At 19.1% G+C, this 57671-nt stretch carries 57 protein-coding genes and 2 tRNA genes (1 of these 59 running past the window's edge); 38 read left to right on the forward strand and 21 right to left on the reverse strand.

Annotated elements, in window-relative coordinates; translation table 11 throughout:
- Window positions 1-21: 21 nt before the first annotated feature.
- From nusB to ribD, 3 genes are read right to left on the reverse strand one after another with little or no spacing between them, the layout of a single operon-like run.
- Entirely contained in the window at window positions 22-441 is a 420-nt protein-coding gene (gene nusB / locus GJT91_RS00240) for a transcription antitermination factor NusB (RefSeq protein ID WP_168868266.1), read from the reverse strand.
- Window positions 438-935, reverse strand: a complete 498-nt coding sequence (ribH, locus tag GJT91_RS00245; protein ID WP_168868267.1) for a 6,7-dimethyl-8-ribityllumazine synthase — start codon at window positions 933-935, stop codon at window positions 438-440. The genes nusB and ribH overlap by 4 nt, the downstream gene beginning before the upstream one ends.
- A 33-nt stretch (window positions 936-968) precedes the next feature.
- Entirely contained in the window at window positions 969-2081 is a 1113-nt protein-coding gene (gene ribD / locus GJT91_RS00250; RefSeq protein WP_168868268.1) for a bifunctional diaminohydroxyphosphoribosylaminopyrimidine deaminase/5-amino-6-(5-phosphoribosylamino)uracil reductase RibD, read from the reverse strand.
- 237 nt (window positions 2082-2318) lie between these two features.
- On the opposite strand from ribD, the gene leuA reads away from it, so the two are divergent.
- The 6 genes from leuA to dapA all read left to right on the forward strand — a co-directional run bounded on the left by leuA (window position 2319) and on the right by dapA (window position 8675).
- On the forward strand, window positions 2319-3851 hold the full coding sequence (gene leuA / locus GJT91_RS00255; protein ID WP_168868269.1) for a 2-isopropylmalate synthase: 1533 nt from the start codon (window positions 2319-2321) through the stop codon (window positions 3849-3851).
- A 29-nt stretch (window positions 3852-3880) separates the two neighbouring features.
- Window positions 3881-4972, forward strand: coding sequence for a 3-isopropylmalate dehydrogenase (gene leuB, locus GJT91_RS00260; RefSeq protein WP_168868270.1), 1092 nt, complete (start codon window positions 3881-3883; stop codon window positions 4970-4972).
- Window positions 4973-4980: 8 nt separating this feature from the next.
- Complete coding sequence (leuC, locus tag GJT91_RS00265; RefSeq protein ID WP_168868271.1) at window positions 4981-6384, forward strand: 3-isopropylmalate dehydratase large subunit; 1404 nt, start codon at window positions 4981-4983, stop codon at window positions 6382-6384.
- An 11-nt stretch (window positions 6385-6395) separates the two neighbouring features.
- On the forward strand, window positions 6396-6995 hold the full coding sequence (leuD, locus tag GJT91_RS00270; protein WP_168868272.1) for a 3-isopropylmalate dehydratase small subunit: 600 nt from the start codon (window positions 6396-6398) through the stop codon (window positions 6993-6995).
- 20 nt (window positions 6996-7015) lie between these two features.
- Window positions 7016-7684 carry an adenylate kinase family protein gene (locus GJT91_RS00275; protein WP_168868273.1) on the forward strand — a complete coding sequence of 223 codons (669 nt, stop codon included), beginning with the start codon at window positions 7016-7018 and terminating at the stop codon, window positions 7682-7684.
- A gap of 112 nt (window positions 7685-7796) precedes the next feature.
- Window positions 7797-8675 (forward strand): 4-hydroxy-tetrahydrodipicolinate synthase, encoded by an 879-nt coding sequence (gene dapA, locus GJT91_RS00280; protein WP_168868274.1) that lies wholly within the window; start codon window positions 7797-7799, stop codon window positions 8673-8675.
- On the opposite strand, the gene glyS is transcribed toward dapA, so the two are convergent.
- Both glyS and glyQ read right to left on the reverse strand, forming a co-directional pair.
- Window positions 8667-10736 carry a glycine--tRNA ligase subunit beta gene (gene glyS / locus GJT91_RS00285; RefSeq protein ID WP_168868275.1) on the reverse strand — a complete coding sequence of 690 codons (2070 nt, stop codon included), beginning with the start codon at window positions 10734-10736 and terminating at the stop codon, window positions 8667-8669. The genes dapA and glyS overlap by 9 nt on opposite strands.
- Window positions 10737-10764: 28 nt before the next feature.
- Complete coding sequence (gene glyQ / locus GJT91_RS00290; RefSeq protein WP_168868276.1) at window positions 10765-11643, reverse strand: glycine--tRNA ligase subunit alpha; 879 nt, start codon at window positions 11641-11643, stop codon at window positions 10765-10767.
- A gap of 195 nt (window positions 11644-11838) precedes the next feature.
- Between glyQ and GJT91_RS00295 the strand changes: the two genes are divergently transcribed.
- Genes GJT91_RS00295 through rplY form a run of 3 tightly spaced genes read left to right on the forward strand, consistent with a single transcriptional unit; the run spans window position 11839 to window position 14107 of the window.
- The gene (locus GJT91_RS00295; protein WP_168868277.1) at window positions 11839-12777 is read left to right on the forward strand and encodes a cation diffusion facilitator family transporter; all 939 of its coding nucleotides are present in this window, start codon (window positions 11839-11841) and stop codon (window positions 12775-12777) included.
- A 40-nt stretch (window positions 12778-12817) separates the two neighbouring features.
- Entirely contained in the window at window positions 12818-13780 is a 963-nt protein-coding gene (gene pfkA, locus GJT91_RS00300) for a 6-phosphofructokinase (protein WP_168868278.1), read from the forward strand.
- Between the two features lie 36 nt (window positions 13781-13816).
- Window positions 13817-14107: a 50S ribosomal protein L25 gene (gene rplY / locus GJT91_RS00305; RefSeq protein ID WP_168868279.1), complete on the forward strand. Its 291-nt coding sequence runs from the start codon at window positions 13817-13819 to the stop codon at window positions 14105-14107.
- 45 nt (window positions 14108-14152) lie between these two features.
- Here rplY and dapB read toward each other — a convergent pair whose 3' ends face one another.
- From dapB to ileS, 3 genes are read right to left on the reverse strand one after another with little or no spacing between them, the layout of a single operon-like run.
- Window positions 14153-14929, reverse strand: a complete 777-nt coding sequence (dapB, locus tag GJT91_RS00310) for a 4-hydroxy-tetrahydrodipicolinate reductase (RefSeq protein WP_168868280.1) — start codon at window positions 14927-14929, stop codon at window positions 14153-14155.
- A 30-nt stretch (window positions 14930-14959) separates the two neighbouring features.
- Window positions 14960-15436, reverse strand: coding sequence for a signal peptidase II (lspA, locus tag GJT91_RS00315; RefSeq protein ID WP_168868281.1), 477 nt, complete (start codon window positions 15434-15436; stop codon window positions 14960-14962).
- Window positions 15411-18206, reverse strand: a complete 2796-nt coding sequence (gene ileS / locus GJT91_RS00320; RefSeq protein WP_168868282.1) for an isoleucine--tRNA ligase — start codon at window positions 18204-18206, stop codon at window positions 15411-15413. The genes lspA and ileS overlap by 26 nt, the downstream gene beginning before the upstream one ends.
- 208 nt (window positions 18207-18414) lie before the next feature.
- On the opposite strand from ileS, the gene rpsT reads away from it, so the two are divergent.
- Genes rpsT through gpmA form a run of 3 tightly spaced genes read left to right on the forward strand, consistent with a single transcriptional unit; the run spans window position 18415 to window position 19781 of the window.
- Window positions 18415-18678 (forward strand): 30S ribosomal protein S20, encoded by a 264-nt coding sequence (rpsT, locus tag GJT91_RS00325; protein WP_168868283.1) that lies wholly within the window; start codon window positions 18415-18417, stop codon window positions 18676-18678.
- A 26-nt stretch (window positions 18679-18704) separates the two neighbouring features.
- A complete protein-coding gene (erpA, locus tag GJT91_RS00330; protein ID WP_168868284.1) occupies window positions 18705-19043 on the forward strand; it encodes an iron-sulfur cluster insertion protein ErpA in 339 nt (112 codons plus the stop codon).
- 36 nt (window positions 19044-19079) lie between these two features.
- Entirely contained in the window at window positions 19080-19781 is a 702-nt protein-coding gene (gene gpmA, locus GJT91_RS00335; RefSeq protein WP_168868285.1) for a 2,3-diphosphoglycerate-dependent phosphoglycerate mutase, read from the forward strand.
- Between the two features lie 17 nt (window positions 19782-19798).
- Here gpmA and pta read toward each other — a convergent pair whose 3' ends face one another.
- On the reverse strand, window positions 19799-21943 hold the full coding sequence (gene pta, locus GJT91_RS00340; RefSeq protein ID WP_168868286.1) for a phosphate acetyltransferase: 2145 nt from the start codon (window positions 21941-21943) through the stop codon (window positions 19799-19801).
- Window positions 21944-21962: 19 nt separating this feature from the next.
- Window positions 21963-23180: an acetate kinase gene (locus GJT91_RS00345; protein ID WP_168868287.1), complete on the reverse strand. Its 1218-nt coding sequence runs from the start codon at window positions 23178-23180 to the stop codon at window positions 21963-21965.
- Window positions 23181-23355: 175 nt separating this feature from the next.
- Between GJT91_RS00345 and GJT91_RS00350 the strand changes: the two genes are divergently transcribed.
- Together GJT91_RS00350 and GJT91_RS00355 are read left to right on the forward strand one after the other, a co-directional pair.
- Window positions 23356-23426, forward strand: a tRNA-Cys gene (locus tag GJT91_RS00350).
- A gap of 21 nt (window positions 23427-23447) precedes the next feature.
- Window positions 23448-23533, forward strand: a tRNA-Leu gene (locus GJT91_RS00355).
- Between the two features lie 9 nt (window positions 23534-23542).
- Here GJT91_RS00355 and GJT91_RS00360 read toward each other — a convergent pair.
- Together GJT91_RS00360 and truA are read right to left on the reverse strand one after the other, a co-directional pair.
- Entirely contained in the window at window positions 23543-24010 is a 468-nt protein-coding gene (locus tag GJT91_RS00360; RefSeq protein ID WP_168868288.1) for a CvpA family protein, read from the reverse strand.
- A 228-nt stretch (window positions 24011-24238) separates the two neighbouring features.
- Window positions 24239-25066, reverse strand: a complete 828-nt coding sequence (gene truA, locus GJT91_RS00365; RefSeq protein WP_168868289.1) for a tRNA pseudouridine(38-40) synthase TruA — start codon at window positions 25064-25066, stop codon at window positions 24239-24241.
- A gap of 175 nt (window positions 25067-25241) precedes the next feature.
- Between truA and GJT91_RS00370 the strand changes: the two genes are divergently transcribed.
- From GJT91_RS00370 to lipA, 3 genes are read left to right on the forward strand one after another with little or no spacing between them, the layout of a single operon-like run.
- On the forward strand, window positions 25242-26459 hold the full coding sequence (locus GJT91_RS00370) for a serine hydrolase (RefSeq protein WP_168868290.1): 1218 nt from the start codon (window positions 25242-25244) through the stop codon (window positions 26457-26459).
- Between the two features lie 22 nt (window positions 26460-26481).
- Entirely contained in the window at window positions 26482-27111 is a 630-nt protein-coding gene (gene lipB, locus GJT91_RS00375) for a lipoyl(octanoyl) transferase LipB (protein WP_168868291.1), read from the forward strand.
- Window positions 27107-28066, forward strand: a complete 960-nt coding sequence (lipA, locus tag GJT91_RS00380; RefSeq protein ID WP_425483095.1) for a lipoyl synthase — start codon at window positions 27107-27109, stop codon at window positions 28064-28066. Before lipB ends, lipA begins: the two co-directional genes overlap by 5 nt.
- A gap of 144 nt (window positions 28067-28210) precedes the next feature.
- Here the strand turns inward: lipA and cspE are convergent, their stop codons facing one another.
- Complete coding sequence (gene cspE / locus GJT91_RS00385) at window positions 28211-28420, reverse strand: transcription antiterminator/RNA stability regulator CspE (protein ID WP_168820769.1); 210 nt, start codon at window positions 28418-28420, stop codon at window positions 28211-28213.
- A gap of 209 nt (window positions 28421-28629) precedes the next feature.
- Here cspE and GJT91_RS00390 point away from each other — a divergent pair, with 209 nt between their 5' ends.
- The 3 genes from GJT91_RS00390 (at window position 28630) to GJT91_RS00400 (ending at window position 32519) form a co-directional block, all read left to right on the forward strand.
- Window positions 28630-29409: an enoyl-ACP reductase FabI gene (locus tag GJT91_RS00390; RefSeq protein WP_168868293.1), complete on the forward strand. Its 780-nt coding sequence runs from the start codon at window positions 28630-28632 to the stop codon at window positions 29407-29409.
- Between the two features lie 151 nt (window positions 29410-29560).
- Window positions 29561-31102 carry a Re/Si-specific NAD(P)(+) transhydrogenase subunit alpha gene (locus tag GJT91_RS00395; RefSeq protein WP_168868294.1) on the forward strand — a complete coding sequence of 514 codons (1542 nt, stop codon included), beginning with the start codon at window positions 29561-29563 and terminating at the stop codon, window positions 31100-31102.
- A gap of 13 nt (window positions 31103-31115) precedes the next feature.
- A complete protein-coding gene (locus tag GJT91_RS00400; RefSeq protein WP_168868295.1) occupies window positions 31116-32519 on the forward strand; it encodes an NAD(P)(+) transhydrogenase (Re/Si-specific) subunit beta in 1404 nt (467 codons plus the stop codon).
- A gap of 367 nt (window positions 32520-32886) precedes the next feature.
- Here GJT91_RS00400 and GJT91_RS00405 read toward each other — a convergent pair whose 3' ends face one another.
- A complete protein-coding gene (locus GJT91_RS00405) occupies window positions 32887-35253 on the reverse strand; it encodes an Rne/Rng family ribonuclease (RefSeq protein WP_168868296.1) in 2367 nt (788 codons plus the stop codon).
- 365 nt (window positions 35254-35618) lie between these two features.
- Between GJT91_RS00405 and GJT91_RS00410 the strand changes: the two genes are divergently transcribed.
- From GJT91_RS00410 to GJT91_RS00460, 11 genes are all read left to right on the forward strand, one after another.
- Complete coding sequence (locus GJT91_RS00410; RefSeq protein ID WP_168868297.1) at window positions 35619-36569, forward strand: RluA family pseudouridine synthase; 951 nt, start codon at window positions 35619-35621, stop codon at window positions 36567-36569.
- Window positions 36570-36675: 106 nt separating this feature from the next.
- Window positions 36676-36858, forward strand: coding sequence for a 50S ribosomal protein L32 (rpmF, locus tag GJT91_RS00415; protein ID WP_168868298.1), 183 nt, complete (start codon window positions 36676-36678; stop codon window positions 36856-36858).
- A 71-nt stretch (window positions 36859-36929) separates the two neighbouring features.
- On the forward strand, window positions 36930-37373 hold the full coding sequence (locus GJT91_RS00420) for an ACP S-malonyltransferase (RefSeq protein WP_168868299.1): 444 nt from the start codon (window positions 36930-36932) through the stop codon (window positions 37371-37373).
- Window positions 37373-37885, forward strand: a complete 513-nt coding sequence (locus GJT91_RS00425) for an ACP S-malonyltransferase (RefSeq protein ID WP_168868300.1) — start codon at window positions 37373-37375, stop codon at window positions 37883-37885. The genes GJT91_RS00420 and GJT91_RS00425 overlap by 1 nt, the downstream gene beginning before the upstream one ends.
- 19 nt (window positions 37886-37904) lie before the next feature.
- A complete protein-coding gene (gene fabG, locus GJT91_RS00430) occupies window positions 37905-38645 on the forward strand; it encodes a 3-oxoacyl-ACP reductase FabG (RefSeq protein WP_168868615.1) in 741 nt (246 codons plus the stop codon).
- Between the two features lie 65 nt (window positions 38646-38710).
- Window positions 38711-38956, forward strand: coding sequence for an acyl carrier protein (gene acpP / locus GJT91_RS00435; RefSeq protein ID WP_168868301.1), 246 nt, complete (start codon window positions 38711-38713; stop codon window positions 38954-38956).
- 90 nt (window positions 38957-39046) lie between these two features.
- On the forward strand, window positions 39047-40285 hold the full coding sequence (gene fabF, locus GJT91_RS00440; RefSeq protein ID WP_168868616.1) for a beta-ketoacyl-ACP synthase II: 1239 nt from the start codon (window positions 39047-39049) through the stop codon (window positions 40283-40285).
- A gap of 244 nt (window positions 40286-40529) precedes the next feature.
- Complete coding sequence (tmk, locus tag GJT91_RS00445; RefSeq protein WP_168868302.1) at window positions 40530-41159, forward strand: dTMP kinase; 630 nt, start codon at window positions 40530-40532, stop codon at window positions 41157-41159.
- Window positions 41160-41161: 2 nt separating this feature from the next.
- Entirely contained in the window at window positions 41162-42163 is a 1002-nt protein-coding gene (locus GJT91_RS00450; protein ID WP_168868303.1) for a DNA polymerase III subunit delta' C-terminal domain-containing protein, read from the forward strand.
- Window positions 42164-42196: 33 nt separating this feature from the next.
- Complete coding sequence (ptsG, locus tag GJT91_RS00455) at window positions 42197-43651, forward strand: PTS glucose transporter subunit IIBC (RefSeq protein ID WP_168868304.1); 1455 nt, start codon at window positions 42197-42199, stop codon at window positions 43649-43651.
- Window positions 43652-43682: 31 nt separating this feature from the next.
- Window positions 43683-44033 carry a histidine triad nucleotide-binding protein gene (locus tag GJT91_RS00460; protein WP_168868305.1) on the forward strand — a complete coding sequence of 117 codons (351 nt, stop codon included), beginning with the start codon at window positions 43683-43685 and terminating at the stop codon, window positions 44031-44033.
- A 115-nt stretch (window positions 44034-44148) separates the two neighbouring features.
- Here the strand turns inward: GJT91_RS00460 and gap are convergent, their stop codons facing one another.
- The 7 genes from gap to GJT91_RS00495 form a co-directional block, all read right to left on the reverse strand.
- Window positions 44149-45147 (reverse strand): type I glyceraldehyde-3-phosphate dehydrogenase, encoded by a 999-nt coding sequence (gene gap, locus GJT91_RS00465; RefSeq protein WP_168868306.1) that lies wholly within the window; start codon window positions 45145-45147, stop codon window positions 44149-44151.
- Window positions 45148-45207: 60 nt separating this feature from the next.
- Window positions 45208-47016 (reverse strand): signal peptide peptidase SppA, encoded by a 1809-nt coding sequence (gene sppA, locus GJT91_RS00470; protein ID WP_168868307.1) that lies wholly within the window; start codon window positions 47014-47016, stop codon window positions 45208-45210.
- 29 nt (window positions 47017-47045) lie between these two features.
- On the reverse strand, window positions 47046-47852 hold the full coding sequence (xthA, locus tag GJT91_RS00475; RefSeq protein ID WP_168868308.1) for an exodeoxyribonuclease III: 807 nt from the start codon (window positions 47850-47852) through the stop codon (window positions 47046-47048).
- Between the two features lie 68 nt (window positions 47853-47920).
- Window positions 47921-49405: a cardiolipin synthase gene (cls, locus tag GJT91_RS00480; RefSeq protein ID WP_168868309.1), complete on the reverse strand. Its 1485-nt coding sequence runs from the start codon at window positions 49403-49405 to the stop codon at window positions 47921-47923.
- A 43-nt stretch (window positions 49406-49448) separates the two neighbouring features.
- Window positions 49449-50495, reverse strand: coding sequence for a redox-regulated ATPase YchF (gene ychF, locus GJT91_RS00485; protein ID WP_168868310.1), 1047 nt, complete (start codon window positions 50493-50495; stop codon window positions 49449-49451).
- Window positions 50495-51097, reverse strand: coding sequence for an aminoacyl-tRNA hydrolase (gene pth, locus GJT91_RS00490; RefSeq protein ID WP_246212875.1), 603 nt, complete (start codon window positions 51095-51097; stop codon window positions 50495-50497). Before pth ends, ychF begins: the two co-directional genes overlap by 1 nt.
- A gap of 23 nt (window positions 51098-51120) precedes the next feature.
- Window positions 51121-52068, reverse strand: coding sequence for a ribose-phosphate pyrophosphokinase (locus GJT91_RS00495; RefSeq protein ID WP_168868311.1), 948 nt, complete (start codon window positions 52066-52068; stop codon window positions 51121-51123).
- A gap of 211 nt (window positions 52069-52279) precedes the next feature.
- On the opposite strand from GJT91_RS00495, the gene prfA reads away from it, so the two are divergent.
- The 7 genes from prfA to pheS all read left to right on the forward strand — a co-directional run.
- Window positions 52280-53359 carry a peptide chain release factor 1 gene (gene prfA, locus GJT91_RS00500; protein WP_168868312.1) on the forward strand — a complete coding sequence of 360 codons (1080 nt, stop codon included), beginning with the start codon at window positions 52280-52282 and terminating at the stop codon, window positions 53357-53359.
- 3 nt (window positions 53360-53362) lie between these two features.
- Window positions 53363-54217 (forward strand): peptide chain release factor N(5)-glutamine methyltransferase, encoded by an 855-nt coding sequence (gene prmC / locus GJT91_RS00505; protein WP_168868313.1) that lies wholly within the window; start codon window positions 53363-53365, stop codon window positions 54215-54217.
- Window positions 54218-54296: 79 nt separating this feature from the next.
- Complete coding sequence (gene thrS / locus GJT91_RS00510) at window positions 54297-55559, forward strand: threonine--tRNA ligase (RefSeq protein ID WP_168868314.1); 1263 nt, start codon at window positions 54297-54299, stop codon at window positions 55557-55559.
- A gap of 16 nt (window positions 55560-55575) precedes the next feature.
- Complete coding sequence (infC, locus tag GJT91_RS00515; RefSeq protein ID WP_168868618.1) at window positions 55576-56115, forward strand: translation initiation factor IF-3; 540 nt, start codon at window positions 55576-55578, stop codon at window positions 56113-56115.
- A gap of 46 nt (window positions 56116-56161) precedes the next feature.
- Window positions 56162-56359 (forward strand): 50S ribosomal protein L35, encoded by a 198-nt coding sequence (gene rpmI, locus GJT91_RS00520; RefSeq protein ID WP_168868315.1) that lies wholly within the window; start codon window positions 56162-56164, stop codon window positions 56357-56359.
- Between the two features lie 37 nt (window positions 56360-56396).
- Window positions 56397-56744: a 50S ribosomal protein L20 gene (gene rplT, locus GJT91_RS00525; RefSeq protein WP_168868316.1), complete on the forward strand. Its 348-nt coding sequence runs from the start codon at window positions 56397-56399 to the stop codon at window positions 56742-56744.
- A gap of 71 nt (window positions 56745-56815) precedes the next feature.
- Window positions 56816-57671, forward strand: partial view of a phenylalanine--tRNA ligase subunit alpha gene (pheS, locus tag GJT91_RS00530; RefSeq protein WP_168868317.1) — the 5' portion only. The gene runs 140 nt beyond the window's last position; the window shows 856 of its 996 coding nt (coding positions 1-856); it begins with the start codon at window positions 56816-56818; its stop codon lies off the right edge, out of view.

The raw sequence follows: 57671 nt of genomic DNA on the forward strand, positions 1-57671 counted from the left end.
AATTATAATATAGAAAATATTTTAATTTCTTAGTTTATTTGCTATTTTATCTAATACTCCATTAATAAATTTATAACTATTATCAACTCCGCCAAAACTTTTTGCTAAATAGATACTTTCATTTATAACAACTTTATATGGAACATCTAAACGATTTATTAATTCATATGATGAAATACGTAAAATTGCTTTTTCAATTTGTCCTAATTCAAATAACTTACGAGATAAAAATGGTTTCATTACATTATCCAAGTGAATACTATTAATTATTACACCATTTATTAAATCATTAAAATAATCAATATCAATACTTTTAATATCTTCTATAGATTCATTTAAGAAATAATATTGTATGTCATTAAAATTATTTTTAGATAATTGCCAAGAATATATTGCTTGTAAAGCATATTTTCGTGCTCGATATCTATCTGTAAATTTCACTTAACTTCCTTCGTATCTTTTTTTTTAATTAATTGTATTGATTTAAATATATTAATCATTTCTAATAAAGTTAAAGCAGCTTCAGCACCTCTATTAACTTTTATACCAGACCTTTCTATTGCTTGTTCAATATTATTTGTTGTTAAAATACCAAAAGAAACTGGAATATTATTTTTAATTGATAGATTAGATATTTGAGAACAAACTTCTTGTGATAAATATTTAAAATGAGATGTTTTTCCTTTAATAATAGTTCCAATAGCTATTATACCATCATAAAAATTTTTTTGTATTAATAATTTAATTACTGATGCTATTTCATAACTTCCAGGAACCCAACATATTGTTATATTTTTTTTTTGTACCATTCCTGTTCTTTGTAAAGTATCTATAGTCGCACATAACAAATTTTTATTTATAAATATATTAAATCTTGATATAACAATTGCTATAATTGCATTTGGAGCTATAATATTTTCATCTATTATTTTCATAATAATCCTTTATATTTTTTTATATCTAAAAAATTATTTTATAGGTTTTAATATTAATTTTAAATCAGGTCCTATTTTTTTTATTTTTGTAAAATAAAAATTAGGTACATCAATAATATTTACAAATTTTTTTATATTACATAAATTTAATGCAATATTTCCAAATAATTTAGGAGTTAAATATATAATTAATTCATCTATTAAATTATAAGTAATTAAAAATCCAGATAAAATACTACCAGCTTCTATAAGAAGATTATTAATACCTTTTTTACCTAATATTTTAAATAAATATTTTAAATCAAAATAACCATTAATTTCGGGAATAATAATTTGTTCTACATAACTAGGCCAATTTTCTAAAGTATACTTAGATTTTATTAAAAATATTTTTCCTGGATTAATTATAATATTATCACTAGGTTTTATTTTATTTAATCTATCTAAAATAATTCTAATTGGTTGTCTTAAAAATTTTTTAGGATATATTTTTTTAATATGATAATTTAATTTATTCCAATTAACTAATAAGGTAGAATTATCTTGTAGTACAGTTTTACTAGTACTTAAAATAGCTGAATTTTGTGCTCTTAATTTTTGTACATCTTTTCTAGCAATTTTTGATGATATCCATTTACTATTTCCATTTAATAATGCAATTTTACCATCTAAAGAAGATGCTAGTTTTAATTGTATCCACGGAATACCTGTATTAATTCTTTTAAAAAAACCTTTATTTATAGATTTTGCTTCTTTAAATAAAATATTATTTGTAATTTTAATTCCCTTAAGTTTTAATAATTCTAAACTTTTACCATTAATTTTAGGATTAGGATCCTTTGTTGCTATTACTATACGTTTTATTTTAGCATTAATTAATGCATTACAACAAGAAGGTGTTAAATTAAAATAATTACAAGGTTCTAATGTTAAATAAACTGTTGAACCTTTTGCATTTTCTCCAGCAATTTTTAATGCATTGATTTCTGCATGGGATTCTCCTGTTTTAAAATGACATCCTTGACCTATAATTTTTCGATTTTTAACAATGACGCAACCTACATTAGGATTAGGAGTAGTAGTAAAAATACCTAATTTTGCTAATTTAATAGCATGTAACATATAAAATTTATCTATTAAATACATATTTACCTTAGAACTTAAATTAAAATAATAATTTTAGTAAAAAAATATTTTAATAATTATAAATTTTAATTTTAATTTTAATTAATTCATATTATAAATATTATTAATATAAAATTAAATAAAAATTTACAAAAATTAATTAATTATTTATTTATTAATATTCTTATAAAGATAATTTTTAAATTATAAAAATTTAAATAAATATATTTTATAAAATTTTTAAGAGATGATATTTATATGAAAAAAAAAATAATTTTTTTTGATACTACATTACGTGATGGAGAACAATCGTTAAAGTTTAATTTAAATACCAAAGAAAAAATAAAAATAGCATTAGCATTAGAAAATATGGGTATTGATATTATTGAAGTAGGATTTCCTATTTCTTCTCCAAAAGATTATAAAACATCTAAAAAAATATCACAGATTATAAAAAATAGTAAGTTATGTGGTTTAGCTAGATGTAAAGAAAAAGATATAGATATGGTATATAAATCTTTAAAAAAAGCTAAAAATTTTAGAATTCATATTTTTTTAGCAACTTCTCCTATACATATTATTTCAAAATTAAAAACAAATTTAAATGAAATTATAGAAAAAATAATATTTATGATAAAATACGCTCGTAAATATACTGATGATATTGAATTTTCTTGTGAAGATGCAAGTAGAACTCCTATTGATAATTTATGTCTAATTGTAAAAAAAGCAATTACAGCAGGAGCTACAACTATTAATATTCCAGATACAGTAGGTTACATCTTTCCTCAAGAATATTATAATATTATTTCCACATTAAAAAATAAAGTAGACAATATTGATAAATGTATTCTTTCAGTACATACGCATAATGATTTAGGAATGGCTGTAGGAAATGCGATTACAGCTATAAATGCAGGTGCTAAACAAATAGAAGGAACAATAAATGGTATAGGAGAAAGAGCAGGAAATTGTGCTTTAGAAGAAGTTATTATGGCATTATATACAAGAAAAAAAAATATGAAATATTATAATAATATTGATTATAATAAAATATATAAAACAAGTAAAATAGTTAGTAAAATTTGTGATATTCCTTTATCTATAAATAAGGCTATTGTGGGAAAAAATGCTTTTTCTCATTCTTCAGGAATACATCAAGATGGTATGATAAAAAATAAAAAAACTTATGAAATTTTAGATCCTAAAATCATTGGTTTAAATAAAACAGAATTTAATCTTACATCTAAATCTGGTAGAGCCGCTGTAAAATATCATATGAAATTAATGGGATATAAAAAATATGAATATGATATTGAGAAATTATATAATAATTTTATTAAATTAGCCGATAAAAAAGGACAAATATTTAATTATGATTTAGAATCATTAGCTTTTAATACTAAAGTAGATAATTATATTGAATTTTATTCATTAAAATATTTTAATATACAATCAAGTTCTGATATATCTATTGCAACTATAAAATTAAAATGTGGTAAATTAATTAAATTAGAAGCAGCAACTGGATTAGGACCTGTTGATGCAATATATAAAGTTATAATAAGAATTATTAATTATAATATAAAGTTAATCAAATATAAATTAACAACTAAAAATAATACCGAAAAATCAACAGGACAAGTTGATATTAAATTAAAATATAAAACAAGAATTTTTAATGGAATTGGTTTATCGAGAAATATAATGAAAGCTTCTATTATTGCAATAATTAATGCTATTAATAATATTTGGAGATTTAAACAAATAAAAAAAAATCTTAAAAAATAAATAAATTTTAAAATTATTAAGGAATTAATATGTCAAATATATTTACAATAGCTGTTTTACCAGGAGATGGTATTGGTCCAGAAGTAATGAAACAAGCAATTAAAATATTAGAAAAAATTGAAAAATATTTAAATAAAAAAATTATAATTAATGAATATGTAGTAGGTGGAAAGGCAATTAATATGTATGGAAATCCTTTACCTAAAACAACATTATACGGTTGTGAAAAATCTAATGCTATATTATTTGGATCTGTTGGAGGTCCAGAATGGGATCATTTACCTTTAAATAAAAGGCCAGAAAAAGGTGCATTATTAAAATTAAGAAAACATTTTAATTTATTTGCTAATTTACGTCCTGCATTTTTTTATAAAAATTTGAGTACTTTAAGTCCTATAAAACAAGAAATTTTAAATAAAGGATTTGATATTATTTGTATTAGGGAATTAACTGGTGGTATATATTTTGGTTTACCTAATGGTCGAAAAGGAAAAGGTATAGATGAATATGCATTTGATACAGAAATTTATTCTAAATTTGAAATAGAAAGAATTGCAAATATTGCTTTTAATATAGCTTTAAGAAGAAAAAAGAAAATTTGTTCTGTTGATAAAGCAAATGTTTTAAATACATCCATATTATGGAGAGAAGTATTAATAAATATATCTAAACAATATTCATCTGTAAAATTAGAACATATGTATATTGATAATATAGTTATGCAATTAATGAAAAAACCATCCCAATTTGATGTAATATTATGTCCAAACTTATTCGGTGATATAATTTCTGATCAGTGTGCTATGATTACAGGTTCAATAGGTAATTTACCTTCAGCAAGTTTTAATCAGAATTTTTTTGGATTATATGAACCTGCAGGTGGTTCTGCTCCTGATATTGCAGGAAAAAATATAGCTAATCCTATTGCTCAAATTTTATCGTTAGCAATGTTACTAGAATATTCTTTAAAAAATAAAAATTTATCTACAAAAATTAAAAATGCCGTTAAAAAAATATTAGATTTAGGTTATAGAACTAAAGATTTATCTACTAATAATATAAATGAAAAAATTATTACAACAGATGACATGGGAACATTAATTATGGAATCTATCATATAGGATAAAATATGGGTCAAACATTATATGAAAAAATTTATAATAGACATATTATTTATAATATAAAAAATAATATAAATTTATTATATATTGATAGGCATTTTATTCATGAAGTTACTTCTCCACAGGCTTTTCAAAGTTTAAAAAATAAAAACAGAAAAGTCTATAAACCAAATAAAACATTTGCAACTATGGATCATAATGTATCAACTAAAGTTAAAGATATTAAAGCATCAGGATATATAGCACAAAAACAAATGGAAATACTTATTAAAAATTGTAATGATTTTAATATAAGATTATATGATATTTATCATCCTTTACAAGGAATAGTACATGTTATAGGCCCAGAACAAGGAATTACACTACCTGGTATGGTTATTGTATGTGGTGATTCACATACTTCTACTCATGGAGCTTTTGGTTCATTAGCTTTTGGTATTGGAACTACAGAAGTAGAACATGTTTTAGCAACTCAAACTTTAAAACAAAATCTTGCTAAAAATATGTTAATAAATATTAATGGAGATATACCTAAAAATATTACTGCTAAAGATATAATTTTATCAATAATTAAAAAAATAGGTATTAGTGGAGGTAATGGATATGTTATTGAATTTTCTGGAAATGTAATAAAAAAACTTAGTATGGAATCAAGAATGACAATTTGTAATATGTCTATTGAAATGGGAGCAAAATCTGGATTAATTGCACCTGATGATATTACTTTTAAATATTTAAAAAACAAAAAATTTTCTCCTAAAAATAATTTATGGATACAAGCAATGAAATATTGGGAGACTTTATATAGTGATTCGAATTCAAAATTTGATAAAATAGTAAATATTAATATTTCAAATTTATCTCCTCAAATTACTTGGGGTACTAATCCAGAACAATTAATTAGTATAAATGAATATATACCTTTAATAAATTCTTATAAAAATAAAAATAAAAAAAAATTAGCAATTAAAGCTTTAAATTATATGAATTTATGTGAAGGTACAAAATTAATTAATTTAAAAATTAATAAAGTTTTTATTGGTTCTTGTACAAATTCTAGAATTGAAGACTTAAGATTAGTTGCTAAAATAATTTCTGGTAAAAAAGTATCTTCTAATGTTCAAGCTATAATAGTTCCTGGTTCTAATTCAGTAAAAAAACAAGCTGAAAAAGAAGGATTAGATAAAATTTTTCAAAATTCTGGTTTTGAATGGAGATATTCTGGATGTTCAATGTGTTTAGCAATGAATAATGATAAGTTAAAACCGGGTGAAAGATGTGCTTCTACTAGTAATCGTAATTTTGAAGGACGACAAGGACGAAATAGTAGAACACATTTAGTAAGTCCTATTATGGCTGCAATAGCAGCTATATATGGTTGTTTTATAGATATAAATAAAATTATAAAATAATAAAAAAAATTATGAAAAAAAAATTAGAATATAATGGTATTATAGCTCCCTTAAATATTTCAAATATTGATACAGATGTTATTATACCTAAACAATTTTTACAAAAAAATGATAAAAAAGGATTTGGAGTATATCTTTTTAATGATTGGAGATATTTAGATAATAATCATAAAATACTTAATCCTAATTTTATTTTAAATAAAAAAGAATTTAAAAATGCAAAAATTTTATTAACTAAAGAAAATTTTGGTTGTGGATCTTCAAGAGAACATGCACCATGGGCTTTATTAGATTTTGGTTTTCATACTATTATAGCATCTAGTTATGCAGATATATTTTATAATAATGCAATGAATAATAAATTATTATTAATAACTTTAGAAAAGATAATAATTAATAAATTATTTTCTATTTTAAAAAAATATCCTGGAATTATTTGTAATATTAATTTAATTTCTAAAAAAATTATGATAAATAATAAATTTTTTAGTTTTAATCTTAATAAAGAAATAATTAATTTTATTACAAATGATTTGGATCAAATAGATTTAACAATGAAACATTCTAAAAAAATTCGTATGTTTGAAAAAACATACTTTCATTTTTTTTAAAAATATAAGAAATTTATAAAATGCGCATAATTTTATTAGGTCCTCCTGGAGTAGGTAAAGGAACTTATGCTAGATTTATATCTGAAAAATATAATTTACCTAATATTTCTATAGGAAATATATTAAGAAATTTTATTTTAAATAATAAAAATTCTTTTTTAACTCATAAAATAAAAAAATATATTGATCAAGGAATAATGGTTACTGACTCAATTATAATTAAAATAATTAAAAAAAGATTAATTAATATAGATTGTAAACAAGGATTTTTATTAGATGGATTTCCTAGAAATATTTTACAAGCAAATATTTTAAAACAAGAAAATATAAAAATTAATATTGTTATTGAATTTTATATACCAAAAAATCAAATTGTAAAAAGAATTATAGGTAGAAAAATACATGAATCTTCAGGAAGAACATATCATGAAATTTTAAATCCTCCAAAAATAAAAAATAAAGATGATATAACAGGAGAAAAATTAATAACTAGAATAGATGATAATATTATTACGATTAATAATCGTTTAAAAGAATATTTTATACAAACTGAACCATTAATTAATTACTATAAAAAAAAATTATTAAAAAATAATTTTTTTTATAAAAAAATTAATAATATGTCATCTATTTTAAGTGTACAAAAAAAAATAAATAATTTTCTCAATTTAATTAAAAAAAATAAATAAAAAATTATATTTAAAAAATTTATAATTAAATAATTAAAAATATAATAATTTGTTTATTTATTTTAAATTTGTTATTATAAACAAATGAAAAATATTAAAAATGGATTATCTAATGTTCACCGGAAGTATTGTAGCACTTATAACTCCAATGGATATTAAAGGTAATATTTGTAAAATAAGTTTAAAAAAACTTGTTAAGTATCATATTAATAGTGGTACGAAAGCAATTGTTGTTGTAGGAACGACAGGTGAATCAGCTACTTTAACATATAATGAGCGAATTAAAGTAATAATGTATGCGTTAGATTATTCAGAAAATAAAATACCAATTATTGCTGGCACTGGATTTAATGCTACATCTAAAAGTATAGCAATGATATCTATTCTTGAAAATTCAGGTATTATAGGATGTTTAAATATTACACCATATTATAACCGTCCAACACAAGAAGGTTTATATCAACATTTTAAAAAAATTGCAAATAATACTAAATTACCACAATTATTATATAATGTTCCTGCAAGAACTGGATGTGATTTACTACCAGAAACAATTTATAAATTATCAAAAATTAAAAACATAGTAGGTATTAAAGAAGCTACTGGAGATTTATCTAGAATAAATAAAATTAAAAATTTAATTAATAAAAAATTTTTTTTAATTAGTGGAGATGATAAAACTTCTTTTGAATTTATGAAATTAGGTGGAGATGGTGTTATATCAGTTACTGCTAATATTGTAGCAAAAACAATGAAAAAATTTTGTGATTACATAAAAGAAAAAAAATTTGATAAAGCAAAAAAAATTAATCAAAATTTAATTAAATTACATAATCAATTATTTATTGAATCTAATCCTATACCCATAAAATGGGCTGCAAAAAAAATAGGATTAATAAATAGTGATAAAATAAGATTACCATTAACTACACTTACAAAACTTAATAAAAAAATTATCAAAATAACATTAAAAGAATTAAATTTAATATAAATTTTCAAGATTAATTATAGTTAATAAATATTTTTTTATCTTGTATAAGATTGCAATTCTATTATTTTTAATAATTTTATTTTTATGATTAATTATTACATTTTTAAAAAATTTATCTATAGGATAATATAATTCTGATAATATTAATAATATATTATAATATTCGTGATTTTTAATTTTTAATTTTAAAATTTTAGATAATTTTATAATATGATTAACTAAAATAATTTCTTCTTTTTTTTTTAGTAAAGATAAATTAATTTGATAATTATCATTAACATATTTTTCATTTTTTAATAAAATTTTATTTATTCTTTTATTAATTAAAATTAATAAAATACTTTGCTTTTTTTCAATTTTAAAAAATTTATCTAAAGCTTTTATTTTATAATCTAAAATTATTAATTTGTTGATTTTACTATTAAAAACAGAATAAATAATTTTTTTATTATAACCTAATGATATATACCAACTTTTACATCTATTTTTTATAAAATTCATTATTTTTTCTGATATTTGTTTTTTATTATTAAAATTTTTTTTATATAAAAATAAACTTAAATAAATTAATTTAGTTAAATTAATTTTTAATTTATTTTCTATGATAATACGTATAATAACTAATGTTGCTACTTTTAAAGCAAAAGGATCTTTATTACCTGTTGGTAATAATGATATATTAGAAATTCCAACTAAAGTATCTATTTTATCTGAAATATATAAAATACAAGAAATGATATTTTTAGGTATTAAATAATTTTTATTATGTTGATATTGTTCTTTAATTGCTTTTACTACATTTTTATTTTCTTGATTATATTTTGCATAATATATTGCCATAATACCCTGTAATTCAGGAAATTCATAAACTATTTGTGTTACTAAATCACATTTAGTTAATTTACTAGCTCTAATACAATATTCTACATTAACATTAAGTATTTTTGCTAAAAATTTAGATATTTGTTCTATACGAATAGTTTTATCAAATAAATTACCTAAATTTTTTTGAAAAATAACATTTTTTAATTTATCTAAATATACTTCTAATTTTATTTTTAAATCATTTTTAAAAAAAAATTGAACATCTTGAAATTTTGATTTAAGAATTTGTTCATGATTATTTATAATAATTTTATTATTATTTGTTTCAATATTTATTAAAATAATAAAATAAGATAATAAATGATTATTTTTATTATATAAAGGAATATATTTTTGACATTTTTCCATAACATATATTAATATTTTAGAAGGTAAAAATAAAAATTTTTTATTAAATTTTCCTAATAATAAAACAGGCCATTCAACCATAGAAGTTAATTCTTCTAAAAAATTATTAGTTATTTTTGTATAACTATTTAAATTTGTTGATATTTTTTTAATTTTATTAGAAATTATATTTCTACGTTTGGTGAAATCAACTATTACTTTTCCCTTTTCAAGTAATAATTTTTCATAATCTATTGCATTTTTTAAAATTATTTTTTTTTTACACATAAATCTATGTCCTAAAATAATATTATTAGACTTAACATTTAATATATTTTTTCTAATATTTTTTTTTCCTAACATAAATACTAAATTTCTAATAGGTCTAATAAATTTAAAAATATTTTTATCCCAATACATGAAATTAGGAATAGAAGAAATATTCTTTAAAGAATTTATCACCATATTTGTTAATAAATTTTTAATATGTAATCCTTTTATTATTTTTTTATAAAATATATAATTTTTTTTATAAAAAATATTTTTTATATTATTAATTTTTTGTTTTTTTATCCAAAATTTTACTTTATCAATTAAAAAAATATTTTTTTCATTAGAAACATAAGGACCTTTAATAATTTTAATAAAATTTTCTTGTATAATATTTAAATGACATACTTGTATAGCAATTCTTCTAGATGTAGCAAAACATTTTATTATTTCATATTTAAAATTATTTTTTTTTAGTTCATTTTTAAAATTTTTTTTAATTATTTGAGATAATTTTAATAAATAAATAAAAGGTATTTCTTCTATTCCAATTTCTAATAATAATGTATCTTTAAACATAAAATTATATTACCTAATTAATAATTTTTTATTTTATATAATTATAATATTTTATTACAATTAATTTTGTCATATTACGTAATTTTAAAATATATCTTTGTCTTTCAGTATGTGATAAAAAATGTCTTGATTCTAATAAATTAAAACAATGGGATGCTTTTAAAAGTTTATCATATGCAGGTAGTATTAATGGTGATTTCAATTCTAATAAATAATTTATTTCTTTTTCATAATGTTTAAAAGAATAAATAAGAAAATTTATATCTGCATATTCAAAATTATAAATAGATTGTTCTATCTCATTTTGATTAAAAATATCACCATAAGTAGTATAAAAATTTTTATTTTTACTCCATACTAAATCAAATATATTTTTTACATTTTGTAAATGCATACCTAATCTTTCTAAACCATAAGTAATTTCTCCAGTTATAGGATTACATATAATTCCTCCCATTTGTTGAAAATATGTAAATTGAGTTATTTCCATACCATTTAACCATATTTCCCATCCAATTCCATAAGCACCTAAAGTAGGATTTTCCCAGTTATCATCTATAAAACGAATATCATTATTTTGTAAATTTAATTTTAATTTTTCTAAAGATCTTAAATATAAATTTTGAATATTATTAGGAGGCGGTTTCATTATTACTTGAAATTGATAATATTGTTGTAATCTATTAGAACTTTTTCCATATCTTCCATCTGATGGACGTCTTGATAATTGTATATAAGCAATTTTTGCAGGTTTTTTCCCTATTGCATATAGACATGTCATAGGATGTGATGTTGCTGCTCCAACTTCTGTATCAATAGGTTGTATTATATTACAACCTTGTTGTGACCAATAATTTTGTAAAATAAAAATCATTCCTTGAAATGTTTTTTCATTTAATTTTTTCATTTTTTTAAATCAATTTAAAATTATAAAAATAATTTAATTATTATATATATAATTTTTTATAAAAAAATATAAATTAAAATTTAACATATTTTTTATAGAAAAAAAATTAATGTTAAAGTAATCTATTATTCTTAAAGAATAAAAAATGTTTATTTATAATAAGTTATAAAATTTTAATAGGAATTAAATATAAATATGAATAATATTTCTCAAAAAATATCTTTTAAAAAAAGTGAAAATGAATATAATAAATTAATAACAAAAGCAACAAATTTAGCAATATTATTATCTTTAACATTATTAATTTTAAAATTATTAGCTTGGTGGCAAACAAAATCAATAAGTATGTTAGCTGCTTGTATAGACTCTTTAGTAGATATTACATCTTCAACAATTAATTTATTAATTATATACTATTCTTTACAACCAGCAGATTTAGAACATACATTTGGACATGGTAAAGCTGAATCATTATCTGCATTAGCACAAAGTATATTTATTTGCATAACAGCTATTTTTTTATTTTTAAATAGTTTAAAATATATATCTCATCCTACACAATTATATTATCCAATTATAGGTATATTAGTTATAATTATTTCATTTTTTTTAACTTTAATTTTAGTTATTTTTCAAAAAAAAGTAATTAAAAGAACAAATAGTCAAGCTACGCATGCTGATATGATTCATTATGAATCAGATATTTTAATTAACAGTGCTATTTTATTAGCATTAATTTTAAATTTTTTTAATGTAAAACAAGCAGATTCCTTAATAGCATTAATTATAAGTTTATTTATTTTTTTTAATTCATTTAAAGTAGGATATAAAGCTATACAATCTTTATTAGATAAATCTTTACCGGATAATGAAAAAAAAATAATTATAGATATAATAACTTCTTGGCCTAAAGTTATGGGAGCACATCAATTAAAAACAAGACAATCTGGTCCTACTCGTTTTATACAACTTCATTTAGTTTTAGAAGATAATCTACCTCTATTAGAATCACATTCAATTTCAAAAAAAATAGAGAATGCTTTAAATAAAAAATTTCCTTATTCAGATATAATTATTCATCAAGATCCATATTCTATTGTATCTAAAAAATATAAAGGTTTTTTTAAAAAATAATTAATATTTATATAATTATATATTATTGAGGTATCATAATATGATTCAGAAAATTGGAGTTCTTACAAGTGGAGGAGATTCTCCAGGAATGAATGCTGCTATCAGAGGTATTGTTAGAACAGCAATAGGAAATAATATTGAAGTTTATGGTATATGTAATGGTTATTTAGGTTTATATAATAATAGTATAATAAAATTAAATAGACATAGCGTTTCTGATATTATAAATAGAGGAGGAACTTTTTTAGGTTCAGCTCGTTTTCCAAAATTTAAAGATAAAAAAATACGTTCTATTGCTATAAATAATATGAAAAAAAATGGTATTAATGCATTAGTTGTAATAGGAGGTGATGGAACATATATGGGCGCAAAATTATTAACAGAAATGGGATTTCCATGTATAGGTATTCCAGGAACTATTGATAATGATGTAGTAGGAACTGATTATAGCATAGGTTATTTTACTGCATTAGAAACTATTGTACAGGCTATTGATCGATTAAGAGATACATCTACTTCACATCAAAGAATATCTATTGTAGAAATTATGGGAAGAAAATGTGGAGATTTAACTTTATCAGCAGCAATTGCTGGAGGTTGTGAATTTATTGTTTTACCAGAAATTGATTATAATCAAAATGATTTAGTAGAAGAAATAAAATTAGGTATAGCAAGAGGGAAAAAACATGCAATAGTATTGATTACAGAATTTATTTGTGATATTAATAAATTAGCTAAATATATTGAAACTAAAATTAAACGTGAAACTAGAACTACAGTTTTAGGACATATACAAAGGGGTGGTTCTCCAGTTGCGTTTGATCGTATTTTAGCATCTCGCATGGGTAATTATTCAGTTGAATTATTATTTAAAGGTTATGGAGGTAGATGTATAGGAGTACAAAATGATAAAATGGTTCATCATGATATTATTGATGCTATTTTAAATATGAAAAAAATTTTTAAAAAAGATTTATTAGAAACAGCTAAAAAATTATATTAATATAAAATTAATGAATTATAAAAAGAGATATAAGATATGCATAATATCCGATTTTGTAACAGAAAAAATATAGGAAAAAAATTTAATAGAAAATTACGAATTAATAATAAATTTCCTGCTATTATTTATAGTAAAAAAATAAAAGAAATACCTATTATTATTCATAATAATGAAATGATTAATATTAATTTAAAAAATTTTTTTGAAAAAAAATATAAATTAATAAATGAAAAAAATAAAATTTTTGAAGTAAAAATTATAGATATTCAATATCATCCTTATAAAATTACTAAAATATATCATATAGATTTTTTATTTATTCAATAAAAAATTATATATTTATATAAATATATTTTTTTATTTATAATAAAATTATATTCCCAAGACATCATGCATACTATATATACCTTTATTTTTATTACTTATCCAAATAGCTGCTTGTATAGCACCTTTGGCAAAAGAGATTCTATTTGATACTTTATGTGTTAATTCTATTTGTTCTCCTATAAAAGAAAATAAAATGTTATGTTCTCCATATAAATCAGCTGCTCTGATAGAATGAAAATTAATTTTTTTTACAATATTATTTTTTTTGAAAATTTTTAAAATAATATCACCAATAGATAAAGCAGTACCAGATGGAAAATCTATTTTATTTTTATGATGTTTTTCAATTATATCTATATCTAAATTTTTTTGTTTATTTTTACAAAAAATTTTAGTTATATTTTCTATTATTTTAAATAATATATTAATTCCTTGACTAAAATTAGAAGATAAAATAACAGCTATTTTTTTTGATATTTTTGTTATTATTATTTTTTGTTCTTTAGTAAAACCTGTTGTTCCAATAACAATTTTTTTATTATATTTTTTACATATATTAATATTTTCCATTGTTGAAAATGGATTCGTGAAATCTATTAAAACATCAAACTTATCAATAACATCTATTATGTTATAATTTATTTTTAATAAATGAGATTTATATAAAATTTTATCTAAATTATTTAATATTTTTTTTTTTTTTTCTAAAATACAATTTAATAAAATATTATTTTCATTTTCAGTATTTAATACTGTTAATATATTTTTTCCCATACGTCCATTAATACCGGCTATTGCTAAACGAATTTGATTATTTTTCATAATAAAAAACCTATTATATTATTTTATTATTTATAATATATAATAATTAATTATTAAAATAAATATACCAATAAATATTAAAATATCTGCAATATTAAAAATTGGTAAATGATAATGATAAATATGTAAATCTATAAAATCTATTACAAAACCATAATTAATTCTATTAATTAAATTACCTAATATTCCACTAATTATAAAATTATAGGATAATATATTATATTTATATTTTATAAAAAAAAAAATTATACTTAAAATAATAATATTTATTATTAGTAAAATATTATGAAAGTAATTTTTACTAAAAAAACCAAAAATTATTCCATAATTTTTTAAATAAGTAAAATTTAAATAAGAGTTAACATAATAACTATCGTATAATTTTATATATTTAACAATATAATTTTTACTAATAATATCTATACTAACTAATAAGATTATGTTAAATAGATTTAATAAATTATTTTTTTTAAAAAAATTATTAAATAAATAAACGTTTTTCACCATTTCCTAATGTATTTAATTTACAACGATCACAAATATCATTCATAGTATTTTTTGTATAATACCAACATCTTTTACATTTTAAATATCTAGATTTTATAATTTTAAATTTTTTTATTAATTTTTTACTAAAATTTTTTATATATTTAAAATAAATAATTTTAGAAACTAATAATAAAAAACGTAATTCTGTACCTAATAATATTAATTTTTCATATATATGATGATTTACATATACAGTTATGTTAGCTTCTAAAGAACTTTTTATAATTTTTTTATTTCTAGCATATTCAATAATTTTATTTATTTCATTCTTAAAAAGAAAAATATCATTCCAATATTCATGATTCATTATAGATTTTTTTGATAAGTAAAATAATTTAGAATACCATTCTTCTGTAAAAACATATTTATTTCGTAATCCAGGTATATAATTCCAAATTTCATGTGCTGTAAAAGATAATATTGGTGCTATCCATCTAACTAATGATTCAATAATCATATATAGAGCTGTTTGACAACTTAATCTTTCTATACTTTTTTTTTTAAATGTATATTGTCTATCTTTAATAAGATCTAAATATATAGATCCTAAATCTATAGAACAAAATTGCATAATTTCTTGAATAACATTTTGTATATTATAATTTTTATAAAAATAAATAATTTTTTTTTGAACCATTTTAGTTTTATGAATAATCCATTTATCTAAAATTAACATTTTTTTTTCTTTTATTATATCTTTTTCAGGCATAAAATCATATAAATTAGATAATAAAAATCTTGCAGTATTACGAATACGTCTATAAATTTCTGTAATTTTTTGTAATATATTTTTAGAAATATTTACTTCATTATAATAATCGGTAGATGCCACCCATAATCTTAAAATATCACTACCTAAAATATTAACTATATTTTGTGGTTTAATAATATTTCCTGAAGATTTAGACATTTTTTTCCCTTTATCATCAACAGTAAATCCATGACTAATAACTGTTTTATAAGGAGAAATTTTATCTATAGCTGTTGAAATAATTAAAGAAGAAATAAACCAGCCTCTATATTGATCTGTGCCTTCTAAATATATATCAACTTGTTTTTTATATAATTCATGTATTTTTTTAATAATTACATTATAAGTAGAACCAGAATCGAACCAAACATCTAAAATATCAGTAATTTTTTCGTAAAAAATTGCATCTTTACCTAAAAATTTTTTAATATCTAAATCCCACCATTCTTGTATTCCATTTTTTTCTATCATACATGCTATTTTTTCTATAAATTCTATAGAATTAATATGTATTTTTTTTGTTTTTTTATTAATAAATAAAGGAATTGGGATCCCCCAAATTCTTTGTCTAGATATGCACCAATCAGGTCTTTTTTCTAACATATTAAACATTCTATTAAAACCCCAATTAGGAATCCATTTTATTTTTTTTATTAATTTTTTAGCTAATTTTCTAATATTATTTCTATCCATACTAATAAACCATTGTGTTGTAGAAACATATATTATTGGTATCTTATGACGCCAACAATATGGATATTGATGTATATAATTTTCTGATAGAAATAATGCATTTTTTTTTTCTAAAATTATTTTAATTATTTTTTCTGAAGAAAAAATATTTTTTTTATCTAATTTAGGGTGTATATTTTTTCTGAAAAAACCTTTTTTATCAATAATATTTTTATCTAAACATTTTATATTTTCTTTATTACATATATTATAATCTTCTAATCCATGATTAGGAGCCATATGTACAATACCAGTCCCAGATTTTTTAGATACATTATTACTAATAATTAAAGATGAAATTTGATTATTAATAGGATTTTTAATTTTAATATAGTTTTTATTAAAATGTTTACCTTTAATTTCTCCTATAATTTCCCAATCTTTAATTTTAATTTTTAACATAATAATATTAACTAAATCTTTTGCTATTATAATAATATTTTCATTAATTTTTATAAATTGATAATAAATTTTAGGATTTAAAGCAATAGCTTTATTAGCTGGTATAGTCCATGGTGTGGTTGTCCATATTAAAAATGAAATATCAGAATATTTTTTTTTTATATTTATAATCTTATTTAAAAAGTCTGTATTTATAATTTTAAATTTGATATAAAATGTTAACGATTTTTTACTAATATAATCAACTTCAGCCTCTGCTAATGAAGAAAGACATTTTGTACACCAATATACAGGTTTTTTCCCCTTATATATATGTTTATTTTGTATTAATTGACCTAAAGTACGAACAATATTTGCTTCAGTTTTAAAATCCATAGTTAAATATGGATTATTCCAATCTGCAATTATTCCTAATCTAATAAAATCTTTTTTTTGTTGTTTAATTTGTTTTAAAGCATAATTTCTACATTCAATTCTAAATATTTTTTTAGAAATTTTTTTATTTTTAAAGATTTCTTCTACTTTTTGTTCGATTGGTAATCCATGACAATCCCATCCAGGTATAAATATGGTATAATATCCGTCCATGTTTTTAGATTTAATAATAATATCTTTTAATATTTTATTAAAAGCGTGTCCAATATGGATATTTCCATTAGCATATGGAGGACCATCATGTAAAATAAATTTTTTTTTATTTTTTTTACTTTTTAATATTAATTTATATAAATTATCTTTTGTCCATTGTTTTAATATAACTAATTCATTTACTATTAAATTAGCTTTCATTGGAAATTTTGTTTTTGGTAAATTTAAATTAAATTGATTTTTCATTCTAATCATCTTAGATATTTAAGTTTTTAAAAAATTATATTTTAGTATTTTTTATTTTAATAAAATAAATAATATAATTTTTATTTAATAAAAAATTAATAAATATAAAATTAATTTTATTTATATAGAGATATTATATATAATAATATTTTATGTAAATATTTAATTTTTATAAAATATTAATAATTAAATTTATAAAATTTGAAGGATTATTTATATGGCAAATACAAAATCATCTAAAAAAAGAATTTTAAAAGCAGAACAAAAAAGAAAATATAATTTAAATTATCGATCTATGTTACGTACATTTATTAAAAAAGTTAATAATGCTATATCTAGTAAAAATATAGAATTATCAAAAAAAATATTTAAAATAACACAATCTATTTTAGATAGACAAGTACACAAAGGATTAATTCATAAAAATAAAGCATCTCGTTATAAATCTAAATTATATAATAAAATTATAAATATTACTTAATATTATTATTAATTTTTACAATTAAAATGATAAAAAATAAATCAATTAATGAATCTATTATTTTAACAAAAACAGCAGCTAAAAAAATAAAAAAATTATGTTATAAAAATATTAATTTTAGAGTATTTATTATAGGAGGAGGATGTAGTGGTTTTAAATATGATTTTACATTAGATAAAAATATAAGAAAAAATGATGTTGTTATAAATATATTTGGAATAAATATTTTAATAGATAAAATAAGTATTCAATATTTATATGGAAGTATAATTGATTATATTGAAAATATCGAAGAATCTAAATTCATTATTAAAAATTCACATATGAAAAATACATGCAGTTGTGGTTCTTCATTTGACATTTAATATAAAAATATAAATTTTTTAAAAGGATCAAAATTTATGCCTAATATAAAATTAGTATTATTACGTCATGGACAAAGTAAATGGAATAAAAAAAATTTGTTTACTGGTTGGCGTGATATTGAATTATCAAAAGAAGGAAAAATTGAAGCAATACAAGCAGGAAAAATATTAAAAAATTTTAATTTTAAATTTGATTACGCTTATACTTCTGTTTTAAAAAGAGCAATACATACTTTATGGTTTGTTTTAAAAGAATTAGATCAATTATGGATTCCTGTAAAAAAAACATGGAGATTAAATGAAAGACATTATGGATCTTTACAAGGAATGAATAAAAAACAAATTTTAAAAAAATTCGGAAAAATACAAGTTCAAAAATGGCGTCGTAGTTTCACAACTAAACCACCATTATTATCAATAGAAGATCCTAAATGGGAAAGATTTGATTCTAAATATGCAAAATTGGATGATCATCAATTACCTTTATCAGAAAGTTTATCTAAAACTTTAGAAAGAGTAGTTTATATATGGAAAAATAATATTTTACATAAAATTATGAATGGTGAACGTATTATTATTGTTGCACATGGAAATTCATTAAGAGCTTTTATTAAATATATAGAAAATATTAGTGATAAAGATATTATTAATTTAAACTTACCTACTGGTAGGCCTATTATTTGTGAATTTAATAATAAATTAAAATTTCAAAAAAGATATTATATAAATGATATATAAATAAAAACAAATTATATTTAATTTTTTAATTGTGTTTGTATAACTGTTGCTGCTATTGTATAAATTATATCTTCAATTGAAGATCCTCTTGAAAGATCATTTATAGGTTGATTAATACCCTGTAATATAGGACCTATAGAAACAATATTAGATGTTTTTTGTACAGCTTTATAAGTAGTATTACCAGTATTAAGATCTGGAAAAATAATAATGTTAGCATTACCAGCAACCAAAGAATTTGGAGATTTATATTTTCCAATATTTTCTACTACAGCTGCATCATATTGTAAAGGACCATCTATCATTAATTTAGGAAATTTATTTTTTACTAATTTAGTTGCTTTATATACTTTTTCTACTTCTATACCTTTACTAGAGGTACCAGTAGAATATGAAATCATTGCTATTTTAGGATTTATTATACTAAATAATTTACTAGTTTCCCAAGATTGTACTGCAATTTCTGCTAATTGTTTATAATTAGGATTAGGATTAATAGCACAATCACCATATATTAATATATTTTTGGGTAATAACATTATAAATATTGATGAAATTATAGAAAATCTTGGTAGATTTTTAATAATTTGTAATGCAGGTCTAATAGTATTAGCAGTTGTTGTATTAGCTCCGGAAACTATGCCATCTACTTCTTTTTGTTTTAACATCATAGTAGATAAAATCATATTATCTTTTAATAATTCTATTGCTTTTTCTTGACTAAGTAATTTATGTTTTCTTATATACATTAATTTTTCTATATAATTATTTCTAATAAAATCAGGATCAATTACATTAATATTATTTAAATTTATATTATTCATTTTAGCTATCTTATGAATTTTTTTAATTTTTCCTAAAAGAATACAATTAGCTATATTTTTTTGATAACATATCGAAGCAGCTTGAAGAGTGCGTATTTCATCACCTTCTGGTAATAAAATTGTTTTTTTTAACTTTTGTGCTTTTTCTATTAAATTATATTTAAAAATATATGGAGAAATATAAAATTTATAATTTACATATTTTTTAGAAAAAATTTTTTCAGGAATATATGATGAAACATATTTAATAATGTTAGATATTAATTGATTATCATAAATTGGAAAGATATATTTATAAATATGATGTAATTTTGAATATATTTTATAAATATTATTTTTTGTATATAAAATAGTTATATTATTAGATTTAGCAATTTTTATAATTTTTGAAAAAAAATAATTAATACATTCAACTTTATTATTTGTGATAAAATCAGTAAATAATATACTATTACAAAAAATATTTTTAGATATTACTTGATATATTTTTTTTATACTCTCTATATCATTTATAGAAATAATTAATAAAGATTTAATAAAAATTTTTTGTTTTATAAAAAAAAATTTATTAAAAAATAAAATATATTTAATTCTATTATATATAATATTAATTATTTTACAATTTAAATAATTACAAATATCTTTTAAATTAATTCCAAATATAAAATTTTTTAACCATGGAACAACTATTATATTATTTTTAAATAAAATTAATGAATTATTATTTTTAATATTTTTTATATTTTCTAATTTATCTTCAAATATATTTAAATTATAAAAAAAAGGATTATGATTTTGATTATTATGTACTTCTTTAATAAAGAAATAAACTTTTTTTATGTCAAAATTAAATATTTTTTTTTTAAATAAAATATTAATATTAGATTTAACTTTTTCTAAAGTTTCATTTTTTAAATTTATAGATGTAACAAATATTATTTCTGCATTAAAAATATTTGCTATATCACAATTGAATTTAAATAATAATCGTTCCATATATATGGAATTAATACCTTCTATAAAAAAAATATCCGTATCATCTATATTTTCATAATATTTTTTTATTATATTATTTATAATATTATCATATTCAATAGTTTTATTAAATAAATTAATATCATTTATTTTTAAAGAATTTATTAATTTAATATTAGGATAATATTTTTTTAAAATAAAATTCGTATAATTAAAATTATAATTTTCTATTTGAGTAATCGGTTTAAAAAATTTACATTTTAATTTTTTATTTTTTATATTATTTAATAATCCTAAATTTATACTAGTAAAAAAATGTATATCAACATTTACTGGTATAGACATAATTACTTTTTTTAACATAATTATTTACCTTTTAATTTTATAAATTTGATTGATTATTAATAATTTTAAATGTATCATGCGCTATCATAAGTTCTTCATTTGTAGGTATAACTAATATTGGAATACTATCTATAGTACTAATTAAACCAGATTTACCATGTATTATTTCATTATTTAATTTTTTATCTAAAAAAAAATTTAAAATTTTTAATTTTTTTATTGTTTTTTCTCTAATTAAAATACTATTTTCTCCTATACCTCCTGTAAAAATAATTGCATGAATTTTATTTTTTATTAAAATACTATATGATGCTATATATTTAGCTAAATAATGTACAAATATTTTAGTAGCTTTTTTTATTTCTACATTTTTTAAATAATTATCTTCAATATATCTAAAATCACTAGTTATATTTGTTAAACCTAACATACCTGATTTTTCAGTTAAAATTTTGTAAATTTCATCTATTTTAATATTTAATTGCTTATTCATATAAAAAATAATAGCAGGATCAATATTACCACATCTTGTGCCCATTACTAAACCTTCTAAAGGTGTTAAACCCATAGAAGTATCAAAACTTTTACCTTTATTTATAACAGTAACAGAAGATCCATTACCTAAATGACATGAAATACAATTAAATATATTAAAAGGTATATTTAACATTTTAGCCGCTATTGTAGATACATATTTATGACTTGTACCATGAGCTCCATAACGACGTATTTTATATTTTTTATAAAATTTTATAGGTAAAGCATATAAATATGATGTTTCAGGTATTGTTTGATGAAAAGCTGTATCAAATACGGCAACCTGTTTATTTTTTAATTTAGGTAATATTTTTATTATCTCTTTAATACCTATTAATTGAATAGGATTATGTAAGGGAGCAAAAACTGATGCTTCTTCTATAGCTTTAATAACTTTTTTATTAATTATTACAGAATTTGTAAATTTTTCTCCTCCATGTACTATACGATGTCCTACTGCTATAATATTTTTATATAAAAATAAATTTTTTTTTAAAATTTTTTCTACTAAGTAGTTTAATACTATCTTATGATTTGTTTTTGAATTAAATTTTATTTTTTGTTTATTATTGTTAATATTCCATTTAATATAAGAATTTTTATTATGAAAATGTTCAGCTAAACCAAAAAATAATATTTCCTTTTTTAAAGGATTTATAACTGAAAATTTTAAAGAAGAACTACCACAATTAATAACAAATACTAATTTGTTTAACATATGTATTCCTAAAATAAGTATTATATAATTAATTATTAATCTATTATTTTTATTATATATAAAAAATAATAAAATTATATATATAATAAATATATATTTTTATATGAAAATTTTTAAATAAAAATAAAAATATTATATACATAATTTTTAATATCAGTTATTATAAATAAAATATGGCGCATTGGCAGAGTGGTTATGCAGAGGATTGCAAATCCTTTTATTTCGGTTCAATTCCGGGATGCGCCTAAATTATTTATTTTATATTTTACCCAGGTGGTGGAATTGGTAGACACAAGGGACTTAAAATCCCTCGGCATGTTATTGCTGTGCGGGTTCAATTCCCGCTCTGGGTATAAAATTTTTTATAAAAAATAATTATATTTATATAATAAATTATGAAAATAAATAAATACTAATGATTTTTGTTCAAGTAGAATATAATTATATAAATTTTTATCAAAATGATTTAAAAAATACAAAGAAAATAAAACAATAAAATATCCTTTAAAAAAACCAAAAAATAATCCTAATATTTTATTAAAAATACTTAAATTAAAATATTTTATTTTTTTATTTATATAATTATTAATTATATACCCTAATGATAGGGATAATATAAATGAAATAAGTAATAAAAAAATTTTTTGAAAATATAAATTATTAATTACTGTATTTTTTATATAAAATAAATAATGAAAATATTTTTTAGATAAATAAAATGATATACACCAAATTAATGTTGTTAAAATTTCTTTTATAAATCCTCTAAAAAAACTATATAATGAAGAAAATATTATTATTAATATAAATAAATAATCAATTATAAGCATATTTTTTTATGTATTTAAAATTTTAATTAAGTTATTTTATCTTTTTAATATTTAAAATAATATAAAAATTTTTAAAAATTAAAATAATTTTTAATTTTTAAAATAAAAAATTATATTATAAAAAAATTCTATATTCTTTACATTATTTAAAATAATATTCATTATTTATTATAAAATTTATATTTTGTAATACTTAAGTATATTAATTTAATTAAATTAAATTAATAATTAAATTATTTTTTTTAAAAAAAAATATGAATTCCAATTATAATAAGGAATACAAAAATGTTTTGGATATTCAACTTCTACTAAAAATAATCCATCTGGTTTAACTGTTGCAGCAGCTTTAGTCCTATCTTTGATAGTTATTAGTTCTAATAACCAATTTTCTTCCTTTTTTTCAAGTCCTATTTCTAATAGGCTTCCTACAATATTTCTGACCATATGATATAAAAAAGCATTAGCTTTTATATCAATTAATATATAATTTCCATATTTTTGAATATCACAATTAATAATCTTTCGAAAAGAAGACTGATTTAATTTTTTACCAGATTTAAAGGAAGTTAAATCATGTTCACCTAATAAATATTTTATTGCATTTTTCATTTTTATAATATTTAAATTATATTTATATGAAGTAACTAAACTATTAAAAATAGCTGATCTATATAAATTATTATATATAATATAAAAATATCTACGTGATAATGCACTAAATCTTGCATGAAATTCTTTTTTTACTGATATTATCCAATTTATAACTATATCTTTAGGTAATAAACTATTTATACCTAAAATCCAAGATTTTTTTTTTCTAAAACTACTGGTTTCAAAATGAATAACCTGTCCTAAACTATGAACACCTATATCAGTTCTACCTGCACAAATAATTTTAATATTATGATTAGCAATTTTTGAAATAGCATTTTCAACATATTCTTGTATAGTTTTTTTATAGTATATTTTTTGTTTTTGCCATCCATGATAATTTTTACCATTATATTCTACTCCTAGTGCAAATTTATATTTTTTTTTAGATTCAATCTTTATCATAATTTTATGTATACCTATATAAATATTATTTTTAATAATTTTATTTTACTAAAATTTTAGTTACATTTCTTTTAAAATTATATAAAATAATATTTTTAATAAATATAATTTAAATCATTATTTAATAATCTTATTATAAAAAATATAATATATACTTGTATATGAGTAAAATATAATGAAAATATGTGAAAAAACTAATAAAAAAATTAATCAAATCATAAAATTAATTATTACTACTATATTTATAATATACTCAACAATAGTATATGCACATGAAAATATATTTAATATTTCATCAGAACCTGATATTAATGCTAAATCATATATTTTAATAGATTATAATACGGGAGTTATTTTAACAGAAAAAAATAGTGATGAACTGCAAAAACCAGCTAGTCTTGCAAAAATTATGACTAGCTATGTAATAGCTAAAGCTATAGCAAAAGGAAATATACATCGTCATGATGTTGTTATTATTAGCCAAAATGCTTGGGCAACAGGTAATGAAGAATTTAATGGATCATCATTAATGTTTTTAAAAATTGGAGATCATATTTCTGTAGAGAATTTAATAAAAGGAATTATTTTACAATCAGGTAATGATGCTTGTGTCGCTATAGCAGAATATATATCTGGAAATCAAGAAAAATTTGTAGATTTAATGAATTTTTATGCAAAAAAAATAGGATTAAAAAATACTTGTTTTAAAAATGTCCATGGATTAGATAAACCTGGACAATATACTACAGCAAAAGATATAGCTATTATGGGAAAAGCATTAATTCGTGATTTTCCCTATGAATATTCTATATATAAACAGAAAAGTTTTACATTTAATCACATTTTTCAAAAAAATCGTAATTTATTATTATGGGATAATTCTCTAAATGTAGATGGTATTAAAACGGGGCATACTGAAAATGCTGGTTATAATATTATAGCTTCTGCAACAAAAAATAATATGAGATTAATTGTTGTTATTTTAGGTGATAAAACAGAACAAGATAGAAGAAAAAATAGTAAAAAATTATTAAATTGGGGTTTTGAAACTTTTCGTACAATTAATCCTATAAAAAAATATCAAAAAATTGCATCTATTCCTATTTTATATGGTAAATATAGTTCTGTAAGAATAGGTATTAAAAATAATGTTTATTTAACAATTTTTAAAAATCAAGAAAAAAAAATAAAAATTATATATCATATTAAAAATAATAAAATATTAGCACCAATATATAAAAATCAAATATTAGGTAGTATGACTTTTATAATTAATAATCATATAATTGCAAAATATCCATTAGTAGCCTTAGAAAATATTTCAAAAGGAAATATTTTTGTTTGTTTATTGGACTATATCAGATTATTAATAAGTAAATGGATTCATCAATAAAAATAGTATTTAATAAATATTTATGTACAAAAAAAATTTTATCATACGAGATTTAGGAATAGAACCTTGGTATATAACTTATAAAAAAATGAAGAATTTTAATTTAAAAAGATCTAATAGTACATTAGATGAAATATGGTTAGTTGAGCATATTCCTGTATTTACACAAGGTAAAACATATAATATTTCAAATATTTTATATTATAATCATAATATACCAATATTTAATACTGATAGGGGAGGAAAAATTACATATCATGCTCCAGGACAACAAATTATGTATATTTTAATTGATTTAAGAAGAAGAAAAATAAATATTAAAAATTTAATATTTATTTTAGAAAAAACAATTAAAAATATTTTATTATATTTTGGAATAATGACTGATGATTATCATCATAATCCTGGTGTATATATTAATAATAAAAAAATAGCATCTATAGGAATTAAAATTTCAAAAGGATGTTCTACACATGGAATAGCATTTAATATAAATATGAATTTATTACCTTTTAAATATATTAAACCATGTGGTTTTAAAAAATTAAAAATGACTCAATTAAAAAATTTTATTTCAAATATAAAAATTTTCAGAATTAAAAAATTATTAATAAAAGAATTTATTTTATTAATAGATAATTATAGTAATTAATTTTAATTATAATAGTTTTTTTAAAAAAATTTTATTTATAATATTAAATTATTTATTTAAAAAAATAACTTTTTATAAAAATATGAAAAAAAAAATTTTTAAAAAACCTAATTGGATAAAAATTAAACTTCCATTAAATAATATTAATAAAGTTCAAAAAATTAAATCTATTTTGAAAAAAAATAAATTATATTCAGTTTGTGAAGAAGCATCTTGTCCTAATTTAATGGAATGTTTTGGAAAAGGACAAGTAACATTCATGATTTTAGGAAATATATGTACTAGAAATTGTCCATATTGTGATGTAATTCATGGTAGACCTATAATAAAAGATTCTAAAAAAGAAGCATCTAATTTAGCAAATATTATTTTTCAAATGAAACTTAAATATGTTGTTATTACTTCTGTTAATCGAGATGATTTACATGATGGAGGAGCTAAACAATTTGTTAATTGTATAAAAAAGATACGTAAAAAAAATTTTAATATTAAAATAGAAATTTTAGTCCCGGATTTTAAAAATTGTATTGAAAAAGCTCTTAATATATTAAGTTTTTCTTTACCTGATGTTTTTAATCATAATATAGAAACAGTAAAAAATTTGTATTACAAAATAAGACCTTCTGGAAAATATCATAAATCATTAATATTATTAAATAAATTTAAAAATTTATTTCCCAATATTTTAACTAAATCAGGTTTAATAGTTGGATTAGGAGAAACAAATACAGAATTATTTACTACTATAGAAGATTTAAAATTTAATGGAGTTGATATTTTAACTATAGGACAATATTTGCAACCTAGCAAAAATCATTTACCTGTATATAAATATTATAGTTTAAAAGAATTTACTCAAATTAAAGAAGAAGCAATCAAAATTGGTTTTAAAAAAGTAATATGTGGTCCTTTTATACGTTCTTCTTATAATGCACAAAAAAATTATTCTAATTAAAATTATAATATATAAAAATTGCCTCTGAAAAATTATTTAAAATATTATTTTTAATTTTACTATAATATAAATAGTTAAATATAAAATTTTAATTCTATCAGAGGCAATAAATATATTAAACCTTTTTTTTGCTAATAAATAAACTTAGAGTGCAACAACATTAGCAGCAGAAGGTCCTTTGGCTCCGTTAGTAATTTCAAATTCTACTCTTTGGCCTTCGGTTAATGTTTTAAAACCACTACTTTGAATTGCAGAAAAATGTACAAAAACATCCTTACTACCATCTTCAGGAGTAATGAAACCAAAGCCTTTAGATTCATTAAACCACTTAACGTTACCTTTAATCTTGGACATCAATTATTACCTTTAAATAAAAATAGACACTAAAATTGTGTCACTTAAAAGTACATCAATTAATACTTAATTTGTCTAGTGAAACAAATCAAAAAAGTGAGAAATATCGAATTTTTAAATATTTTTTATGAAATTTATTTATTTTATTTACTATTTTCTTAAATTTATTAAATTTTATTGATAAAATAAATATTTTTAAGGTAGAATTTATGAATTTATTATTAGATAAAAAAATTTTAATTACTGGAATTTTGACTAAAAGATCTATTGCATATGGTATAGCTAAAATAATGTATAAACATAAAGCAAATTTAATTTTTACATACCAAAAAGAAAAAAATAAAAATAAAATAGAAGAATTAGTACAAAAAATGACAGAATATCCAATTTTAAAATGTGATGTATCAAAAGACAAAGATATTAAATCTTTATTTTTAAAAATATCAAAATTATGGAATAAATTTGATGGTTTTGTACATTCTATTGCATTTGCGCCTAATAATACATTAAAAAATAACTTTATTGAAAATATTTCTCGTAAATCATTTCAAATTTCTCATGATATTAGTTCTTATAGCTTATTAGGTATGGTGAAAAAATGTGTACATTTATTAAATAATAAATCTTCAATTATAGTTTTAACTTATTTAGGTTCAAAAAATTTTATACCAAATTATAATATTATGGGTTTAGCAAAAGCTTCTTTAGAGGCTAATATTCGTTATATAGCATGTAGTATTGGAAATAAGAATATAAGAATTAATGGTATTTCTCCGGCACCAATAAAAACTATCTCATCTTCAAAAATAAAAAATATTAATCATATTATAAGATTATATAAAAAAAATAGTCCTTTATCAGAAAAAATTACCATTAACCATATTGGTAATGTAGCTACTTTTTTAGCTTCTGATTTATCTTTAGGAATTACAGGAGAGATAATTAATTTAGACGCTGGTTTTAGTATACAAATAATTGGAAATAATTAATAATTTTAACTAATTTTAATTTAATTTATATATTTTATATAAAATATTAATATTGATAAATATTTTAATAAATGATAATTTTTAAATTTAGTGAATATTATAAATTTTATTTCATATAAAATTATATTTATTTTATAGAAAAGGATTAATTATGATAATTGGAATACCAAAAGAAAAATTTCTTAAAGAAAAAAGAATAGCAATAACTCCTTTAAATATTAAAAAATTAATAAAATTAGGTTTTGAAGTATATATTGAAAATGGAGCTGGAAATCTTTCTAATTTTGAAGATAAAGATTTTATAAGTGAAGGAGCAAAAATAGTAAAAAATATAAAAATTTGGGATGCAAATATAATAATTAAAATTCATCCACTTGACGAAAAAGAAAGTCAATTAATAAAAAAAAATAGTATACTAATTAGTTTTATTTGGCCTTATAAAAATACTAAATTACTAAATATTTTAGCATTAAAAAATATAACTACTCTTGCAATGGATACTATTCCTAGAATCTCAAGAGCTCAATCTTTAGATGCCTTAAGTTCAATGAATAATTTATCTGGATATCGAAGTATTATAGAATCAACTTATTTATTAGGAAGAACTTTGAATGGGCAAATAACTGCTGCAGGAAAAATACTTCCTGCTAAAGTAATGGTAATTGGAGCAGGAGTAGCCGGATTATCGGCTATTGGTACCGCAAAAAGTTTAGGAGCTATAGTTATTGCTTTTGATAAAAGAAAAGAAGTAAAAGAACAAATTCATAGTATGGGTGCTGAATTTTTAGAATTAAAAAATCAAGAAGACAATAATGATATACATGAATATAAAACTATTTCATCAAAAAATAAATTACAGTTAGAACAAGAATCTTTTAATAGTATAGTAAGTACAACAGATATTATTATAACATCAGCAATTATTCAAAATAAAAAATCTCCTATTTTAATTACAAAAGAAATGATTAAACAAATGAAACCAGGTAGTATTATTTTTGATCTTGCTATCGAAAATGGAGGTAACTGTGAATTAACAAAAAAAAACAAAATGATTATAACTAATAATAATATAAAAATATTAGGTTATACAAATTTACCAAGTAAATTAGCACCACAAGCTTCACAATTATATGGTACAAATATAGTAAATTTATTAGATTTATTATCTAGAAATAATTTTGGAAAAATTAATATTAATTTAAAAGATGAAATTATTCGTAATATGACTATTATTTATAATAGCGAAATTATTTGGCCTGCACCTATATCTTCTAAAAAAAAAAATGTAGAAAAAATAAATAATTTTAAAAATATAAAAAAAAATTTAACTACAAAAAAAAATAAAGGTTTTTTTATAAATAAATATTTTTTATATATTTTAGGATTATTTTTTATTTATTACATAACAAAATATATTCCTAATGAAGTAATTCCTCATTTTATAATTTTTTTATTATCCTGTATTATAGGTTATTATGTTGTATGGAATGTAAGTCATAAATTACATACACCTTTAATGTCTGTAACAAATGCAATTTCGGGTATTATTATTATTGGTTCTATACTACAAATTAGTAGTGATTATTTTACTATAATTATAATTGCTTTTTTAGGAATTTTATTATCTAGTATAAATATTTTTGGAGGATTAACTATTACTCAACGTATGTTAAAAATGTTTCGTAAAAATTAAGGAGAATTTATAAATGTCTGATAGGTCATTAATATTTACATATACTATATCAGCAATATTATTTATATTAAGTATTGCAAATCTTTCTAAAAAAGAAACCTCTAGGAGAGGTAATTTATTTGCCATTAGTGGTATGATTATTGCTATTATTATATCTATATTAAAATCAAGAATTAATAATATTGGTTATGTAATAACAGCAATTATTTGTGGAGCAATTATAGGAATTAATATATCGAAAAAAATTGATATGACTAAAATGCCTCAGTTAATTGCAATACTACATAGTTTTGTTGGGTTAACTGCAGTACTTGTTGGTTTTAATAATTATTTACTTTTAATATATAATAAAATTATTTTTGATAAAAATACTAATATTCAATTAGTAGAAATATTTATTAGTATTTTTATAGGTTCAGTTACTTTAATAGGATCTATTATTGCTTTTAATAAATTATCTGGATTTATGAAATCAAAAGTTTTAAATATTAAATATAAAAATCAAATACATATTTTTTTATTATCAATGTCATTCATATTAATGATTATTTTTTTAAAAATACATAATATTAAATTACAAATTTTATCATTAGGATTAATGTTTTTAATTTCATTAATGTTTGGATTTCATTTAATTATGAGTATTGGTGGAGCTGATATGCCTGTAGTTATATCAATGTTAAATTCTTATTCAGGATGGGCAGCGGCTTCTTCAGGATTTATGTTAACTAATGATCTATTAATTATAACTGGAGCTTTAGTAGGTTCTTCAGGTGCTATACTTTCATATTTAATGTGTAAAGGAATGAATAGATCTTTTCTTAATGTTTTACTTGGAGGAGGAAAAAAAATTATTAATGAAAATAATGATATTATTATAGATAAAAATATACCAAAATATAAAAATATTTCTATAGGAAATACAGTAGAAATATTAAAAAGTTCTAATAATGTAATTATTGTTCCTGGATACGGTTTAGCAGTATCTCAAGCACAATATCCACTTTCTGAAATAGTAAAAAAATTAAGTTCATTAAATATTAAAGTCAGATTTGCTATTCATCCAGTAGCGGGACGTTTACCTGGACACATGAATGTTTTATTAGCAGAAGCTAATATTCCATATGATTTAGTATTAGAAATGGATGAAATTAATAAAGACTTTATTAATACAGATACGGTATTAGTGATAGGAGCTAATGATACAGTAAATCCATCTGCACAAGAAGATATTAATAGTCCAATATCTGGAATGCCTATTTTGGAAGTATGGAAAGCTAATAATATAATTATTCTTAAAAGAAGTATGAATAAGGGATATTCAGGAATTAATAATCCTTTATTTTATAAAGATAATAGTTATATGCTATTTGGTGATGCTAAAAATACAATAAATAAAATATTAGAAATAATGTAAAAAAAAAGTTTACTCATTGTATAAATTTAAATAAAATACTAGAGTAAACTTTATAAAATTTTAAATAATAAAATTAATTATCAATATAATGATTTTTTTAAATTTATTAAACAAATAATTCATTCTTTCTACACAAATATTAAATAATTATTTATTAATATATTTTTTAGTAAAATTATAATTTTTTTGATTTTTAAATTAATTTTATATAAATAATATTTTTCTTTTTTATTAATTTTATTTTTTTTAATAATTTTTTTAATTTTAATTTATTAAATTCATAAAATACATGTAATGTATATATAGGATGATTTTAAGTTTTATTAATTAAATATTTAAAAATTTTCATTAATTATTTTATAAAATATTATAATCTTTTAATAGGAGAAGTGGCGTATCTTTTTGCCGCATGTGCACCAGCACCTTTATTTTTATTTAAATTAATTGAAGTATTAATTAATTTATTATTACAACAATTTATAAAACTATTTTGTAATTTTTTATTGTTTGATGACATATAATGTTTGTATATTTTTTTTTTAGTTAATACATTATTATTTTCTATTTTAATTCTAGATTGATATTTATTTCTAATATTAGAAAAAATTATATTTTTTTTTAAAATTATTTTTTTATTAGTATTTAATTTAATTTTATTTTTTATAGATATTTTAGATAAATTAATTTTCTGATTATTTAAATTATTACTAATTTTATTGATATTTTTTATATTTAAAATTTTTTTTAATCTAATATAATTATTTAAATTTTGATTATTATTAATTAATAAATTATTATTTATGTTTTTTAGTTTTTTTTCTGTTTTTGTTATTTTTAATTTAATAATAGGAGAAATTTGTTTTTTATGAAAAAAAATAATATTTTTTATTTTATTTAATTTTATTTTTTTTATAAAAATATCTGAATTTTTATTCAAATTATTTTTTTTGTAAGATAAAAAAAATTTATTATAATAATTTAAAATAATTTTTTTTATGTAAAGAAATTTTTTCGAAAAATTTTTTAAAAAATTAAAAAATTTACATTTATTTATATTAATAAAATTAAATAATTTATATATTTTTAAAAAAAAATAATTTTTTTTTTTTATTATTTTCTTACTATAAATAATAAAATTTGTATTTATATTATTTTTTTTTAATAAATTATTTTGAAAAAATTTATTTTTAAGATAAAAATTATCTAAATTTAATCTATCAAATTTATTCATAAAATAATGAATATTTTTTTTATCTTCATTATATTTTATGCTTAATACATAATAATTTGGTATAATAAGTTTATTATTAGGAATAATAAATGTTCTAATTTTTCTATTTTCAATTGCATTAACTGATTTTCTTTTTTCATTTAATAAATAAGATGCTATTTTAGCAGGTACAATTGCATACACTTCTTTTATATTTTTTTTAAATGATTCTTCTTCTATTAATCTTAAAATAGATAATGATAAAGATTTTTTATTTCTTATAGTTCCATTACCTAAACATCTAGGACATAAATAATAACTTGATTCTTTTAAAGATGAAAATAATTTTTGGCGCGACATTTCTAATAATCCAAATTTTGAAATATTACTTATTTGAATTTTAGCTTTATCTTGCCGTATTTTATATAATAATCTTTTTTCTATAATTTTTTGATTTTTTAAAAAAGACATATCAATAAAATCTATTACAATTAAACCACCTATATCTCTTAAACGTAATTGTCTAATAATTTCATCTGCAGCTTCTAAATTAATATTCAATGCTGTTTCTTCTATATCAGTTCCCTTAGTTGCTCTTGATGAATTTACATCTACTGATGTTAAGGCTTCTGTTGTATCTATAATAATAGAACCTCCAGAAGGAAGGTGTATTTTTCTTTGAAAAACAGTTTCTATTTGAGATTCTATTTGATAATAATTAAATAATGGAATATCACCTTTATATAATTTAATTTTATGATTAAAATCAGATTTTCCTAAAATATTAATATGTTTTTTTGCCAATTTTAATATTTTAAAATCATCAATTATAATTTCATTTATATCTTGACATAAATAATCTCGTAATGATCTAACAATTAAATTACTTTCTTGATATATTAAAAATGGAGCTGACTTATTTTGAGATTTTTTTTTTATTTTCTCCCAATGTTTTAATCTAAGTTTTAAATCTAATTTAAGTATTTTAATGTTTTTACCTAATCCTGCTGTACGAATTATTAAACTCATATTATTCGGTAAATGTAATAATGATAAAATTTTTTTTAATTTTTTTCGATCTTCTCCAATAATTTTCTTAGATATTCCACTTGAATTTGGTTTATTTGGCATTAGAACTAAATAACTTCCTACTAAACTAATAAATGTTGTTAATGATGCTCCTTTATGACCTCTTTCTTCTTTACTAATTTGTATAATAATTTCTTTACCTATTGGTAAAAAATTTTTTATATTTATTTTATTGTATATATTTTGATTATCATAATTAGGTAAATATTCTTCTGTAATTTCTTTTATTGGTAAAAAACCATGTTTATTAACTCCATAATCTACAAAAACTGCTTCTAAACTTAATTCAACACGTGTAATTTTTCCTTTATATATATTAGATTTTTTTTTCTTATGTTTAAAATTTTCTATATTTAAATCATATAATTTTTGTCCATCAACTAGAGCAACACGTAATTCTTCATGTTGAGTAGCATTTATTAACATTCTTTTCATAATAACTTACTCATATAGTTTTCTATAAACTAATTAAAAATTAATATAATTAAAAAAATTATATTTAATATTTTGTGAATTATTTTTACTAAAATTATAACTATTAGAAAATAGCAAAATTATTTTGTTATAATTATTTATAAATTTTAAAAATTTTTAAAATTTTTAAAATATACCTAATTATGACTAAATTAAATATATTTTAATTTTTTTATTAAAATTTTAATAAATTTTTTATTAAAAATAAATATTAACATAAAATTTTATATTCAATAATAATTTTCTATTAAATATATAACATATTATTATCTTTTATTAAAACTTTTGATTATATTAATAAAATTATTAATTTAATTTATAATTATATGTATAAAATAATAAAAACTAAATTTATAACTGTTTCTTCAAATATTGATAAACAAAGAATAGATAATTTTTTAATTAATAAATTTAAAAATATTCCTAAAAGTAGGATTTATCGTCTTTTAAGACTAGGAAAAATAAAAGTTAATACAAAAAAAATTTTACCAAATTTTAAAATTAAATCCCAAGACATAATAAAAATTCCTTCTATATATATTAATAAAATTAAGCCTATTAAATATAATTTAAGTTTAAAAAAAAAGAATTTTTTAAAAAAAATTATAATTTTTGAAGATAAATATATTTTAGCCATAAACAAACCTTCTGGTATTGCTGTTCATGGAGGTAGTGGTATTAATTATGGAATTATTGAAAATTTTAGATTTTTATTTAAAAAGAATTATTTTTTAGAATTAGTACACAGAATAGACAAAGAAACTTCTGGAGTATTAATAATGGCAAAAAAAAGATCGGTGTTAAAAATATTACAAAAACAATTAAGAGAAAAAAAAATAATTAAAAATTATATTGCTTTAGTAAAAGGTAATTGTTTTAAAAAAAAATATATTTATATTAAAAATTATTTATTAAAAAATAATTTTAATAAAAAAATTAAAGTACAAATAAATAAATATACGGGAAAATATTCAGAAACTAAATTTAAAATTATTAAAAATTATAAAAATATAATGTTGGTAAAAATAAAACCATTAACTGGTAGAACACATCAAATTAGAGTACACATGTCTCATATAGGACATCCTATACTTTTTGATCAACGTTATGGTGATTATACTTTTAATGAAAAATTAAAAAAAATTTATAATTTAAATAGATTATTTTTACATGCTAAAAACATTGAATTTATACATCCTATTAGCAATGAAAAAATTAAAATATATGCACCATTAAGTGAAGAATTAAATAATTGTTTATCAAAAATAAATTATTAATAAATTATATTGCATATATAATAAAAAATATTTAAAATACAATTAATTTTTAATATAATTAAATAAAGAAAAAATATTTATAATATAAGAGGTATTTTAAAAAAATATGGCAGTACAAAAACATAAAAAATCTAGATCTAGACGTGGTATGAGACGTTCTCATGATAAATTATCCAATAATAAAATTTTACTAATTGATAAAAAAACTGGTAAAAAATGTTTATATCATCATATAGATGATGATGGTTTTTATAGAGGAAAACAAATTATTATTAAAAATAATAATTAATATTATTAAATATTAATATTTTTAAAAAAAATTTAAATTTTATATTTAATTAAAATTAGATGTTTTAAAATATGAAAAAATTTATTGCAATCTTTCCAGGACAAGGAATTCAATTTATAGGAATGTTATCTTCTTTGTATAATAATTATAAAATTATAAAAAAAACTTTTAATTATGCATCTGAAATTCTTAAATATGATTTATGGAATTTAATTCAGTATAGTACATCACAAAAATTAAATAAAACTTATTATACACAACCAGCTATTTTAACCGCATCTATAGCTATATATAGATTATGGTTGCAAAAAAATGGTATACTACCTAGTATAGTAATGGGTTATAGTTTAGGAGAATATACTGCAATGGTTTGTAGTAATATTATCAGTTTTTCTGATGCAATTAAAATCGTAAAATTTAGAGGTAAATTAATGCATAAATTATCATCTAATTTAAATGATTATAATAAAAATGGATATTACATGCAAACAATTATCGGAATAAAAAAAAAATAGTGGAAAATATTTGTATAAAAATTTCAAAAAAAGAGAATATTATATCAATATCTAATTATAATTCATATAAAAATATTACTATTAGTGGTAATAAATTAGCCATAATTAAAGCTATAAAAATATTTAAATTTTTGGGTGCACGTATAGTTCCTATAAATATAAATATACCTTCACATTGTTTATTAATGAAACCTATAATATATGAATTTAAAAATTTTTTAGATAAAATTATATTTAATAAACCTGAAATTATATTTATTAATAATATAAATTGTAAATATGAAAAATCACCGGAAAAAATTAAAAATTATTTAGTAAAACAATTATATTCCACTGTAAATTGGGTGGGATGTTTAAATTTTATAAAAAAAAAAAATATATTTAATGTAATTGAATTTACTCCTAAAAAAATACTTAAAAAAATATCAAAACCAATTTTAAACGATTTAAATATAAGTTCAATTTATGATTTAAAATCATTTCTTGTTACATTAAAAAAATACAAAATTTAATAATAAATAAATGATAAATATTAATCTTAATGGTAAAATAGCGTTAGTTACTGGTGCAAGTAAAGGTATAGGATATAATATTGCTAATACATTAGCTAATTATGGAGCTTATGTTATTGGTACATCTACTAATTCGAATGGAATAAAAATAATAAATAATTATTTAGGTAAAAATGGTATTGGTTTAATTCTTAATTTAGAAAATAATTCTACATATATTATCAATAATTTTATTAGATATGTTATTAGAAATTTTAAAAGTTTAGATATACTAATTAATAATTCTGGAATAATATATGATAAACTTGTCTTAAATATGAAAGATTATCAATGGAATAATGTTTTAAAAATTAATTTAACTTCTATTTTTAAAATATGTAGAGAAGTTATTTATTATATGTTAAAAAAAAAATTTGGTCGTATAATTAATATTAGCTCTATAATAGGAATTATTGGTAATAAGGGACAAGCTAACTATGCTGCAACAAAAGCAGGAATCATAGGATTTAGTAAATCTTTAGCTCAAGAAGTAGCACATAAAGGAATTACTGTAAATATTATATCTCCTGGTTATATTGAAACTAATATGACATTAAAATTGAAAAAAAAATATCGTAATAATATAATATCAAAAATCCCATCCAAACGTTTTGGAAATCCTCAAGAAATAGCAGATGCTGCAATTTTTTTAGTTTCTGAAAAAGCATCTTATATAACAGGAGAAACATTACACATTAATGGCGGTTTATATATGAAATAATTTTTATTTTATTTATAAAAATAAAATTAATAATTTTATCTTAAAAAATTTTAATAGGAAATATAATGAATACAAGTAATTCTATTACACAACGTGTAAAAAAAATTATTATTAATATTTTAGAAATTAAAAAAAATAATATTGCGAATACTTCTTCTTTTAAAAAAGATTTAAATGCTGATTCTCTTGAAACTATTGAAATTATAATGGCATTAGAGGAAGAATTTAATATTGAAATTTCAGATGAAGATGCTGAAAAAATTACTTCTATTCAAGAAGCAATTAATTATATTAATGATTATAAAAATTAAAATTAATTTTAAATTAAGAAATAAAATAATATTTTTATGTTATTTTATAATTTTAAATAAAATATGAATAATTTAAATAAAAAAAAATTAATGTATAGACGTAGAGTAGTAATTACTGGTATTGGAATGATAACTCCTATAGGTAATTCAATAAAATCTAATTGGTATAATCTTATAAATGGAAATAGTGGTATCAATATTATTGATACTTTTAATATTAATAAATATAAAACTAAAATTGCTGGTTTAATAAAAAATTTTAAATATAAAGATTTTATTATAAATAAAAAAAAAAATATTGATTTATTTATACAATATGGATTAGTTGCTTGTAAGGAGGCGATTCAAAATTCTGGTTTATTATTTAATAAAAACCATAATCCAAGATTTGGTGTTTCTGTTGGTTCTGGTTTAGGTGGTATAAATTTAATTGAAAAAAATTCTTATATTTTAAATAGAAAAGGTTTAAAAAAAATAAGTCCTTTTTTTTTCCCATCAACTATTTTGAATATGATAACAGGTAATATTTCAATAAAATATAAATTAACTGGTCCTAGTTTATCAATTAGCACAGCATGTAGTTCAGGAATGCATAATATTGGCATGGCTTTTAAAATTATATCTTATAATGATGCAGATATTATGATTGCTGGAGCATCAGAAAAAGCTGTTACTCCTTTAAGTTTAGGAGGTTTTTGTGCTATGAAAGTTTTATCTAAAAGAAATAATCAACCTAAACAAGCAAGTAGACCTTGGGATAAAGATAGAGACGGATTTGTAATCGGAGATGGAGCAGGTATATTAATTTTAGAAGAATATAATCATGCAAAAAAAAGAAATGCAAATATTTTTGCTGAAATTATTGGATTTGGGATGAGTAATGATGCATATCATATAACTTCTCCTTCTATAAATGGTAAAGGAGCTCAATTATCTATGTTAAATGCATTAAAAGATGCAAATATTAATCCTGAAAAAATTCAATATATAAATGCTCATGGTACATCAACTATATTAGGAGATATAGCAGAAGCAAATGCTATTAAAATAGTTTTTAAAAATAATTATTCTAAATTATTTATAAGCTCTACTAAATCTATTACTGGCCATTTATTAGGTGCAGCAGGAGCAATTGAATCTATTTATTCTGTTTTATCCTTAAAAAATCAAATAATTCCACCAACAATTAATTTAGATCATCCTGATAAAAATTTAAATTTAGATTTTGTACCTAATTTTTCTCGTGATGTAAATAATATGAAATATGTATTATGTAATTCTTTTGGTTTTGGAGGTACTAATGCATCATTAATATTTAAAAAAATATAATTTATTATTAATAATAATAATTATTATCTTTTTATAAAAATTTTAAATAATAACAAATTTTAATATATTTTAAAATTATTATATAAATAATTATTAATTTAAATAACATTAATATTATATAAATATATAATTAATTAAAATTAATTATTAAATAATATTTGGTTTATTTTATTTAATTAATAATTTTTTTTAAAAAAATTTTACTATAATATTATTTATTTTAATAAAATTTTAATAACATAAAATGAAAAATCATAAATTTATTGTAATAGAAGGTATAGATGGATCTGGAAAAACAACAATTTGTAATTATATAATAAAATTATTAAAAAATTTTAATATTACAAATATTATTTTAACTCACGAACCTGGAGGAACTCCAGTTGCTGAAAAATTAAGAAATATTATAAAATTTACTAAAAAAGAAAATTTTTCTTATAAAACAGAATTATTATTAATATATGCTTCTAGATTACAATTATTAAATAATATTATACGACCTAATATTAATACACACTGGATAATATCTGATAGATATGATATATCTTCTTACGCTTACCAAATTGGAGGAAGAGGAATAAATAAAAAATATATAACTTTTTTACAAAACTTTATTAAAAATAATATAAAACCTGATATTATTATTTATTTAGATATTGATCCTATAATAGCTCTACAAAGAATTAAATTTAAAAAAAAAGATAGAATTGAAAATGAATCTATAAATTTTTTTTCTAGAGTGCGTAATTATTATTTAAAAATAGCAAAAAAAAATAAAATAATAAAAATAATTAATGCAAATAATAGTTTAGAAAATGTTAAATTTTTAGTTAAAAAAAAAATTATAAAACTAATAAAATTTACAGAAATATAAAAATGTATAATTCTTCTTATCCTTGGTTAAATTTTTTTTATAAAAAAATAATTTATCAATTTTTAAATAAAAAAAATTATAATACTTTTGTTTTTTGTTCTATAAATGGTTTAGGTACTATTTCTTTAGTTTATGAAATAATTAAATGGATTTTTTGTATAAATAAAAATAATTTATATAGTTGTTCTGTTTGTAATAATTGTTTATTAATCAAAGAAAATAATTATCCTGATTTACATATCATTAAATGTAAAAATAATCAAAAAACTATTAGTATAGAATCAATTAGAAATTTAATAAATAATATTTATAATTCTTCTTTTAAAGATAAAGGTAAAATTGTATGGATTCCTTATGCTAAACAATTAAATCTATCATCTAGTAATGCTATTTTAAAAATTTTAGAAGAACCTCCTATAGATACTTATTTTTTTTTACAATGTAACAATAAATATGAAATATTACCTACAATATATAGTAGATGTCAATTTTGGTACATATATCCTCCTAATGAAACATTAGGTATTTCTTGGTTAAAAAATAAACTTAAAAACGGTAAAATTTTAAAAAAAATATATATACAAACAGCATTACGATTATGTAATAATGCTCCAATTTATGCATATAAATTACTAAATAATATAATATGGAAAGAGAGAAAAATTTTATATAATATTTTTATATCTTCTTTAGAAAAAGATATAATGAAATTATTATATATATTAAACAATAAAAATATTTTATTATATTTAAATTGGATATATCTAATTTTATTAGATACAATAAAATTACATCTAAAAATAGATAAAAAATATTTTTATAATTTAGATCAAATTTTAATTATAAATAAAATATCTAACTTAATTTTTTTAGATAAAATTTTATTAATGATAAAAAAAATATTATATTATCGTAATATTTTAATAAAAATTAATATAATTAATAATGAATTAGTATTAATTAACTTATTATTATCTTTAGAAAAAATTTATAAATATAAATAATAATTTTAAAAATAATTAAATTAAGGTTTCATCATGTTTAAAAATACATTTGCTAATATGCAAAAAATTGGTAAATCTTTAATGTTACCTGTATCAGTATTACCTATAGCTGGTATATTATTAGGTATAGGATCAGCCCATTTTTATTGGTTACCTAAAATTCTTTCTAATATTATGGAAAAAACGGGTAGTTCTGTATTTGCAAATATGCCTTTAATATTTGCTATTGGTATAGCTTTAGGATTTACTAAAAATAATGGTGCATCTGCATTAGCAGCTGTTGTTTCTTATGGTATTTTAACAAAAACTGTTGAAGTAGTAATTCCTATGTTATTACATAATAAAATTACACCAGAAATAATAATACAAAAACATTTAACTGATACGGGAGTTTTAGGTGGTATTATTGCTGGCTCTATTGCTGCTTATATGTTTAATCATTTTCATAAAATTCAATTAGTTGATTATCTTGGTTTTTTTTCTGGAACACGTTTTGTTCCTATTATTTCTGGATTAATGTCTATTTTTATTGGTTTATTATTATCCGTAATATGGATACCTATTGGTAAATTAATACAAATTTTTTCATATTGGGCTGTATATCAAAATCCAATATTTGCATTTGGTATTTATGGAATAATAGAAAGAACATTGTTACCTTTTGGTCTACATCATATATGGAATGTTCCATTTCAAATGGAAATTGGTTCATTTATGAATACAGTAACTAAACAAATGTATCATGGTGATATTGCAAGATATATAGCTGGAGATCCATCTGCAGGAAAGTTAGCTGGAGGTTTTTTATTTAAAATGTATGGATTACCAGGAGCTGCTATAGCAATATGGCATACAGCAAAAAAAGAAAATAAAAAAAAAATTGGTAGTTTAATGTTATCTGCAGCATTAACATCTTTTTTTACAGGAATTACTGAGCCTATAGAATTTTCATTTATGTATGTAGCACCAATATTATATATTATTCATATTATTTTATCTGGATTATCTTTTCCCATTTGTATTATTTTAGGAATGAGAAATGGAACTAGTTTTTCTCATGGTTTAATAGATTTTATTATTTTAAGTGGTAACGGGAGTAAAATATGGTTATTTCCTATTATAGGAATTTTTTATACTATTATTTACTATAGTCTATTTAAAATATTAATAAAAAAGTTAAATTTACAAACTCCTGGAAGAGAAAAAATACAAAATTTTATTTATGAAAATAATAATATATTATCAAAAAATTATGGTAAAGAATTAGTGAATGCTTTTGGAGGAAGTAATAATATTACTAATTTAGATGCTTGTATTACTAGATTACGTATAAGTGTTAAAAATATCAATAAAGTTGATAGAAAAAAAATAAAATTATTAGGAGCGTCTGCAATTATTATTTCAGGTAATGGTATCCAAGCTGTATTTGGAACTAAATCAGATAATTTAAAAATAAAAATGGAAAATTTTATAAAAAAAGATAAGTAAAAATTAAGATAATTATTAAAAAATAAGTTTTATGAATAATAAAAAAAATATATTTCAAAAAATTTTATCTAGAAAAATTATTACTAATATTATTTATCAAGATAATTTAGTGACTGCTTTTAATGATATTAAACCTGAATCTCCGGTACATATTTTAATTATACCTAATAATTTTATTGCAACACTTAATGATATTAAAAAAAATGATGAATTAATATTAGGAAGAATGTTATTTATTGCATCTAAAATAGCAAAAAAAAAAAATATTGATAAAAAAGGATATAGAATTGTTATTAATTGTAATGAACATGGATGTCAAACAATATTTTATTTACATATGCATTTATTAGGTGGAAGACAAGGTATAAACAAATTTTTCTAATAATTATTTTTAAAATATTAACAAAATTTTATAAAATATTAATTTTTTTAACTGCTATGTATTAATCAATAAATACATAGCAATAATTTTTTTTTAAATATTCTTATTAGAAATTTTATTTAAAAATATGTAAAATTAAATCTAGTATTTTAGCAGAATATCCTGTTTCATTATCATACCAAGAAATTAATTTAAAAAAATTATTATTAATAGCAATACTTGCTTTTTTATCAAATATAGATGTTAATAATGACCCATTAAAATCACTTGAAACTACATCATCTTCTGTATAACCAATAATATTTTTCATATAATTATGTGAAGCAAATTTAATAATTTCATAAATATTTGATAATGTAGTTTTTTTTAAAACTTGAACTGTAAAATCAACTACAGAAACATTAGCAACTGGTACTCTTAAGGAAATACCTGTTAATTTATTATTTAATTCAGGTAAAACAATACCAACAGCTTTTGCTGCTCCAGTATTTGAAGGAATAATATTTTGATAAGCTCCTCTACCGCCTCTCCAATCTTTCCTAGAAGGACTATCTACAGTTTTTTGTGTTGAAGTCACTGCATGAATAGTTGTCATTAAACCATTTTCAATAATATAATTATCATTAATAATTTTAGCTAAAGGAGCTAAACAATTAGTTGTACATGAAGCATTAGAAATAATTTTTTCTCCTTTATAATTATTTAAATTAACTCCATTTACATACATAGGAATAGAATTATCTTTAGGAGGTGCTGTAATAATAACTTTTTTTGCACCAGCATAAATATGTTTATTAGCAAGTTCTTTTGTTAAAAAAATACCAGTAGATTCTATAACAACATCAATATTTAAATTATCCCATTTTAATTTACTAGGATCTGATTCAGAAAAAATGTGTATAATATTTTCATTTATAATTAAATTATTATTTTTAACTTTAATTTTTCCATTAAAATGTCCATGTGTAGAATCATATTTTATCATATAAGCCATATAATTTACTTCTAATAAATCATTTATTGCTATAATTTTAACTTCACTATTTTTTTGAGCAATACGAAAAAAAATACGACCTATTCTTCCAAATCCATTAATAGCTACTCTAATAGACATTAAATTATCTCCTCAAAACAAAAAACAAAATTAATAATATATAATAAAGTTATTATTATTTTACATAATATATAAAGAATATGTTTTTTTAAAATTATAATTTTTATTATTTAATGATAAAAAATTTTCTTTAAAAAAAATTTTTATATTATTTTTAATAACCTCAGATATAATGTAACTATGTGTGTTAACAAGAAGATTTAATAAATTAAAGGTTTGAATATTTTCCCATTGTAATTTAACATTTTTAATTTTTGTTAATTGAGCTATTTTTAATACTGCATAATCAAAATCACCTAAAGCATCAACTAAACCGTTTTTAATAGCATCTTTTCCTATAAAAATCATTCCATTAGCTATTTTTTTAACCTCTTCTATAGGTTTATTTCTTCTTTGAGATACTAAATTAATAAATTTTTCATAACCGTTTTGTATATTTAGTTGTAATACTTTTTTTGCTATATATGGTAATTTTGTACTCATAGTAATATTAAATCTATCTGATATATTTACTCCATCTTTACTAATACCTAATTTTTCTAAAACTTTACTAAAATTATTTACAACAGTAAAAATACCAATTGAACCAGTTATAGTTGTTGAATCACTAATTATATAATCAGCTGCTGTAGAAATCCAATATGCTCCTGATGTAGCCATACTACCCATTAATACTACTATTGGTTTATGTACTTTTTTTAATAAATTAAGTTCATCATAAATATCTTGAGCAGCCATTATATCTCCTCCTGGACTATTAACTTTTAATATTAATCCTTTAATATTTGAATTTTTATAAACTTTATGTATTTCATTAGTAATAATTTTGCTTGTATTTTTACCATATTGCATTAATCCATCTACAGTTATAACTGCAATATTACCATTTTCTTCTATATTATCTAATTTATACATATTTATATAATCATTTAAATTGATTTTATTATATGTTTCTTTTGTACTATTCCAGCCAAATTTTTTAATCATTTCTATTTCAAATTCAGAACTAGTATAAAGTTTATCTATTAATTTATTTTTTAATGCAAATAATGCTAGATTTCCATGATATTTTTTTAAAGAAATTAAAAAATTTTGATCTGTAGGAAAAATATCTTTTGGTTTTACGTGTCTATTATTTGATATGGTGATTAAATAATCATTCCATAAATTATTAATTAATTTTTGCATAATTATTTTATTATGCTTAGACATATTATTTCTTAATAAAGGTTCTACAGCTGATTTATATTCTCCTATTTTAAGTACATTAGGTTTTATTTTTAATTTTTCTAACATATTTTTATAATAAAAATTATTCATTTCAAAACCACGTAACTTTATATATCCATAAGGAGATAAAATAATTTTATTAGCAAAACTAGCTAAATAATATTGATTTTGATCATATATATCTGCAATTGCATATATTTTTTTACCTGATTTTTTAAAATTATTTAAATATTTTCCTATATAGCGTAGTGTAGATATATCATAAATATTTAAATTATTAAATCTTAATATAATTCCAGAAATATTTTTATTTTTTTTTGCATGATTAATGGTTTTAATTATATCTAATACAGAATAATTTTTTTTTTTTTGTATATATTTATTATATAAATTAAATAATAAACTATTTTTATATACAGTATCATTATTAATATTTTCTTCAAAATTAATTTCTAATACTTGATTATTTTTTTTAAATGTTCTATTAACATTTTTATTATGTTTAATATTATATATGTAATAACATAATATAGAAATTAATAATATAAAAATTATATTTATTATTAAAATTCTAGTAAAATTAATCAATGACCATAAATAACAAAAAAAAATTTTTATTAAATTCAAAATTTTAATCATTTTTCACCTATTTTTAAAATACAAATTTATTAATTAATTTTAAAATTTACCCAAATAGGAGCATGATCTGAAGGTTTAATTAAATTACGAATAGAATAATCTATATTAGAATCAATATAATATTTAATTAATGATTTAGTTACTAAAATATTATCAATTCTTAGTCCTTTATTCATAAAATATCCTTTATTTCTATAATCAAACCAAGAAAATTTATTATTTGTTAAAGGATGTTTTAAACGCCAAATATCAAATAAACCCCAATCAAGTAATTGATGAATACAAAATCTTTCTTCTGGTAAAAAAGAACATTTTCCTTGTTCTAACCATTTTTTATAATTTTTTTCTCCTATACCAATATCTAAATTAGAAATACTAACATTAATATCACCCATAACTATAATATGGTTATTTGGATTTAAATTTTTTTTCATATAATAATATAAATTATTAAAAAAATTAATTTTATATCTAAATTTTTTAATATTATTTTTATTATTTCCTTGAGGAAAATAACAATTTAATATTTTTATATTACCAATAGAACTATTTAAATCAATCATTATTAATCTTTTTTGATCATCATCATTTATTAAAAATCCTTGTTTAATATTAAATGGTGTAATTTTAGTAAGTAAACAAACACCATAATATTTTTGTTGACCATATAAATAAATATTATAACCTAATTCAGATAATTTTTTCTTAGGAAATTCTTTATCACTTACTTTTGTTTCTTGTAAACCGATAATATCAGGATTATAAATTTTTATAATTAATTTTAATTGATGTATATGAGCTCTTATACCGTTAATATTAAATGAAATAATTTTCATAATAATTTAAAATTTTTAAAATTACTATTATAATATATTTTATACTTAAAATATTTATTATTCTATATTTATAATATATATTTAAATAAAAAACATAATTTTTCTATTAATTTATGCCAATATGGTCTTTTTATCCATAAATTATATTCTAATTTTTTAGATTTTAAAATATATTTATTTTGTATAAATAAAAGAGAATTATTAAAAATAATATCATCTATGATTAAATTAATTTCAAAATTTAAATATAAACTTCTTATATCAAAATTTACAGTACCTATAAAACTTATTTGTTTATCTATAATAATACTTTTTTCATGTAAAAAATCTTTTTTTAATTGATAAATTTTAATACCAGATTTTAATAATTTATAAAAAAAAAATTTACTAGCCCAATAAATTAAATTTGAATCATTATATTTTGATACAATAATTTTTACATTTACTCCACGTTTCGCAGCAATACAAATTGCTAATAATAAATTATTACTTGGAATAAAATATGGAGTTGTTATAATTAAATTTTTTTTACATAAATATATTGCAGTAATTAAAGAATTATGAATAATCTTTTTTGATAATTCTAATCCTGAAAACACCACTTGTATTCTATTTATATTATTTTTATTTTTATTTTTATTTTTATTTTTATATTTAAATAAATTTTTTTTTAATTGTTTAATAGATAAAATATTTTTACCTGTTTCAATTTTCCAATCATATGAATAAATAATACTTATTGTATTAACAATTGGTCCTTTTATACGAATCATTAAATCAATCCATTTTCCTGTTTTAATATTTTTTTTAAAAAGTTGAACATCTATCATATTCATACTACCAACATAAGCAATTTTATTATCAATTAAAACTATTTTTTTATGTTGCCTTAAATCTATACGATAAAAAAAAGCTTTAAAAATTGTAATTTTTAATGATTTAATAATAAAAATACCTACTACTTTTAACATAATATTATACCAAGAACTATAAAAAAATTTTCTACTTCCAATATAATCTAGCATTATATAACATTTAACTCCTCTTTTTGCTGCCATTATGATAGATTTTGAAAATTTATTAACTAATCCTCCTGGTAGCCATATATAAAAAACTATATGTATACTTTTTTTTGCCTTATTAATATCATTAATTAATAATTTAATTGATTTAATTGATGAATTTATTAATTTTATTGAATTATTAGTCATACTTAATAAATTTTGTTGATTTTTACATAATTGAAATAGTGATTTAAATTTTATATTTTTATCTTTATAGTTTAATTTATAAAATATTTGTAAATTTTTTAATAACTTACTATAACGAAACCATATTTTTTTAGATTTTTTATTTTTAAATTGAGTTCTTGAGTAGATTTCTCCAAAAATAAAATAAAAAATAATTCCTATAATAGGAAAAATATATAAAATTAAAAACCATAATATATAAGATTTTATATCTTTATATCTTATAAAAACTTTAATTATAATATAAATTATTATAGATATATGAATATATAATAATATTTTATTTATTAATAAATTAATCATAATAAAATATAATATTTTAAAAATTTAAGTTTATTAGATTTTTTTATATTTTAAAAAGAAAATATATAATATCTCCATCTAAAATAATATATTTTTTACCTTCTATCTTAATTTTACCTGCTAATTTTAAATTATTTTCGTTTTTATAAAAAATATAATCTTGAAAATGAATTATTTTAGCCCTTATAAATCCTCTTTGAATATCACTATGAATTTTTCTAGCAGCTTCTAATGCTGTAGTACCTTTTAAAATACTCCAAGATTTTGCTTCTTTTATTCCTATAGTATAAAAAGTATGTAAATTTAATAATTCAAAACTTAAGGTTATTATTTTTTTTAAATTAGTATTATTTTTTAAATAAGGAAATAATTTATTTTTCTTTTGAAGGGTTTTTAAACATATTTTAAAAATTAAATATTTTTTAATAAAAATATTTATTTTTTTCAAAAAAAATTGATTTTTAATTTTATTTATACCTAAATTAGCTATAATCATCATCGGTTTTATGGTTAATAATTTTAAATTTTGTAAAAATTTTTTTTCTTCAAAATTTAATTTTAATAAATTAAGTAATTTTCCTTTTTTTAAATAATTTAAACAAATTTTTAATAAATATTCCCATTTACAAAAATTTTTATTATTATTTTTTTTTAAAATATTACTTTTAAAATTATGTATTAAATTAATATCAAATTGAATAATTTCATTATTTATTATATTAATATCTTCGATAGGATCGTATGATAAATTTATTATATTTTCATCATTAAAACAACGTACTACATGAATAAGAGCATCAACTTCAGATATATTATGTAAAAATTGATTACCTAATCCTTTTCCTTTAGAAGCTCCTTTTATTAATCCAGCAATATCTACAATAGTAACTGTAGATTGTATAATTTTTTTAGATTTAACTAATTTAGCTAAATAAAATAATCTATCATCAGGTACAGCAACTATACTCATATTTGGTTTTATTGTACAAAAAGGATAATTTAATGCATCTACATTAGAATTAGTTAATATATTGAATAAAGTTGATTTACCTACATTAGGTAGGCCTATAATGCCACATTTTAGTCCCATTACTTATTAAACCTATTATTTTTAGAATGTAAATAATTTATAGCTTTATTATAATTTTTAGTATTAATTAAAATTTTTAAAGCATTAATACTATTTTTAATAGCAAAATTAATTTTTTTTTTTTCTATTTTTGTAGGATTACTTAATACAAAATCATTTATTTTTAATTTATTATGTGGACGTCCAATACCTATACGTAATCTATAAAAAAAATTACTATTAAAATTTTCAATAATATTATTTAATCCATTATGTCCTCCACTACTACCTCCATATTTAAATTTTATTATTCCTGGTGGAAAATCTAATTCATCATGAATAATCAAAATATTTTTAAAATGAATTTTATAAAAATTAGCAATAATAAATATTGGTTGTCCTGAAATATTAATAAAAGAATTAGGAACAAATAAAATAATTTTATATTTTAAAATATAAATTTTACTAACATAACCATCAAATTTTTTTATTTTTTTAAATCTTACGTTAAATTTTTTAGATAATTTAATAAGATAATCAGAACCTATATTATGACGAGTTCCAATAAATTTATTATCTATATTATTTCCTAATCCTACAATCATTTTGATATAAGTATTCAAATATTTTCCTATTTATTATTTTATTACTTAAACATTATAGAAATAGATTCTTCATTACTAATTCTTCTTATTGATTCTGAAAGCATATGAGATAAAGATAATACTTTAATATTTTCTAATTTTTGTATTTTTTCTGTTAATGGAATACTATCACATACAATAATTTTATCTATTACAGAATTAAAAATATTTTTAACAGCATTACCAGAAAAAATAGGATGTGTAACATAAGCTAAGACTTTTTTAGCTCCATTATTTTTTAATGCTTGAGCTGCTTTACATAAAGTTCCTCCTGTATCAATAATATCATCTATTAAAATACAATCACGTTTATTAACATCTCCAATAATATGCATAATTTCTGTTATATTAGCATTAGTTCTTCTTTTATCTATTATTGCCATATCTGTTCCATTAAATAATTTTTTTGCCATTGATCTTGCACGAACTACTCCTCCAATATCAGGAGAAACTATTATGGGATTATTTAATTTATATTTTAATATATCTGTTAAAAATATAGGACTAGCAAACACATTATCTACAGGAATATTAAAAAATCCCTGAATTTGTTCTGCATGTAAATCTACTGTTAGTATTCTATTAACTCCTACTTTAGATAAAAAATCAGCTATTACTTTAGCAGTAATAGGAACTCTAGCAGAACTAATTCTTCTATCTTGTCTAGCATAACCAAAATATGGAATAACAGCAGTTATTCTACCTGCTGATGCTCTTTTAAATGCATCAATAATAATAATTAATTCAATTAAATTATCATTTGTAGGATTACAAGTTGATTGAATGATAAATATATCATCTCCTCTAACATTTTCATTTATTTTAACAGATATTTCTCCATCACTAAAACGACCTACAAACATTTTACCTAGATTAATATATAAATGATTAGCAATTTTAGTTGCTAATTTAATAACAGAATTTCCTGAAAATAATTTCATATTAGACACAAATAAACCACCTATTTTTTATAATAAAATTAATTTTTTTAATACTAAATTATATTTATAATATAAATAAATTTTTACATAAAAATTATAAATATATTATTTAATTTATTTTAATTATTAATATTATATAATAATATTATATTACTTATAATATACAAAAGTATATTTATACTATAAATAGTATATTTATTTAAATAATAAAATAAAATTTATGAATTCTTATATTATTAAAAAACTTAATACATTAAAAAAAAGATATGATTATATAACAAAAAAATTAAGTAATTATAAATCATATAATGACTATAATTATTTACGTAATTTATCAACTGAACGTGCAAAATTATTTAATATAATTAAATTATTTATTAAATGGAAAAAAATAAAATTAGATTTAAAATCTAGTAAGTCTTTATTAAAAGATAAAGAAATATATACTCTAGTTTTAGAAGATATAAATAATATTAAAAATCAAAAAAAAAAAATAGAAAAAAAAATAAAATTATTTTTTATTAATAAAAATAAAAAAGACGATCGTAATTGTTTTTTAGAAATAAAATCAGGTTCAGGAGGTAATGAAGCAGCAATATTTGTAAGTAATATTTCGAGGATGTATATTAGGTATGCTGAATCTAAAAAATGGAAAGTAGAAGTTATTCATATCCATTATAGTGAATATGGCGGTTTCAAAGAAATTATTTTAAAAATAATGGGAATTGGAGTATATGGAAAATTAAAATTTGAATCAGGGGGACATAGAGTACAAAGAGTACCAGAAACAGAATCACAAGGAAGAGTACATACTTCTACTTGTATTATTGCTGTTATGCCAGAATTATTAAAAACAGAAATTCCTGAAATAAATACTCAAGATTTAAAAATTGATACATTTAGATCTTCTGGAGCAGGTGGACAACATGTAAATACAACAGATTCAGCTATTCGTATTACTCATATTCCTACAGGAATAGTAGTAGAGTGTCAAGATGAAAGATCTCAACATAAAAATAAATCTAAAGCTTTAGAAGTTTTAGCCGCTAGAATAAATGCAATAGAAATTGCAAAAAAACATAAAGATCATGCATTAAAAAAAAAAATATTACTAGGAACAGGAGATCGTTCAGATAGAAATAGAACATATAATTTCATACAAAAAAGAGTAACAGATCATCGTATTAATTTAACAATTTATAAATTAAATGAAATTATGAATGGAAATTTAGACATATTAATTGAACCTATTATACATTACTATAATAATAATAAATTATTAAATACAATAAAAAAATAGTTTATGATTATTAAAAAATGGCTAAAATATTCAACTAATTTATTAAAAAAAAATAAAATATTAATATATCAATTAGAATCTGTTATGTTATTATCTTTTGTTTTACAAAAATCTAAATCTTGGATTTATGGTTTTTATGAAAAAAAAATAAATTGCATAAAATTAAAAATATTAAAAAAATTTTTAAAGAGAAGAATTAAAGGAGAACCTATAGCATATATATTAGGTTTTTGTGAATTTTGGTCATTAAAAATTTATGTATCTCCTTATGTTTTAATACCTCGTAAAGATACTGAAGTTTTAGTAAATATTATTTTAGAAAAAATCAATAATAATACTAAAAAAATATTAGAATTAGGTACTGGTAGTGGTGCGATTTCTATTGCAGTAGCTTCTGAATATAGCTTTATAAATATTATTGCCATTGATATTAATAATAAAATAATTAATTTAGCAAAATATAATGCTAAAAAATTAAATATTTATAATATTACTTTTTTAAAAAGTAATTGGTTTAGTAATTTAAAAAACCAAAAATTTGATATTATTGTTAGTAATCCTCCATATATAAGTATTCAAAAATATCTTTTTTGCAAAAAAGAATTAAAATTCGAACCTTATAGGTCATTAATTTCTGATAATAACGGTACAGCAGATTTAAATCATATTATTTCACAATCATCACAATATCTAAATAATTATGGATGGTTAATATTAGAACATGGGTATAAACAAGGGAATATTATAAAAAAAATGTTTCAAATAAAAAATTTTAAAAATATTAATCAATATTTTGATATACAAGGATACAATAGGGTTATATGTGGACAAAAAATTTCAATAGAAGATAAAAAATAAATTTTATTATAATATTTTTTTATATATTTTATAAAAAAATTTTGTTACTATTAAATAATATTTTTATTATAAAAAAAAAATGCAACAAAACTATAATTTAAAAAAAATAGATAAAAAATCAGATTTATTTTATAAAAAAAAATTATTAGAAAAAGATCATAGATCTATAGGGAAAAAATTAGATTTGTATCATTTTCAAAATGAATCTCCAGGAATGGTTTTTTGGCATAATAATGGTTATATTATCTTTCGTGAATTAGAAAATTTTTTGCGTTTAAAATTAAATCAATATAATTATATAGAAGTAAAAACTCCTTTAATAACTGATATTTCTATTTGGAAAGAAACAGGGCATTGGAAGATTTATAAAGAAGCAATTTTTACTACTTATTCTGAAAATAGAAAATATTGTATTAAACCTATGAATTGTCCTGGTCATATACAAATATTTCAACAAAAATTAAAATCATATAGAGATTTACCATTAAGAATCGCAGAATTTGGTATTTGTCATAGAAATGAATCATCAGGATCTTTACATGGTTTAATGAGATTAAGAAATTTTACTCAAGATGATGCTCATATATTTTGTACAGAAGATCAAGTTATAAAAGAAGTAAAAGATTGTATTAACATGATGTATGATATCTATCAAGTTTTTGGTTTTAAAAAATTTTTAATTAAATTATCAACAAGACCATTAAATAAAATTGGAAATGATAAAATTTGGGATCAAACAGAAAATAATTTATCATATATTTTAAAAAAATTAAATATTAATTTTGAATATAAAACAGGTGAAGGAGCTTTTTATGGACCTAAAATAGAATTTTCATTTTTTGATTGCTTAAATAGAGAATGGCAATGCGGTACAATACAATTAGATTTTACATTACCTAAATGCTTAAAATTATTTTATATTAATGATAAAAATAAACATAGTACTCCAATTATAATACATCGTGCTATTTTAGGTTCAATAGAAAGATTTATAGGTATTCTTCTTGAAGAATTTTCTGGATATTTACCTATTTGGTTAGCACCTATACAAATAATAATATTAAATATTAGTGAAAAACATAATGATTATGTTTTAAACATATTTAAAATAATTAAAAAAAATAACATTCGTGTTAAATATGATATAAAAAATCAAAAAATTTCATTTAAAATTAGACAATATACTATTCAACATATTCCTTATATTTTAATATGTGGAGATAAAGAAATTAAAAATAATACAATTTCTGTTAGAAATTGTTTCGGGAAAAATTTGGGGTTTATGAATATCCATGATATTATCAATAAAATTAAAAAAGAAATTTATAATTATAATTTTTAAATTAAGGAGATAAAACATTAAAAGTGGAAAAAAAATAGTACAATTATTACGACCTAATAAAATAAATAAAAACATTAGAAGTAATATTGTAAGATTAATAGGATTAAAAGGAGAACAAATTGGTATAATTAGTTTAAAAAATGCTTTAACAAAGGCAGAAAATACCGGATTTGATTTAGTTGAAATTAGTCCTAATTCTATACCTCCTGTATGTCGTATAATGGATTATGGTAAATTTTTATATGAAAAAAATAAAATTTCTAAAGAACAAAAAAGAAAACAAAAAATAATACATTTAAAAGAAATTAAGTTTCGTCCTGGTACTGACATAGGAGATTATAAAGTTAAATTACGTAATTTAATTCGTTTTTTAAAAAAAGGAGATAAAGTAAAAGTTACCTTAAGATTTAGAGGTAGAGAAATGATGCATACCAAACTTGGATTTTTTATGTTAAATCGTATAAAAAAAGATTTAGAAAATTTAGCAATAGTTGAATCATTTCCTAATAAGGTAGAAGGTAGACAAATTATAATGACATTAATCCCAAAAAGATAAAATTAGTAAAAAAATTATTTTACTAAAAAAATTTAGGTTAAAAAATATGATAAAAATTAAAACAGTACGAAGTGTTTCAAAACGTTTTAAAAAGACAAGTACTGGATATTTTAAACATAAACAAGCTAATTTAAGACATTTATTAACTAAAAAAAGTAAAAACAATAAAAGATTTTTAAGACAAAAAAAAATAGTTAAAAAAGCAGATACATATTCATTAAGAATTTGTTTACCTTATTTATAGTAATAAATATTTTAAATATAAAAAGGAGTTTTTCTATATGGTTAGAATTAAACGTGGTGTTACTTCAAAAGCTAGACATAAAAAAATTTTAAAACAAGCTAAAGGTTATTATGGATCTAGATCTAGAACTTATCGTTCTGCTTTTCAGGCAGTTATTAAATCAGGACAATATTCTTATAGAGATAGAAAACAAAAAAAAAGAAAATTTAGACAATTATGGATTATGAAAATTAATGCTGCTGTACGACAAAAAAAAATGTCTTATAGTAATTTTATATATAATTTAAAAAAAAATAATATTAATATAAATAGAAAAAATTTAGCTGATATAGCTACATTTAGTAATTCATCTTTTAATAAATTAATACAATATTCAATTAAGTAATTTTATTTATTGAATTTTTATATTTTTATATAAGAATTTATATTTTATAGTATATTAAAGAGAATATTTCTATGAAATCTGATGATTTAATAATTACTATTAAAAAGGAAATTTCTGCAATAAAAGATATTGTTAATTTAAATATATTAAAGATAAAATATTTAGGAAAAAAAGGTTATATATCTTCTCAATTTTTACTTATAAAAAAATTAAATAAAAAAGAAAAAATTAATAAAAGTATTATTATTAATAGTCAAAAAAAGCAAATTAAAAAAATAATAAAAGAACGTATAAAAGAAATAAAATTAATAAAAAATAATAAACAATATTCGAATCATGAAATAGATATATCTTTACCAGGAAAATTTATTAAAATAGGTTCCGAACATCCTTTAAATTATATTATTAAAAAAATTGAAAATTTTTTTGTAAAAATAGGATTTAAAATAGTTATAGGTCTTGAAATAGAAGATAGTTTTCATAATTTTGATGCATTAAATATTCCTAAATATCATCCAGCAAGAACAGAAAAAGACACATTTTGGTTAGATAAAAATATTTTATTACGTACACAAACGTCTAATATACAAATTAGAATAATGAAAAAAAAAAAACCTCCTATACGAATACTAACTTCTGGGAAAGTTTATCGTAATGATTATGATAATAATCACACACCAATGTTTCATCAAATAGAAGGTTTATATATTGATAAAAAAGTAAGTTTTACAGATTTAAAAGGAATATTATCTATATTTTTAGATTTTTTTTTCGGGAAAAAATATCAAACACGTATTAGACCTTCCTATTTCCCATTTACAGAACCTTCTTTAGAAATGGATATTTTAAATAAGAATAAAAAATGGATAGAAGTTTTAGGAGCAGGAATGGTACATCCTAATGTATTAAAAAATGTTAATATAAATT

The organism is Enterobacteriaceae endosymbiont of Donacia semicuprea, assembly GCF_012570535.1.
Taxonomy (GTDB): Bacteria; Pseudomonadota; Gammaproteobacteria; order Enterobacterales; family Enterobacteriaceae.

Coding starts and splice junctions, on each gene's coding strand:
- ribD (WP_168868268.1), bottom strand. CDS start 2,081: ATGTATTTAATAGATAAATTTTATATGTTACATGCTATTAAATTAGCA.
- ptsG (WP_168868304.1), top strand. CDS start 42,197: ATGTTTAAAAATACATTTGCTAATATGCAAAAAATTGGTAAATCTTTA.
- dapB (WP_168868280.1), bottom strand. CDS start 14,929: ATGAAAAATAATCAAATTCGTTTAGCAATAGCCGGTATTAATGGACGT.
- rpmI (WP_168868315.1), top strand. CDS start 56,162: ATGATAAAAATTAAAACAGTACGAAGTGTTTCAAAACGTTTTAAAAAG.
- GJT91_RS00460 (WP_168868305.1), top strand. CDS start 43,683: ATGAATAATAAAAAAAATATATTTCAAAAAATTTTATCTAGAAAAATT.
- GJT91_RS00405 (WP_168868296.1), bottom strand. CDS start 35,253: ATGAAAAGAATGTTAATAAATGCTACTCAACATGAAGAATTACGTGTT.
- GJT91_RS00370 (WP_168868290.1), top strand. CDS start 25,242: ATGAAAATATGTGAAAAAACTAATAAAAAAATTAATCAAATCATAAAA.
- ychF (WP_168868310.1), bottom strand. CDS start 50,495: ATGGGACTAAAATGTGGCATTATAGGCCTACCTAATGTAGGTAAATCA.
- GJT91_RS00295 (WP_168868277.1), top strand. CDS start 11,839: ATGAATAATATTTCTCAAAAAATATCTTTTAAAAAAAGTGAAAATGAA.
- prfA (WP_168868312.1), top strand. CDS start 52,280: ATGAATTCTTATATTATTAAAAAACTTAATACATTAAAAAAAAGATAT.
- pta (WP_168868286.1), bottom strand. CDS start 21,943: ATGTTAAAAAAAGTAATTATGTCTATACCAGTAAATGTTGATATACAT.
- truA (WP_168868289.1), bottom strand. CDS start 25,066: ATGATAAAGATTGAATCTAAAAAAAAATATAAATTTGCACTAGGAGTA.
- GJT91_RS00410 (WP_168868297.1), top strand. CDS start 35,619: ATGTATAAAATAATAAAAACTAAATTTATAACTGTTTCTTCAAATATT.
- GJT91_RS00450 (WP_168868303.1), top strand. CDS start 41,162: ATGTATAATTCTTCTTATCCTTGGTTAAATTTTTTTTATAAAAAAATA.
- rplY (WP_168868279.1), top strand. CDS start 13,817: ATGCATAATATCCGATTTTGTAACAGAAAAAATATAGGAAAAAAATTT.
- cspE (WP_168820769.1), bottom strand. CDS start 28,420: ATGTCCAAGATTAAAGGTAACGTTAAGTGGTTTAATGAATCTAAAGGC.
- rpmF (WP_168868298.1), top strand. CDS start 36,676: ATGGCAGTACAAAAACATAAAAAATCTAGATCTAGACGTGGTATGAGA.
- dapA (WP_168868274.1), top strand. CDS start 7,797: ATGTTCACCGGAAGTATTGTAGCACTTATAACTCCAATGGATATTAAA.
- GJT91_RS00400 (WP_168868295.1), top strand. CDS start 31,116: ATGTCTGATAGGTCATTAATATTTACATATACTATATCAGCAATATTA.
- GJT91_RS00360 (WP_168868288.1), bottom strand. CDS start 24,010: ATGCTTATAATTGATTATTTATTTATATTAATAATAATATTTTCTTCA.
- leuB (WP_168868270.1), top strand. CDS start 3,881: ATGTCAAATATATTTACAATAGCTGTTTTACCAGGAGATGGTATTGGT.
- sppA (WP_168868307.1), bottom strand. CDS start 47,016: ATGATTAAAATTTTGAATTTAATAAAAATTTTTTTTTGTTATTTATGG.
- acpP (WP_168868301.1), top strand. CDS start 38,711: ATGAATACAAGTAATTCTATTACACAACGTGTAAAAAAAATTATTATT.
- fabF (WP_168868616.1), top strand. CDS start 39,047: ATGTATAGACGTAGAGTAGTAATTACTGGTATTGGAATGATAACTCCT.
- GJT91_RS00390 (WP_168868293.1), top strand. CDS start 28,630: ATGAATTTATTATTAGATAAAAAAATTTTAATTACTGGAATTTTGACT.
- glyS (WP_168868275.1), bottom strand. CDS start 10,736: ATGTTTAAAGATACATTATTATTAGAAATTGGAATAGAAGAAATACCT.
- ileS (WP_168868282.1), bottom strand. CDS start 18,206: ATGATTAGAATGAAAAATCAATTTAATTTAAATTTACCAAAAACAAAA.
- xthA (WP_168868308.1), bottom strand. CDS start 47,852: ATGAAAATTATTTCATTTAATATTAACGGTATAAGAGCTCATATACAT.
- GJT91_RS00395 (WP_168868294.1), top strand. CDS start 29,561: ATGATAATTGGAATACCAAAAGAAAAATTTCTTAAAGAAAAAAGAATA.
- GJT91_RS00420 (WP_168868299.1), top strand. CDS start 36,930: ATGAAAAAATTTATTGCAATCTTTCCAGGACAAGGAATTCAATTTATA.
- glyQ (WP_168868276.1), bottom strand. CDS start 11,643: ATGAAAAAATTAAATGAAAAAACATTTCAAGGAATGATTTTTATTTTA.
- lipB (WP_168868291.1), top strand. CDS start 26,482: ATGTACAAAAAAAATTTTATCATACGAGATTTAGGAATAGAACCTTGG.
- prmC (WP_168868313.1), top strand. CDS start 53,363: ATGATTATTAAAAAATGGCTAAAATATTCAACTAATTTATTAAAAAAA.
- leuC (WP_168868271.1), top strand. CDS start 4,981: ATGGGTCAAACATTATATGAAAAAATTTATAATAGACATATTATTTAT.
- leuD (WP_168868272.1), top strand. CDS start 6,396: ATGAAAAAAAAATTAGAATATAATGGTATTATAGCTCCCTTAAATATT.
- erpA (WP_168868284.1), top strand. CDS start 18,705: ATGATAAAAAATAAATCAATTAATGAATCTATTATTTTAACAAAAACA.
- pfkA (WP_168868278.1), top strand. CDS start 12,818: ATGATTCAGAAAATTGGAGTTCTTACAAGTGGAGGAGATTCTCCAGGA.
- GJT91_RS00345 (WP_168868287.1), bottom strand. CDS start 23,180: ATGTTAAACAAATTAGTATTTGTTATTAATTGTGGTAGTTCTTCTTTA.
- leuA (WP_168868269.1), top strand. CDS start 2,319: ATGAAAAAAAAAATAATTTTTTTTGATACTACATTACGTGATGGAGAA.
- gpmA (WP_168868285.1), top strand. CDS start 19,080: ATGCCTAATATAAAATTAGTATTATTACGTCATGGACAAAGTAAATGG.
- rpsT (WP_168868283.1), top strand. CDS start 18,415: ATGGCAAATACAAAATCATCTAAAAAAAGAATTTTAAAAGCAGAACAA.
- cls (WP_168868309.1), bottom strand. CDS start 49,405: ATGATTAATTTATTAATAAATAAAATATTATTATATATTCATATATCT.
- tmk (WP_168868302.1), top strand. CDS start 40,530: ATGAAAAATCATAAATTTATTGTAATAGAAGGTATAGATGGATCTGGA.
- GJT91_RS00275 (WP_168868273.1), top strand. CDS start 7,016: ATGCGCATAATTTTATTAGGTCCTCCTGGAGTAGGTAAAGGAACTTAT.
- gap (WP_168868306.1), bottom strand. CDS start 45,147: ATGTCTATTAGAGTAGCTATTAATGGATTTGGAAGAATAGGTCGTATT.
- lspA (WP_168868281.1), bottom strand. CDS start 15,436: ATGGTGAAAAACGTTTATTTATTTAATAATTTTTTTAAAAAAAATAAT.
- rplT (WP_168868316.1), top strand. CDS start 56,397: ATGGTTAGAATTAAACGTGGTGTTACTTCAAAAGCTAGACATAAAAAA.
- ribH (WP_168868267.1), bottom strand. CDS start 935: ATGAAAATAATAGATGAAAATATTATAGCTCCAAATGCAATTATAGCA.
- thrS (WP_168868314.1), top strand. CDS start 54,297: ATGCAACAAAACTATAATTTAAAAAAAATAGATAAAAAATCAGATTTA.